The following is a 56,948-nucleotide window of genomic DNA, read 5'->3' as shown; positions in this document are numbered from 1 at the left end:
CGTGGGCGCGCGCCGCCAGCACCGCCATCGAACGGGCCAGCAGGGTCTCGTGGCGGTCGGGCGTGTGGCGGGCGTGCAGGTCCTTGACGAGGTCGGACGTGCCCACCACGATGGCCGCCAGGCGCGGGTGGCCGGCGGCAATGGCGTCCAGCCGCAGAAAGCCCAGCGGGGTTTCGGCCATGGCCCACAGCGCCAGCGTGGCGGGCGCGCCGGCGGCGTCCAGGGCCTGCGCCAACGCGTCCAATTGCGCTGCCGATTGCACCTTGGGCAGCAGCACGGCATCGGCGCCGGCCTGTGCGATGGCGCGCACGTCGTCCCGGCCCCAGGGCGTGTCCAGCGCATTGACGCGCACCACGCATTCGCGCCGGCCGTAGCCGCCTGCTCGCAAGGCGGCGGCCACCTGTTCGCGCGCCACGGCCTTCGCATCGGGCGCCACCGCGTCTTCCAGGTCCAGGATCAGCGTATCGGCGGGCAGGCTGCGCGCCTTGTCCAGGGCGCGCGCATTGGCGCCGGGCATGTAGAGGACGGAACGGCGGGGGCGGGCAGGCAGGGACATGGCGCGAAAAATGGAAGTAGGTTCAGGGCTTGCTGTTGCCGACGATCTGCACTGGCATGGTGCATACATAGCCCACGCCGTAGACGGTGCGGATGCCCATGTCGCCGCCGGCCTGCGCGCGCAGCTTGCGGCGCAGGCGATGCATGTGGGCGTCGAGCCGATGGGTGTCGTAGGCCTCGGCGCTGGCGCCCAGCGCTTCGACCAGGCGGCCGCGCGTCAGCGGCAGCGGCGCGGCCTGGATCAGCGCACCGATCAGGCGGCTTTCGGTGTCGGTGATGTCGACCTGGATGCGCTTGGGCGATACCAGCACGCGGCGCGCGGGATCGAAGCGCCAGGTCTCGGCGGCGGGGGCTTGCGGATCGGTGGCGGGCACCACGCGCAGGCGCCGCGACAGCGACACCAGCGTGGCGCCCAGCTCGGCCAGGTTGACGGGCTTGGTCAGATAGTGATCGGCGCCCAGGCTCAAGCCAGAAACCTTGTCTTCGCTGAGCAGGCGGCCGGTGAGCATGATGATGCCCATCGACGGATAGGTGGTACGTAGATGCGACACGCGCGCCAGGCCATCGCCGTCGGGCAGCATGGCGTCCAGCACCAGGATGCCGGGGGTGACGCTGAGCAGCAGTTGGTCCAGTTCGGAAAGCGTGCCGGCGGTCAGGATGGCTTCGCCCAGGCCGAGATCGTGGATGTACTCGGCGATGGTGTCGCGCCAGTCCCCGTGATCGTCAACGATGATGATGGTCACGGCGCCGGACGGGTCAGTACGTGAGGCGCTCCGAGGGCAAACACGCTTTCCGCTCCTTTCATGCTACGGCTTCTTATTGGTGGGGGTGGGTCCGCATGGCGAGGGCGCCGGGCCGGACGAGGCGCCATCTGGCTGATCCCCTGCGGGCGCTTCGCGGGAGAATATCATTATCGCCGTTGCGGCGGCGCAGCGAAGTCGGGCAGGGTGATGCGGGCGTGACGCACGGTGGCCGAGTCGATGCGGGTGGTCAAAAAATGACCAGCCCCTGCGGCAGCGTCGCAACCGCCACCAGCCGGGCCTGTGCGTTGTTTTTATCCACAGAAACTGTGGATAAAAAACCGCGACAAAAAGTTGTGCACCGTCGGGGTCGGCATGGCCAGTCTGCGCGTTCGCGCTCGCGCGAATCAGGCCGCCGGCAAGGCGGGGTCCGACAGGTATTCCACCGGCACGCCTTGCGGCACCTTGCGCACGCGGTCGCGTTCGATGCGCGGCGGCGCGAAGCGCGTCTTGCGCGCCGCCGCATTCTGCAGCAGCACCGACAGCACGGCGCCTTTGTCCTGAATCCATTGGGTCTTGCCGCGCAACAGCTTCATGGCGTTTTCGGCCGTTCCCAATTTGTAGGACATGGAATTGATCTGCACCGAGGTCTTGCCATTGAAGGCGGACTCATCTTGCTCGGTCAGCGCCGCGGCGTCCAGGTTGCTGCTTTCGTGGTCGATGCGATAGACGAACTTGAGATGGCTGAACGGGTCCAGCACGACGACCAGCTTGTCCGAACCCGAGACGTCGGACAGCATGCCGATGACCATCGATTCGACCAGCTGGTTGCCCCGTTGTTCTTCGGTGTAGATGAAGATGCTGCGGCGGTTGTGCCCGAGCGGCGCGGGCGGGGCGAGGGGAGAACGATCCATACCTGACTTGAAAAGGGCGGGACGGGCGGTGGAATAGCTTGCCCCGCGGCACTGCGTTAACGGCGCCAAGCCGTGTGAACTTGAGCGCCGGCCAAAACAAAGAACAAATCGCCGCGGCTACGGCGCGCGGCGCAGGCGAGCCATGAGGCGCGCTTTGGCGGCGGGCCAGTCCTCGTCGAGGATGGCGAAGTAGACCATGTCGCGGGCGCGTCCGGACTGCGCGATCAGGTGCTTGCGAAACACCCCTTCCTCGACGCCGCCGATCCGCAGGATGGCCTGGCGGGACTGCGTGTTGGTCGCTTCCGTTTTGAACACGACCCGCATGATACCAATTGTTTCAAAGGCGTGCTGCAATAACAGCCACTTGGCTTCGGTATTGACTCCCGAGCGTTGGCTGGCAGGGGTGAGCCAGGTGGCGCCGATCTCCAGGCGCTTGTGCGCCAGCGCAATATCCATATAGCGGGTGGTGCCGATGACCTGGCCGTCGGCGCGCCGCACGATCACAAACGGCAGACAGGCGCCCGCCGCCTGGCCGGCCAGCGCGCGTTCGACGTAGCGGCGCATGTCGGCGGCCGATTCGACGGGTTCGGGTTGCAGGCGCCACAGTTCGGGATCCAGGCCGACGGCAGCCAGCGCATCGGCATGGTCCAGGGTCAAGGGTTCCAGTTGCACGATCTCGCCGGTCAGCGTGACGGGTTGCAAAGGGGGCAGGGCAGGCATGAAGGGGGGCTCCGCGTAGGCGCCGCCAGCAGGCGCGGGCCGCAGCGGCCAGACCCGGGGCGCCGATGGATTCTACGCCGTGCATGGCGCTTGCCGAAGCCCGCGCCCGGGCGCAGAATTTCGCGCATGAAAACAGACGTGATTGTCCTGGGCGCCGGCATCATCGGCGTCAGCGCGGCGCTGCATCTGCAGGCCCGCGGCCGTTCGGTGACGCTGCTGGATCGGCGCGGCCCGGGCGAAGAAACCAGCTATGGCAATGCGGGCCTGATCGAACGCGCCAGCGTCATTCCCTATGCCTTTCCACGCGACTGGCGCAGCTTGCTGCGCTATGCCGGAAACCAGACGCCGGACGTCAGCTACCACCCGCGTTTCCTGCCGCGCATCGCGCCCTGGCTGCTGCGCTATTGGTGGCATTCGGCGCCGTCGCGGCTGGCGCGCGCGGCGGCCGCGATGCTGCCGCTGATCGAACGCAGCGTGGCCGAGCACGACGCGCTCAAGGATGCCGCGGGCATCGGCGGCCTGTTCCGCCGCAATGGCTGGATCGACGGCATGCGCACCCAGCAAAGCCTGGACCGCGCCGCGGCCGAAGCCGCCGCGCTGGCGCCGTATGGCCTGGACTACCAGGTGCTGGACCGCGCGGGCCTGGCCGCGCTGGAACCGTCGCTGTCGCCGCGCATGGTTGGCGCCATTCACTGGCGCGATCCCGTCAACGTGTCGGACCCGGGCGCGGTGGCGCGCGGCTACGCCGCGCTGTTCAAGCAGCGCGGCGGCGTGCTGGCACGGGGGGACGCGCGCAGTCTCGAAGCCGTGTCCGGGGGCGGCTGGCGCGTGCGCGGCGTGACGGGGCAGGTCGAGGCCCGCGACGTGGTGGTGGCATTGGGGCCGTGGTCGCCCGACGTGCTGCGGCCGCTGGGCTATCGCATCCCCATGGCGGTCAAGCGTGGCTACCACCAGCATTTCGCGTTGGAAGACGGGGCAGCCCTGTCGCATCCCGTGGCCGACATCGACAGTGGTTTCGTGGTGTCGCCCATGACGCTGGGCCTGCGCCTGACCACGGGGGCTGAATTCGCGGCGCGCGACGCGCCGCCTTCGCCCATCCAGATCGCGCGCACGCGGGCGCTGGCGGCGCAGTTGCTGCCGTTGGGCGAGGCGGTGGAGAAGACTCCCTGGATGGGCTGTCGGCCGTGCATGCCCGACATGCGGCCGGTGATCGGGCCGGCCCCGCGCCATCCCGGGCTATGGCTGGCGTTCGGCCATGCGCATCACGGCTTCACGTTGGGGCCGGTGACCGGCAAGCTGCTGGCCAGCCTGGTCACCGGGCAGGAACCGGACATGGACCCTGCGCCTTATGCCTTGAACCGTTAGCGGCAGGACGGCGGGCGGGGTAGCGGTGCACGACGCCGCCCGCCGTCGTTCCGGCAGCGGCGTCGTCCCGCAGCGCGTGCGTATCAGGCGCCGAGCTTCTCGCGGCGCTGGCGCACGGCCAGGGCCAGCATGTCCAGCACGGGCAGCGTCTGGCTCCAGCCCAGGCAGGCGTCCGTGATGGACACGCCGTGGCGCAGCGGCTGGCCGGGTTTGAGGTCCTGGCGGCCTTCTTCGAGGTGGCTTTCGATCATCACGCCGGTGATGCGGGTGTCGCCCTGGGCGAGCTGGGCGGCGATGTCGCGGGCCACGTCGACCTGGCGCAGGTGCGACTTGTTGGAGTTGGCGTGCGAGCAGTCGATCATGACCTGTTCGCGTTGGCCGGCGGCGCGCAGCACGGCGCAACAGGCGTCGACGCTGGCGGCATCGTAGTTGGGGCCTTGCTTGCCGCCGCGCAGGATCACGTGGGTGTCTTCGTTGCCGCGGGTTTCGAAGATGGCGGCCATGCCCATCTTGGTCATGCCCATGAAGGCGTGCCTGGCGCTGGCGGCCACGATGGCGTCGGCCGCGATCTGCACGCCGCCGTCGGTGCCGTTCTTGAAGCCCAGCGGGCAGCTCAGGCCGGAACTCAGCTGGCGGTGGCTGGGGCTTTCGGTGGTGCGTGCACCGATGGCGCCCCAGGCGATCAGGTCGGCGATGTACTGCGGGCTGAGCAGGTCCAGGAATTCGGTGGCGATGGGCAGGCCCAGTTCGCTGATGTCCAGCAGCAGCTCGCGGGCGCGGCGCAGGCCTTCGTTGATGCGGAAGCTGCCATCCAGGCGCGGGTCGTTGATGTAGCCCTTCCAGCCGACGGTGGTGCGCGGCTTCTCGAAGTACACGCGCATGACGATCAGGAGGTCGTCCTGATACTGGTCGGCGGCGGCGCGCAGTTGGCGGGCGTATTCCATGGCCTGGCCATGGTCGTGGATGGAGCAGGGGCCCACCACCAGCACCAGGCGGTCGTCGCGGGCGTGCAGCACGTCGGCGATGCGGGCGCGGCTTTGCTCGACCAGCGTCTGGATGGCAGCCGAGACCGGCAGCTCGTCCTGCAGCAGGGCGGGCGAAATCAGGGGGCGCACCGCGCTGATGCGGGTGTCGTCCGTACGGGTGTTGTCCTGGGTGGAGTCGGCCGTGCCGACCTCGCGGTCGTGCAGGGGGTCGTCGATGCGGGGGGTCAAGGGAAGCTCCGTGCCATAGATGCGGGGAAAGACCATCATTATCGCACCGGCTGGCATCGGGCCGTGCAAGCGGCTTCGTCCGTCTGGGTGACGGACCCCTTTGCCGCCCCAGGCTAATTAATAGTGACTAACCCGTCCTATCTGGCGGCGCAGTCGCGGAAGATGCCTTAGCATTGTCGGAACGCCTTCCAGCAAGCGGCTGGAAACGCCCGCCCAACCGCTTCCCCCTCTAGGACCCGCGCGATGCCCAAAACCGACGCCGGCGCGACCCGGCGGATTCTCCTGGTGGAAGACCACCCCGTGGAACGGGCCTATCTGCAGAACATGCTGCTGGCGCTGGGCTACCGGCGGGTGGCCGGGGTGGGCAGCAGCACCGAAGCCGTCAGCGCGCTGGCGCGCCAGGCCTACGACGTGGTGCTCAGCGACATCGTCATGGGCGAGGGCGACGGCACCTTGCTGCCCAACGAACTGCGCCGGCTGGTCGACGGCGGCCGCCTCAAGGTCATGCCGCCCATCATCTGGATCAGCAGCCTGACCGACGAACTGCTGCAATCGCATGTTCGGCTGGCGCTGCAAGCCGGTTGCCCGTCGTCGCAGGCGCTGTCCAAGCCGGTCTCGCGCACCGCCATGCAGCATGCCATCAAGGGCGCGCTGCACAGCATCGACCACGATCCGGCCTCGCCGCGCCAGGCGGCGGTGCGGCGCGATGTGCTCGAAGCCGAACTGGGGCAGGCGCTGGCCTCGGGCGTCGGCATGAGCGTCGTCTTGCAGCCGCAGGTCGACCTGACCACGGGCCGGGCGGTCGCGGCCGAAGCGCTGTCGCGCTGGCATCACCCCACGCTGGGCGCCATTTCGCCGGCCGATTTCGTGCCGGCCGCCCATCGGCTGGGGCTGGACCAACTGCTGTTCAACCGGGTGACCGACCGCGTGATCGAGGTGCTGGCCGCCATGCATGCCGAGCACATTGCGGTGCCCATTGCCATCAATGCCTCGGCCTCCACCTTGTGCGCCCCTGACTTGCCGGCCATGCTGGAGCAGCGCGTGGGCCAGGCCGGCCTGCCGGCGCGGCTGGTGAAAGTGGAACTGACCGAAGACGAGCCCGTCACCGACTGGCTGACGCTGTCGTCCGCCTTGAACCTGCTGCGGGTCCGGGGGTTTGAACTGGCCATGGACGATTTCGGCGCGGGCATTGCGTCGATGCGGCTCTTTTCCGCCATGCCGTTCACCGAGCTGAAGATCGACCGCGACTTTATCGTGCACATGCACCGCGAACCGGCCTCGCGCGCGGTGGTGGCCGCCGCCATCGAAATGGGCCGTGCGCTGGGCCGCCGGGTGGTGGCCGAAGGCGTCGAACAGGAACGCGACCTGCAACTGCTGCGCGAGCTGGGCTGCACGTTCGCGCAGGGCTACGGCATATCGATGCCGCTGGCGCCGGCCGATTTCATTGAATTCTGCCGCCAGCACTGAGGGCGGTGAATGTCGGAAAAAAAGCCACGGCGCCCGTGGCTTTTATCAAGGCTGAGGCCGGGGCGCGGCCGTCAGAGTCCGGCGACGTCGATGTTGCCCGGGTAGTCGACCGAGAACTTCAGCGTCGTGTCGCGCGACTTGCCCGGTTCCAGTTCCCAGTTCCAGGCCAGCACGCCGTCGTCTTCGCGCTTGATGTCGCGGTCGGCCGGCGACAGCAGCTTGACCTCGATCTTCTCGTTGCGCGAGACCGGCAGGCGGTCCTTGAAGGTGACCTGTTCCTTGGTGGCCTTGTTGTTCTTGACGGTGATCTTGTATTCGTAGGTCACGCGCTTGCCGTTGCCCGAAAAGCCCGTGCTTTCGGTAAAGCGGTTGACCAATTGGCGCTTGATGGAAATGCCGTCGTCGGCGCCCATCGCCAGTTCCACTTTTTCGCCGGGCATCACGGCTTTCATGGCGGATGCCGCTACGAAGGCATCATCCAGGAACGTATTGAGCGTGCCCGCCAGGAACGGGAATTCCGTGTTGTTGCTGGCCTCGGCCGTCAGGTAGGCGGTTTCGCGCAGCGCCGGGGTCGACTGGTATTGCAGCGTCGCGGGCAGCTTGGCGGTCGTGATGGCGACGCGCTGCACGCTGTTGTCGGACGGCAGCGTGGCGGGCGTGCGGATCTGGAACGACGCGCTGGTGGCGGCGGACTGCACCTCGGCGGTCGAGACCTTGGCCGCTTCCGGCTCGGGCGCTTCGAGGGAGTAGGCGGCTTCGTCCTGCACCGACTTGGGCGCGGGCCGGGCGCGCTCGCTGCGCATCAACGGCGCCGCGGCGGCCACCGGCGCGGGCATCGGCGGGGGCGGGGCGGCCACATCGATGATCCACGGGATCAGCTTGGGCGCGCCGCCGCCCAGCGACGGGCGGGCGGTGGACAGGGTCAGCTTGACGTTGTTCCAGTCTTCGCCGGTGTTCTGGCGAATGACGCCGAAATAGCCCAGGTCGACGCTGCGGTCGGCCGGGCGCAAGCGGGCATCGTAGGCGGGCGTCCAGCGGGCGCCGGCCACGGCATACGACACGTTCAGGTCCAGCTTGCCGGCGCGGGCCAGGGTCACGCGCAGCGTCACGGTCTTGGTGCGGCGGTTGAGCTGGCCTTGCAGCTGGCCCAGTTCGCCTTGCGCGGCCGTCAGTTGGCGGTCCAGGTCTTCGCGCTGTTCGGCCACGCGGCGCAGGCCGGCCAAGGTGCGGTTGAGCGTGTCGGCGCTGAGCGCCTGGATGGCCTTCAAGTCTTCCAGCGTGGGGCGCGGGCCGTCCTTGGCGGGTTCGGTGGCGCCGCGTTGCATCATGGCGACCAGTTCGCGCTGGTTGTCCAGCACGGCGGCTTCGTCGTCCAGCGCGGCCTGCTGGCCCTGGAGCTTGCGGACCTGTTCTTCCAGCTGCTTGACGCGTTCGTTGGCGGTGTCGACCTGATAGGCGTCGCGCACCTTCACATCCAGCAGCGTGGCCTGGCCGGTGCTCTTGGCCGACACTTGCAACGAGTTGTCCTGCAGGGTGGCGGGCAGCTTTTCCAGCACCAGTTCGTGCTCGCCCGCGGGCAGCTCGCTGCTGGCGCTGCGGGTGACGACCGCGCGGTCCTGGTAGACCGTGACCGCGCCGATGGAAGAGGCCAGGCCGGCGGCAGCGGCAAAGCCGGGAAGCGTGGCGAAGGCAAGGGCCAGGAGAGTACGTTGCACGAGAACACCTTTAGGCAGGTTGAGCGGGTCCGGCGGGTATTGCTGCCGGGCCGGCGCCGCGGTAGCGCGCAATGTACAGGGAGCCGCGCACATCGGGTTTACAGAAGGTGACAAAAGCGACAGGGCTATACCGCCCTGATTTTCGCCCTGATTTCCGTCCCAGTTTCAGGCCCCCGCAACCGGTTCGGGATGCGCCAGTTGGCGCAACATTTCGACGGCATTGCGCGCCGCGATGGAGCGGTCATGGCGCCGGTAGGCCATGTCCAGCAATGCGTGCGGCGCGTCGCCCTTGATGGGCCGATACTCGATGCCCTGCGCGCCCATGTGGCGCATGGCGGCGGGCACGATCGAGATGCCCACGCCGGCCGCCACCAGGCTGACGATGGAGGCCATCTGCGGCGCTTCCTGGATGACGCGCGGCGCAAAGCCCGCCCGCAGGCAGGCGTTCTGGATGGCGTCGTACAGCCCGGCGCCGATGGGGCGCGGGTACAGCACGAAATCTTCGTCCGCCAGCGCCGCGATGGGCACGCTGCGCTTGCGGCTGAGCGCGTGGTCGGGGGGCAGGGCGATCAGCATGGGCTCGTCCAGCACGCGTTCGGATTCGAATTCCGCGTCCAGTACGTAGGGCGGGCGCACGAAGGCCACGTCCACCGCGCTTTCGCGCAGGCCGCGCAGCAGGCTCTGGGTATTGCTTTCGGTGAGCGTGATGCGCACGTCCGGATAGCGGTCGCGGTAGGCGCGGATGGCTTGCGGCAGGTAGGGGTGGAACACGGCCGACGCGGTAAAGCCCACGGTGATCGCGCCGCGTTCGCCGCGGCCCAGGCGGCGCGCGGTGTCGATGGCGCGATCGGCGCTGGCCAGGATGGCGCGCGCGTCTTCCAGGAAATGGGCGCCGGCCTCGGTGAGTTCCACGCCGCGCGGCAGGCGCAGGAACAGCGGCGTGCCGATTTCCCGTTCGAGCTGCTGGATCTGCTGGCTGAGCGGGGGTTGGCCGATGCCTAGCCGGGCGGCGGCGCGGGTGAAGTGCAGCTCTTCGGCGACCACCGTGAAATAGCGCAGGTGTCTCAGTTCCATTGTTTTAAAATATAGCGAGTGCCGGTTTCATATATTGGACATATGCAGGGGAAAAGTCTACCTTGAATGCACGGGCGGTTGCCCGGCGTTTTTCGAGAATTCCGATGTCCACCCCTACAGCAGTACCCGCGGCCAGTGATGCCGGCCAGACGCAGGCCAGCGCCCAGGGGGATGCCTGCGCCGCGACGGCGCCCGCACCCACCGACTATCTGGCGCGCGGCACACCCGCGTTGCGCCGCGCCCAATGGGCCCTGTTCGCGGCCGGCTTCTCCACTTTTTCGCTGTTGTATTGCGTGCAGCCGCTGATGCCGCTGTTCACCCATTCATTCGACGTGTCGCCCGCGCAGAGCAGCCTGGTGCTGTCGCTGTGCACGGGTCTTCTGGCGGTGGCGATCTTCCTGGTGGGCCTGTTTTCGCAGGCGCTGCCGCGCAAGCGCATCATGGCGCTGTCGCTGTTCGCCTCGGCCGTGCTGGGCACGGTGGCGGCGGTGGCGCCCGACTGGCACAGCCTGCTGGCGCTGCGCGCGTTGCAGGGCGTGGCGATGGGCGGGGTGCCGGCGGTGGCCATGGCCTACCTGGCCGAAGAGGTCGAACCGGACACCCTGGGGTTTGTCATGGGCCTGTATATCAGCGGCAGCGCGTTCGGCGGCCTGTCGGGCCGGGTGATCACCGGCCTGGTGTCCGACCATTTCGGCTGGCGCGCGGCCATGGGCACGCTGGGCCTGCTGGGCATCGTGGCCGCCGTGCTGTTCGTGTGGTTGCTGCCGGCCTCGCGCCGCTTCACGCCGCAGCGGGCGCGCGGCTGGGCCGGGGTGGTCGGCGACGTGCGCACGGGCATCGGCGCGCACCTGAAGAACGGCCCGCTGTGCGGCCTGTTCGCCATGGGCGGGCTGCTGATGGGCGCGTTCGTCACCGTCTACAACTACGTCGGCTTCCGCCTGCTGGCACCGCCGTTTTCCCTCAGCCAGACCTTCATCGGCTTCATCTTCGTGGTGTACCTGGTAGGCATTTTCGCGTCCACGTTCTTCGGCCGCCTGGCCGACCGGCACGGGCGCGGCGCCATGCTGGCGGCCGGCACCGGCCTGGCGCTGGCCGGCTTGCTGCTGACCTTGTCGGACGCCTTGCCCGTGCTGATCGCCGGCATCGTGGTGTTCACTTTCGGCTTCTTTGCCGCGCACGCGGTGGCCAGCGGCTGGGTCGGCCAGATGTCGCGCGGCTACAAGGCGTTGGCGGCATCGCTGTACCTGCTGGTGTACTACGTGGGTTCGAGCGTGCTGGGGTCGCTGGGCGGCCAGTTCTGGACCGGCGGCGGCTGGCCCGGCGTGGCCGCCATGGCGGGCAGCCTGCTGGCCGGCGCGCTGTGCATCAGCGCCGCGTTGTACTGGCGGTCGACGCGGGCCGCCCCGGCGCCCGTGGTCGGGCGCGGGGCATAAGCCAGGCGCCGCGGTCAGGCCAGCGTGCGGCTGGGCACTTCGGCCGCCAGCGTCGCGTCCATGCCCTGGCTCAGTGCGGCCAGCAGCAGGTGCGGCTCCAGGTTCAGCTGGGCCAGCAACACGCTGCATTTGGCCAGGCGGGTCAGGTCTTCGTGTTTCAGGCCCACGAGCCATTGACAGGCCTTGGCCGAAATCTGCAGGCCCGCCAGCGCCTGCAGGTTGCCGGTACGGGCCAACCGCTGCAAGAGCAGCAGATACATCAGATTGGTTTCGTGGATGTCGCGCAGAAGTTCGGCGGATCTCGGCATCGGGTGCCCCTTCCTTACTTCGTTGAATCCGCGGTCCGGCGGTTGCACGGACCAGGAACAAGCAAGGCGCGAGGCGTCCTCAGCATGGGCGTCTAGTCAAGCGGTGAAAAGCTTGCGGCCGGTATGGTTTGTCGATCATATTTAAGCGATCAAATGCCGTCAGTAATGGATTTCCCTGTGCCCGCGGCGGGCATATCGATATAAATTAAAAAAGACTTATTCTCATTTATAATGCCGGGCAAGTCGGACGGCGCTGGCATGCGCCCGCCGTGTTGTTTCCTACCGAACCGAGGCCCGTGATGACGTTAGCTTTCCAGGCGCCCAATTCCTTGCAGCGTGAACACGCGGCCCTGCTTGCCGCCTACGGCCAGGCCCAGGCGCGCTGCAGCCGCCTGCTCAGCGCGCAGGCCCAGCGCATCCAGCACCTGGAAGCCGAGGCCATGCGCCTGCGCGCCGCCGTGATCCAGCGCGACACCGCGCTGGAATGGGCGCGCCAGGACCGCGCCGCGCTGGAAGGCGCGATTCCCGGCCTGCCCAGGCGCGTCGCGCTGGCGCGCCGGGTGACGCAATTGATGGAGCGGGTGCAGAGCCTGATGCGCGAACGCCTGGCCTGGCAGGACCGTGCGGCGCAGGCGCGGCTGCGCCCGCTGGACACGGCCTTTGAACCGGCCGCCCGGCCCGCCGTGATTGCCGCGGCGACGCTGCGCGAAAAATCCGTGCTGTGCGTGGGCGAAGACGCGATGGCCCTGATGCTGACGCGCAAGGTCGTCGAAATGGCCGGCGGCCGCTACCTGGGCCATTGTGGCGGCGAGGGCGCCGATGGCGACACGCTGGAAGCCAGCCTGGTGGCCGCGGACCTGGTCATCTGCCAGACGGGCTGCGTCAGCCACGGCGCCTACTGGCGCGTGAAAGACCACTGCACCCGCACCGGCAAGCAATGCGTGCTGGTGGACAAGCCCGAGGCCTTGACGGCGCTGGGGCTGGCGCGGGAAAGCGTCGAGTCGACCCGCTGACCGGCGGCCATCCGCACAATCGCCGATCCCCCGAACCGCTGGCCTGCTGATCCGCGCGATTGCCTCGCGCTGTTGCCTCGAGTTACCTAGCGTTTCCGCTGCCGGGCCGCGCTCGCAATACGCTCGGGAGAGCCCGAGGGAGAACCCATGCTGACCCAGCGAGACCGCGTAGCGCACCCGTGGACCGACACGCTTGCGCGCCTGGAAGACGAACGGATCATGCTCCAGCGCATTGTCGCGGGCGTGCCTTTGCCCGAGGTGCTGGCGCATGTGCTGCACGCGATCGAGGCGCAGTCCAGCGTCGAGTTGCGCGCCTCGATTGCCCTGATCGACGAAACCGGCCGCCTGCTGCTGCACGGCGCCGCGCCCAGCTTGCCGGCGGCCTTCAACGCCGCAGTCGACCGCGCGTTGATCGGGCCTGACGCGGCCTCGTGGGGGCAGGCCGCCTACACCGGCAGCCCGGTGTATGCCGAAGACATCGCCAGCCATCCCGCCTGGGAAACCTGGCGCGAGCAGGCCTTGGCGCACGGGTTGCGGGCCTGCTGGTCCACGCCGATCAAATCGCCCGATGGCCGCCTGCTGGGCGTGTTCTCCAACTATTACGGCATGCCGCGCTCGCCGTCGGCGCACGATATCGACGCGATCGCGGTGGTCACGCGCAGCGCCGCGCTGGCCATCGAACGCCACCTGACCGAACTGGCGCTGCGGCGCAGCAGCGAACGCTGGCGAGCGATGTTCGAGGGCATGCAAGAGGCCTTTTTCCTGAGCGAGGCGCTGCGCGATACAGAGGGCCACATCGTCGATTTCCGCTTCATCGAAGTCAATCCGGCTTTCGAGCGCCAGAGCGGCATGAAAGAAGGCGACACCCTGGGCCACACGCTGCGCGAAATGATCCCCGGCGTGCCGGGCCGCATCATGGACGCGTTCGCGCAGGTGGTCGAATCCGGCGAGCCCGCGCAGTTTGAATTCGCCGTGCCGGGTCCGCGCCCGGCCTGGTACGAGGCGCGCGCCCGCAAAGAGGGCGCTGACCGCATGATGGCGCTGTTCCTGGATGTCACCGCCCGCAAGACGGCCGAAGCCGAACTCTGGGAAGGGCAGCACCGCAAGAATTTCCTGATGGCGCTGGGCGACCGCCTGCGCGAACTGCCACAGCAACAGGCCATCGAACACACCGCCTGCGAAAGCCTGGGGCAGCACCTGGCGCTGGGCATGGCGGCGGTGCTGGACTGGGCAGGCGAGGGCGCCGAACCGGTGGTGTCGACCTGCTGGCGCTGCCATCCGGGCCGCGACGATGGCCGCGGCGTGCCGGGGCCGGACCTGTATACCGATGCGTTCTACGACGCGCTGCGCAACGGCCGCACGACCTATCTCGAGCCGCTGCTGGCGCAGGCCGACGGCGAGGTCCTGCCATCGGCCATCGTGGTGCCGACCGGCCGCTGGGGCCGCCAGGGCGGCGCGCTGGTGGTGCGGCCGGCGGCCGACAGCCGCTTCAAGCGCGGCGACGTGGCCTGTATCGAGGAAGTGGCCGAACGCATGTGCGGCGCGGTGGAACGGTCCCAATACGCCCGCATGCTCGAGCAGCGGGTCGAGCATGCCATCGCCGAGCGCGACCGCATCTGGCGCCTGTCGCCCGAGCTCTTGGCGGTGATCGACGGCCAGGGCCGCTACGTCAGCGTCAACCCGGCCGTGCGGCCGATCCTTGGGTGGACGCCCGAGCAGTTCCTGGCCATGGGACTGCGCCAGCTGATCCATCCGGACGATTACGATGCCACGCGCACCGCGTGGGCGCAGGCGCGCAGCGCCGACGCGCCGCAAGGCGTGCGCCACCTGGAAAACCGGGTGCTCAAGCGCGATGGCGGCTACGCCTGGATCACCTGGAGCATGTCGTGGGCGCAAGACAGCCTGTACATGACGGGCCGCGACGACACGGATTTGAAATCGCAGGCCGAAACCTTGCTGGAAACCGAGAGCGCATTGCGTCAATCCCAGAAAATGGAGGCGGTGGGTCGGCTGACCGGCGGCATCGCGCATGACTTCAACAACATGCTGCAAGGCATCACGGGCGCGCTGTACCTGATCCAGCGCAAGCTGGCGGCCGGCACGCCCGAGCAGGCCGTGCGCTTCATCAATGTGGCCATGGAATCGGCCAATCGCGCCGCCCACCTGACGCAGCGGCTGTTGACGTTTTCGCGCCGCCAGCCGATCGATCCGCAGGCCTTCTGCGTGGCCTCGACGCTGCAATCGATGGCCGACCTGTTCCATCGCTATACCGGCGAAGGCGTGTCGCTGGCGTTCGACCTGGAGCCGGGCTTGTGGCCGGTGCGCTGCGACCGCAACCAGTTCGAGAACGCGCTGCTGAACCTGGTGATCAACGCGTGCGACGCCATGCCGGACGGCGGCGTGCTGACGGTGGCCGCGCTGAACACGCGGCTGGACCGGGCCTTTCTGCGGCCCTATGGCGGCGTGCAGGCGGGCGCCTTCGTCGAAGTGTGCGTGACCGACATCGGCTGCGGCATGACGCCGGATGTGCTGGCGCATGCGTTCGATCCCTTCTTCACCACCAAGCCGCTGGGCGAAGGCACCGGGCTGGGCCTGTCGATGATCTACGGCTTTGCCAAACAGGCCGGCGGCGTGGTGACCCTGGACAGCAAGGCAGGCGTGGGCACCTCGGTCAGGATCTTCCTGCCGCGCCACGAAGGCGCGCTGGCCGATGCCGCGGCGCCCGGCCCCGAAGCCAGCCCGCCTGGCGAGCGCACCCGCCAGGCCGTGGTCGTGCTGGTGGAAGACGATGCCAATGTGCGCGAGATGGTGCGCGAAAGCCTGGCCGAGCTGGGCATGCGGGTGATCACGGCCAACGATGGCGACGCGGGGCTGGAGCGCGTGCGCGCCACCCCGGATATCGATCTGCTGGTGACCGATGTCGGCTTGCCCGGCCTGAACGGACGCCAATTGGCCGACGCGGCGCGCGCCACGCATCCCGACCTGAAGGTGCTGCTGATGACGGGCTATGCCGAAAGCGCGGCGCGCGGCTCGGGCTTTCTGGACAGCGGCATGGAACTGATCGTCAAGCCGTTTGCGCTGGACGTGCTGGCGGCGCGGGTGCAGCGCATGCTGGATCCGATCACGGTAGAGGCGCCCCGGGCAACGCCGACGCCGGGGTGACCGGGTTTCAAGTACCGGTAAAAATTGCCTGCCCGGGCGCAGGCGCCAGGGCGACGGGCCGGTGGGCATGGCGATTGCTGTAAGGACAGGGCAACTTAACAAGGAGCCTGTCCATGAAAATCCGTGCCTTGACCCATGCCATCGTAGTGGCCGCTTTCACCGGTGCCGCCAGCCTGGGGGCTGCCGGCGCCGCCCTGGCGCAATCGGCTTCGCCCACGGCCCCGTCCACCACGCCGAACGACGGCACCGCGGTGCAGCCGAACCGGCCCGTGCCGCCGGGGCAGGCTGCGCCTGCGCCCAATGCCGCGCCCAACACCATGACCACGCCGCCCAACCTCGACAAGAACGCGGCGCCTTCGTCCGACAAGCGCAGCGGCGAAATGCCCACCCGCCATCGCGAGGCCAACGACAACGTGCCGCGCACGCCGGCAGCCGGCGCGACGCCGCCGCCCGGATACCCCAACTCTGGCGGTAGCAAATAGGCGGTCGGGCCTCGCCACAGAGAACAATGCCCACCCGTGAGGGTGGGCATTTTCATTGGCGGCCCGAAATTAATTCAATGCTGTCGACGCAATTCGGCGGGGGGCAGGCGTAGCTGGCCGCGGTACTTGGACACCGTGCGGCGGGCCAGCACGATGCCGTTGCTGGCAAGCTGCTGGGTCAGGGCGACGTCGGACAGCGGCATGGCCGGGTCTTCGGCGTCGATCAGTTCCTTGATCAGCGCGCGCACGGCGGCGGCCGAACAGGTGCCGCCGGAGTCGGTGGCCAGCTCGCGCGAGAAGAAGTGGCGGAATTCGAAGACGCCGCGCGGTGTCACCATGTACTTGCTGACCGTCGCACGGGATACGGTGGATTCGTGCATGTCCAGGTCGTCGGCCACTTCCTTGAGCATCAGCGGGCGCAGCGCCACCTCGCCATATTCGAAGAAGGTCTGCTGGCGCTTGACGATGGCCTCGGCTACGCGCTGGATGGTGGTGTAGCGCTGCTCCACATTGCGCACCAACCAGCGGGCCTCCTGTAGTTCCTGCGCCATGGGACTGCGGTCGTCCAGCCGCGCGCGGCGGAACAGGTCGGCGTAGACGCGGTGCAGGCGGGCCTGCGGCATCGCGCTGCGATTGGGCACCACGCGCCAGCGCGAATGCCATTTGTCCACGAACACGTCGGGCACCACATACACCGGCGCCTGCATGTCGTAGCGGCGGCCGGGCTTGGGGTCCAGCCCGCGAATCAGCGCGCAAGCGTCGCGCAGGGCGTCTTCGGTGCAGTTCAGCGCACGGCGCAGGCCCGCGGCATCGTTCTTGGCCAGGCGTTCGATCTGTTCGGCCACGATGCGCAGCGCCAGCGCGCGCTCCGGCGCACTGGCGCCGGGCGCGGCGGCCAGTTGCAGCGACAGGCATTCCTGCAGGTCGCGCGCGCCCAGGCCGGGCGCATCCAGTTGCTGCACCAGGCGCAACGCGGCCAGCCATTCGCCTTCGTCGGGCGGCGGCGTGAAATCCGGGCTCAAGGCGCTGCACAGGTTGGCCAGCGGGGTGCGCAGGTAGCCGTCTTCGTCCAGCGCGTCGATGATGAATTCGGCCAGCAGGCGGCCGCGCGGCTCCAGCCGATAGTTGCCCAGGTCCGCCGACAGTTTTTCACGCATCGACACCGGGGCGCTGGCCCATTGGCCCAGGTCGTGGTCTTCACCGTCTGAACGCGTTGGCGTCGGATAGTCGCCGGAGTATTCCGGGGTGGCCGGAGCGTCGGCGGCGGCGTCGTTGTCGCGGTCCGGCGGGTCGCCCGCGACAGGGGTGTCGGCGGGCGGCTCGGACGCCAGGGCGCCGCGGTCGGGCGGCGTGGGCGTCGGGTCCGCCACTTGCTCATCGGCTTCCTCAAGGAAGGGATTGGTGGCCATCGCGAGTTCGACCGCGGTCGTGAATTCCAGCGCCGACATCTGCAGCAGCTTGACCGACTGCTGCAGGCGGGGCGCCAGCGTCATCTGCTGGCGCAGGCGCAATTCTTGCATCGGATGTCCCACGCTTGCCTCCCGGAAAAACGGGTGCCGCCAGACGGCGGCTCATCCTTGTACACATGCAAGAACCATGCCTGCTTGCCCTGCGGGTGAAAGCGCCGGGCGAGGGCGGCGGGCGCCCGTCCAGGGTTACAAAACGGCGGTAAGAATTTCGCGGGGTACGTCCCCGAGGGCGGTGGGTTTGGCGCGGCCTAGGCGGCCGCCGGCCCGCCCTGTTCTTTTTCGTAGACGTCCAGCCGGTTGTAGAGCGTCTTCAGGCTGACGCCCAGGGTCTCGGCCGCCAGCCGCTTGTCGCCGCCGTGGTGGGCCAGAGTGGCCAGGATGAAGTCACGCTGCGCATTGCCCAGGGCGGTGCCTACCGGCACATTCAGGGCGCCGTCCTTGAACTCGGCGCGCTGCGCCGCGCGCGGCCGGGGCAGCGCGATGTCCAGCACATCGTCGGACAGGATGTAGGCGCGTTGCACGGCGTTGCGCAGTTCGCGCACGTTGCCGGGCCAGTCGTGCTGCGCAATCGCATCCAGCATCGCTTTGGAAAAGCGCTTGTGGGTGGCGTGCTGGCGGTTCAGCGCATCCAGGAAGCGTTGCGCCAGGATCAGGGAGTCGCCCGTGCGTTCGCGCAGGGGCGGTACGCGCAGTGGAATCACCAGCAGCCGGTGCAGGAAGTCCTGTCGCAGCCGCCCGTCGGCCACCGAGGCGGCGGGGTCGCGGTTGCTGGCGCAGATGATGCGCACGTTGGCGCGCAGCAGGTCGGCGCCGCCCACGCGCTGGTAGGTGCCGGCTTCGAGCACCCGCAGGAAATGCACCTGCATGTCGGGCGGCATTTCGGTCACTTCGTCCAGGAACAGCGTGCCGCCGCTGGCGTATTCGAAGTAGCCGGCGTTCTGCGCCACGGCGCCGGTGAAGCTGCCTTTTTCGTGGCCGAACAGTTCGGCGTGCGCCAGCGAGCCGCTGATGGCCCCGCAGTTGATGGCCACGAAAGGCCGGTCGCGCCGTGCGCTGGTCTCGTGGATGGCGCGGGCCACCACCTCTTTGCCGGCGCCGCTTTCGCCGACGATGAACACGCTGGCATCGGTGCCGGCGGCCAGGCGCAATTGCGTGGCCAGCTTTTGCATGACGGGGGACAGTCCGGAAACGTCCAGGGGGTTGATGTCGGCAGTCGCGGCGTCCTTGCGGTCGCCGACGGAACGATCAGGCATGCGGGTATCCTCGGCCCCACGGAGCGTGGGTGACAGGCCGATGGTAGAGGGGCGGGCGGCGGCGGTTGCGACCAGTTGAAAGCAATCGAAAACTTTAGTGGATCGTATCGAATATTTACGTCCGGCCGGCACAGAGTGGCTATGCTCGAAGTTGGCCGGAAAAAGGGCCCGGGCGCCGCTCGGGCTGCCGCGCCTCGGAGCCGTCATGCCTCACCTGCTGATCGTCGAAGACGACGACGCTATCCGTGAAACCTTGGCCGAGATCGGCCGCGACAGCGGCTTCACGGTGGCGCTGGCCGCCAGCGTGAAGGACGCGCTGATCCAGCTCGAACGCCAGGCGCCCGACCTGGTGCTGACCGACGTGCGCCTGCCCGGCGGCAGCGGCATGGACATCTTCAAGAACGTGGCCGTGGCCAGCGCCGAAGTGGTGGTGATGACCGGCCACGGCACCGTCGACAACGCCGTCCAGGCGCTGCGCCTGGGCGCGACCGACTACCTGACCAAGCCCATCTGCATGGATCGCCTGAACGAGATCCTGACGCGGGTCGTGGCCAATGCCGGCGGCGAACGTCCGGGCACGCCGTTCGAAGAGCCGGGCCGTTTCGGCAAGATGTACGGCGCGTCGCCCCCCATGCGCGAGCTCTATCGCCAGGTCGGGCGCGTGGCGCCCACCGATGTCACGGTATTGCTGATCGGCGAAAGCGGCACGGGCAAGGAACTGGCGGCGCACGCCATCCACGAGCTCAGCAAGCGGCGCCAGCGGCCGTTCATCGCGGTCAATTGCGGGGCGATTTCGCCGCACCTGATCGAAAGCGAAATGTTCGGTCACGAACGCGGCAGCTTTACCGGGGCCGACCGCCAGCACAAAGGCTACTTCGAACGCGCCGACGGCGGCACGCTGTTCCTGGACGAAGTGACCGAAATGCCGCTGGACCTGCAGGTCAAGCTGCTGCGGGTGCTGGAAACCGGCCAGTTCATGCGGGTGGGCACCAACCGCGAGATCGGCTGCGACATCCGCATCATCGCGGCCACCAACCGCAACCCCGAACAGGCCGTGCAGGAAGGCAAGCTGCGCGAAGACCTGTATTACCGCCTGAGCGTGTTTCCGCTGGAACTGCCGCCGCTGCGCGAGCGCGGCGACGACATCGCCTTTCTGGCCGATCGCTTCCTGCAGGCGCAGAACCAGGACACCGGCAGCCACAAGGCCTTTTCTGCGCGCGCCAAGGCCGCCCTGGCGCAGTACGAATGGCCGGGCAATGTGCGTGAGCTGAAGAATTTCGTGCGCCGCGCCTTCATCATGGCCGAAAGCGACGAACTGGACGTCGACCTGCTGGCGCCGCAAGTGTCGCCCGGCGGCGACCTGGCCGCGGGCGGGCAGGTCACGGTGCCCGTGGGCGAGACCCTGGCCGAAGCCGACCGCCGCTTGATCCTGGCCACGCTGGAACGCTGCAAGGGCGTCAAGAAGCAGGCCGCGGCGGTGTTGGGCATCAGTCCCAAGACGCTCTACAACCGGCTTGAAGAATACGCGGCGGCGGGCTACTCGCTGCCGGGCGAGCCGCCGCCGTCGTCCTCTTCCTCGGCATCGCGTTGATGCGCGACCCAGCCGCCGCTACACAGGGCGAAGGCGGGCGCGCTGCGCGCGCTTACTTGCCGTAGCGGGTCTTCAGGTCCGCCATGCAGGCGTCCTTGGCGTTGCCCGACATGGCATCGCACTTTTCCTTGCCGACCTTGTAGTCCGCCTCGTTGCGCGTCTTGGCCGCATCATGATTGGCTTCGGCCTTCTCCTTGCCGGCCTTGGCGTCGGCGCGGGCCTTGTCGCGCGTGGCTTCGGCCTGCTTCTGGCAGACGTCCTTCTGGTTGCCCTTCATGGCGTCGCACTGCTTCTTGTCCATCTTGTATTGGTTGTCGATCTGCTCGCTGCTGCGCACTTGCGTGGTTTGCGCCGCCACCGGCAGCGCCAGGGCTGACAGGCACAGGGCCGCGGCGGGAATGAGCGTGAGGGACAGGCGGGTCTTGGACAGATTCATGGATCACTCCTTTGGATGAGGACGGCCGGATGGTTGGTCGTTCCACGCCTATCCCTGAGCAAGCGCCGTGCCTGCAATGATGGGCACGGCGCTTGCGCCGATGGCGTGGGCGCCCACGGTATCGCGTTGGGCGCAACGCAAGGAGAGCAGTCATGACCAGGTCAGATGCAGGTAGCAAGGCAGGCGCCGGCACGCCGGAGGGCGGCAAGGCGAACCGGCCGCGGGATGAATCCGACGCCGCCCGCCGCAGCGGCCAGTTCGGGTCGGACAAACCGGGTGCGGACAAGGCATCGGCGCCCGAGCGCGGCGCGGACAAGACTCCTCACCCCGATGGGCCGGAATATGAGGAAGGTGGGCAGTATCCCGGCACGCGTAAGCCAGGAGGGCGTTCGTGACGGCCCGGCGCAAGACATCGATGACGTAAGGCATCGATGACGAAAGATGCCCGACGCCACACGGCGCGTCAGTCGTTTTCCGCACCCAGTCGAAACAACAGCACGACGCAGTGCAGGGCCGCCAGGCCGACAAGTCCGTAGGCGACGCGCGCGGCCGTCGCCGACGGCAATACGCGCGCGAACACGTCCAGGTTGACGGCGGCAATCAGGCCGCAATTGACGCCGCCGGCAACCAGCGCGATCAGGGCAATCCAGTCCAGCGGCCCCAACGTCCGTCGGCCTGTCGGCTCGCGCAACGCGGTGTCGCCCTGAGCGGTGGTCACGTCGTCCTCGTCATAGGCGTACATGTTTCGTTCCTTTGGCCGCCGCAGGTAAATTCTGCGCGGCGTGGCGTTTATTGCGTCGTTGCCGAGGTGACGTACGCTGCGGCAGGGGACCCGGCCGTAGCGGTTTCCCGCAGGCTTACGTCTGGTCACTTGCAGACACGCTCAGCAAGCGCCGTGCCGCGGCTGCGCGCGGGCATGGCAGTTGCTGCCTTTTCCGGCATGGCCGTAGGCGGGCCGCGCTGAGAGGAGATAGTCATGTCCCTGATTGTTGCCGCACGCTTCCAGACCTTCGATGGCGCCAGCCTGGCGGCCCAGCGGCTGCGCGACGAAGGCTTTTCGGAAGACGATTTCCATACGTTCTATATCAATTCGGCGGGCGAACACGCGCGCTATCCGATCGGCGGCGACCGCGTGGCGGACCCGGATGCGCGCGGTGCGCACCTGGGCGCGCTGGCGGGCGCGTCGGTGCTGGGGTTGATCTTTGCCTTGGTCGGCGGCCTGGCCGCCCTGTGGCTGGGCGCGGCGATCCTGATCGTGATTGCGGCGGCGGGCGCGGGCGCATACCTGGGCGCACTCGGCGGGGCTTTGTGGGTGGCGGGGCGCGGCAAGCGTATGTCGGCTGCGGCGCCCCAGGCGCCCGGCATGCATCCGGCCGTACGGCCGGCAGGCGTGATGCTGGCGCTGCCGGTCGCGCCCGAGCAGGAGGCCCTGGCACGCCAGGTACTGCGTGAATCCGGCGGTCGTGACATCGAGCGGGCCCAGGGCCGCTGGCTGGATGGCAAGTGGGAAGACTTCGACCCGCTGACGCCGCCGCGTCATGTCGAGGCGCCGTCCACCCCCATGACGCAGTGAACTCGCCGCCGCGGGGCGGCCAAGGAGACGGACATGAACAAGAAGAAAATATTGCAACGCCTGGCCGCGATTTGCCTGTCGGGCGGCATGGCCATGCCCTGGGCGGTGGGCGCCGCGGGCTTGTCCGAGGCCGACAGCCATTTCCTGCAGGCGGCCGCGGCGGCCGATGCCTTTCAGGTGCAGGCGGCGAGCCTGGCGCGTGAGCGCGCCGCCAGCACCGAAGTGCGCACCTTCGCCGCCAATATGCAGGCGCAGCACCAGGAGGGCGGCGTGGACCTCAAGCGCCTGGCCGCCAGCAAGCAGGTGACGCTGCCGGACCAGCCCGAGCCGGCTGACCAGCGCACGCTGGAAACCCTGGCCAGCAAGACCGGTACGGAATTCGACGCGCTGTATACGGACCAGGTGGCGGTCGCTGCGCACGTCAAGACTGATGCGCTATATCGCGATGCCGCGCGACAGGCCGGCGATGCGCAGGTGCGCCAGTTCGCGGCGCAGGCCGGGCCCATGCAGGCTGACCACCTGACGCTCGCGCGCGCCTTGAAACGTGATCCCGCCGCCCGGCAGGGCCAGATCCAGCCCGCGACCCGTGGCGAGCCGCCCGCGGTATCACCGGCCGCGCGGGAGGCGCCGGCTTCGGTGGCGCCGGAGAAATAGCCGGGCGGGCCGGGTTGGTTGCAGCGGGCTGAACGTGTCAGGCACGCCGCTTGCTGTAACGATGCCGCCCGCGCCACCCGGCGTTGGCACTCCATCCATGTAGAAAGGAATTGCCATGAACAAGGATCAAGTGAAGGGTCGTGTCAACGAGGCCGCGGGCAAGGTGAAGGAAGTGGCCGGCAAGGCCACGGGCAGCACCTCGACGGAAATCAAGGGCGCGGCCCAGAAGATCGCCGGCAAGACCCAGGCGGCCTACGGCGACGCCAAGGAAAAGGCGCAGAAGTAAACGCTGCGCCTTGCTGCGGGACCCCATGGGCGCAGCGCCATCGATGGCGCTGCGCCCATTGTGCGTGGCGCGTCGTTGTCTTTACTGCTGCCGGCCCACGATGACGCCGAACAGGAACGCCGCGCCGGCCACCAGGCCGACTGCCTGCCAGGGACGCGCGTGGATGTATTGCTCGGTGCAGTCGATGGTTTCGCGCACCATGTCGTGCGCGGTGTCGGACGCGTCGCGCAGGCTGCGGCGGGTGTCGCGCAGCTGGTCGGCCAGGCGCGTCTTGAGCGCTTCCAGATCGGTGGCGGTCGCGTCGCTGAGCGTGGCCTCCAGGTCGTCGATCCAGCTTTCCGGATGGCGACGCCATCCGCGCGCGCCGCGGTCGTCGGGGCCGTGCTCGGGGAAGTCCGAGGGCAGGGGAGTATGGTTGTTGGCCATCGATGGCTCCTGGGTGGGCGTTGGGGGAATGTCCTTTTTACCCAGCAAGCGCCGCGCCTGCCATCAACGCCACATCCGCTTTCAATTCTGACGGTTGACGGGGCCGCCGCCGGCCTCAAGGCTGCCTGGCGTCAGGCCTGCGCCAGGAAAGCCAGCAATCGCCGTTCGTCTGCGCTCAAGCCGCGCGGGCCGGCCGGCGCCGGGGCGTGCGCCGGCAACTTGCCCGCCAGGTAGGTGTCGACGATCAAGGGATGCACATAGCAGGCGCGGCACACGGCCGGGGTGTTCGCCAATCGCTGCGCCACCTGCTTGATGACGTCCACCACCTCTTGTCTGGCCTGGCGTTCGTCGACGAACGGCCGGCGTTGCAGCGCGGCGTAGGCCAATACCGACCCGGCCCACGTGCGGTAGTGCTTGGCGGTGAAGTCGGCCGCGCCGGCCTCGCGCAGATAGGTGTTCACCGATTCGGAATCGACCGCGTGCGGATTGCCGTCTTCGTCCAGATACTGGAATAGCTGTTGGCCGGGAATGTCCAGGCAGCGCTTGATGACGCGGGCGATGCGCCGATCGGTCACCGTCACGTCGTGTTCGACGCCGCTCTTGCCGCGAAAGCGAAAGCGCAACCGATCGCCCCGCACCGTGGCGTGGCGCCGCGTCAGCGTCGTCAGGCCATACGACCGATTGGCGCGCACGTATTCGCGGGCCCCGATGCGGATCAGCGTGTCGTCCAGCAATTGCACGACCACGCCGATCATCTTGGCTTGCGCCAGGCCTGCTATCCGCAGGTCGCGCGCCACCTGGCGGCGGATGCGCGGCAGGCTCGCGCCGAACGCGCGCAGGCTGCCGTACTTGTCGGCATCGCGCTGCTGCGCCCAGGCCGGGTGATAGCGATACTGCTTGCGGCCGCGGGCATCGCGGCCGGTGGCCTGCAGGTGGCCCCAGGGCAATGGGCAGATCCAGACGGCTTCGTAGGCGGGCGGAATGGCCAGGGCACGGATGCGGTCCAGTTCGGCGGCGCGCCGGATGCGCCGGCCCGCGATGTCCAGGTAGTGGAAGGTCGCCGCGTTGACGCGCACCCGTGAATAGCCGGGGCGGGTGTCATCCATGTAGACCAGCTTGCCGTCGCCAGGGGGCGCTGCCCCGGGGGGCTTGGGGCGTGCGCTGGGGGATTGTCCGGTGGATGTCGTGGCGTGTGTCCTGGGTGGTGCCATGTCGGCCTCCTGCAAGTCGCGGCAGGACCTTAGCAAGCGGCATGCCCGTGCCGAGGCTGGCGGCATACCGCTGCGTCGGCAAGCCGCCTGACCATGTGCGGCCAGCGACTTGGGCACGCCACTTGCTGTCAGTGGCGCGACAGGCAACAAAGGAGCGTTTGCATGGCGAAGACACTGCAGGACTTCACGGTCGCCATCCTGGTGGTGGACGGTTTTGAACAGGTGGAACTGACCGGGCCGCGCGACGCGCTGCACGCCGAAGGCGCGCGCACCGTCATCGTGTCGGCCAGGCGCGGGCCAGTGCAGGGGATGCATCACAACGACAAGGGCGACCGTTTCGAGGCCGACCTGATCTTCGCCGAGGCGCAGCCCGAGACGTTCGATGCGGTGCTGCTGCCCGGCGGCGTAATCAATGCGGATGAGATCCGGCTGCATCCCAAAGCGCGAGAATTCGTGCATGCGATGCACGAGGCGGGCAAGCCGCTGGCCGTGATCTGCCATGGCGCCTGGCTGCTGATTTCCGCCGGCCTGGTCAAGGACCGGAAGATGACCAGTTGGCCCTCGTTGGCTGATGACCTGCGCAATGCAGGCGCCGACTGGGTGGATGAAGAGGTGGTGGTGGACGGCCGCTGGATCAGCAGCCGCAAGCCGGACGATATTCCCGCTTTCAACCGCGAAATACTGCGCGTGTTCGCGCTGGTGCGCCATTGAGTGGCGGCGCGGTGCCGGGTACGCGGGGCCGGAGGGTTCCGGCTTCGCACAAAGCAGCACCTTTACAGGAGAGTGCCATGTCTGCCGATCTATACCTGCATGTCCCGCCCAAGCCGGAACCGATTCCGCCGGGCTCGCCGCCGGGCGATCTGCCGGTCGATCCCGATACCGATGAGCCAGAGGTGGATCTGCCGCCGCTTGAGCCGCCGGTGAAGGAAAAACTGTCGCGTGTCCATTGATACGCGTCAGTCCTCTCGACGTACCCACCAAGAAAAAAGGATGAAACCATGTCCACCATTTTGCTGATCATTCTGATATTGCTGCTGGTAGGCGCCGTGCCGGCGTGGCCGCATAGCCGAGGCTGGGGCTATTACCCCAGCGGGTTGCTGGGGATCGTGGTCATCGTCCTGATCGTGTTGCTGCTGACGGGCCGGATATAGCGGCCGCACACGCCTTGCCTGGCTGAGACGCCCGCTGTCGCGGCATCAGGCGCGCCGGGCCGTTGGCCCGGGCGCCTGCGCGGCCGCCAGCCGACCGCGGTGCTTGAGCCGTCGGCGGCTGATCCAGATGACCAGCCCGGTCACGAAGAACAAGAGCGGCAGCAGGCCCAGCACCGCCGTCAGGATGCGGCTGGGCAGTCCGAACAGGCTGCCCGAATGCAGGGGGAACATCACCGCCAGCAGGCGTTGGCCGGTCGTGCCCGACAGGGGATCGGCCGCCGACACCTGCGCGCCGCTGCGCATGTCGATGAACAGGCGCAGCGTGCCGACCGGCTGCCAGTCGTCCGCGCGGCGCATGCGGGCCTGGTAGACGCCATTGGCGGCATCGCGCCGCAGCATCACCAGCGTGGCGGTGGCGGGCGAACCTGCGCGCGCCTTCACGGCCGCGCCATCCCAACCGACTTCCGTTTCGCCCGGGGCCAGCGGCGCCAGCTTGGCCGTGCGCGCATCCACCGGGACGCTCATGACGCTGGACACCAACTGCCGGCCCAACTGCGGCAGGCCCATGAAAAAGCCGGTGCCCGCGACCACCAGCAAGAAGACGGCGGAAATCAGGCCCGCGGCGCGGTGCAGCTCATAACTGGTGCGAAACGCGCCGACCCCGCGCGTCACCGACACCGAACGGCGCCAGTGGCCCGGACGCGGCCAGGCCAGGTAGACACCCGCCAGCAATAGCACCACCCAGGCCACCGCCAGCCAGCCCAGCACTTCGCGGCCGGTCTTGCCTTGCAAGAGCGTCATGTGCCAGCGCAGCAGCAGGGGCATGACGTGGGCGCTATCCAGCGACACCGCGTCGCGGTTGCGGCTGGCCAGCAACTGGCCCGAGCAGGCGTCCACGCCGGCCTCGTTGTCGGCCGTGGAGGCGTGCTTGAACTGCACGCGGTAGCTGTCGGCGGCGGATTCGGGCAGGGTGATGGCATTGACCGCCGCACCCGGCCAGGCCTGCTGCACGGCCTGCGCGGCGGCCGACGGCGGCAAGGGCGCGGCGCAAACGCCCGCACGGTTGCGCAGCATGGCCGAATTCAGCCAGCCGTCAAGTTCATGGTCGAACGCCAGCAGGCTGCCCGAAAGGCCGGCCAGCACCAGCACCACGCCCAGGATCAAACCCACCCAGCGATGCAGGGTGGACAGGGCAGTGCGCAGGGTCTTGCGGTGCTTGGCTTTCATGACGCGATCAAGGGCGGGACAGACAGGTGGCGCGCAATTGTACCGAGGCGTAATATTCGCCGGCCTGTTTTTTGGCGGCCGGCGCAATCACGCACGGTGCGCCGCGCCCGGCACCCTCGGCCCGCCGCATTTCCGACCGCATTCCGACCCGCAGCAACATGAAGATCCCCCTCCTGATTCTGATCGAAAGCGTGCATGACTTCCTGCCCGCCATCGAAGACCGCGGCTTTCGCTGCATTCTTGCCACCACCCCCGAACAACGCGCCCGTGCCATCCGCGAACACGCCGACGAGATCCGCGTGGTGCTGACGCGCGGCGCGACCGGCTTTCATGCCGACGAAATGGCGGCCTTGCCCAAGCTGGAATTGATCTGTTCGCTGGGCGTGGGCTTCGAGAACATCGACGTGGCCGCGGCGCGGGCGCGCGGCCTGCGGGTCACGCACGGCCCCGGCGCCAACGCCACCTCGGTGGCCGACCACGCCATGGCGCTGCTGCTGGGTACGGCGCGGCATTTGCCGCAGGCCGACGCCTGGGTGCGCCAGGGTCACTGGAATGGCTTCATGGGGCCGCAGGTATCGGGCAAGCGCCTGGGCATTCTGGGGCTGGGCACGATCGGCCTGGAAATCGCCAGGCGCGGCGCGCTGGGCTTTGGCATGACGGTGGGTTACTACAACCGGCGGCCGCGTCCGCAGAGCGGCTACACGTACTACGACAGCCCGCTGGCGCTGGCTGCCGAGTCAGACTTCCTGGTGGTGGCCACGCCCGGCGGCGCCGACACGCGCCATCTGGTGAACGCGGCCGTGCTGGATGCGCTGGGGCCACAGGGCTATCTGGTGAACATCGCGCGCGGCAGCGTGGTCGATACCGAGGCGCTGATCGCGGCGTTGGCCGAACGCCGCATTGCCGGCGCGGGGCTGGACGTGGTGGAAGGCGAACCGGTGGTGCCCCCGGCGCTGTTCACGCTGGACAATGTGGTGTTGACGCCGCACAGCGCGGGCCGTTCGCCCGAAGCGGTGTCGGCGACGGTGGCGTTGTTCCTGGAAAACGCCACCGCGCATTTCGGCGGCAAGCCGGTGCTGACGCCGGTGCCGGGTTCGCTGGGCTGACCGGCTGGCCCGCGCGGAGCAAGCCGGTCGCGCGACGCCGGGTGGCGGGCGGCTCTCGGTGCGAGAGCCGCGCGGACCTTAGTGCGAGAACATGATCGGCACGGTCATGCTCTTCAGGATGGACGCGGTGGCGCCGCCCATGGCCCATTCGCGGAACTTGCTGTGGCCGTAGGCGCCCATCACGATCAGGTCGGCGCTGTAGTCGGCCGCCGCGTTCAGGATGGTGCTGCCGACGCCCACGCCCTTGATGTCGCGGCGCACATGGTCGGGCGCCGGCATGCCCTGGGCGATGCAATAGGTGGCCAGGTCTTCGAACGGCGCGGCTTCGCCCTTGCGGGTGGCGGCGCCTTCGTCCATGGTCAGCACCACCAGGTGCGAGGCCGAACGCAGCAACGGCGCGGCGTCCGCCAGGGCGCGCGCGGCTTCGCGGCTGCCGTCCCAGCACACCAGCACGCGGTCGCCGATCACCGGGAAATCGCCGCTGGACGGCACCACCAGCACCGGGCGGCCGGCCGTCAGCAGGGCTTGCTCGACGAATTCGGTTTCGTGGGCGGCCTCGACGTCCTCGCGGTTTTCCTGGCTGACGACGATGAGATCGCTGGTGCGGCCATACAGCGCCACCGTGGCGCTGGGGGTGTTGTCACCCGCGCGCACCACGGCCGGCACATCCGCGTTGGCGGCCGCTTCCAGGAAGGCGTTCTGCACCGCGCCGCGGTTCTGCGATTGCAGGTCGCGCATCACGCTCAGGGTCTTGGACATCAGCACGGATTCGCCGTAGTAATACTGCGGCGGCGCCGAGCTGGCGTAGATGCCGACCAGTTCGGCCTTGTGGCGCTTGGCCAGCGCCAGCGCGACCTGCGTGCGGCGGGCGCAATCGAACCCGTGGTCCAGGTGTACGGAAATGCGGCGATACATGGCGGCCTCCTTTTCAGCGCGACAGGCCTTTATCGTTGCGCGTTCCGCGCATTGCGCCCTTGACGCAGGTCAAGGCGCCCGCAGTTAGGCGGGGCCGGCGCAAGCGCCGTTCAGGCCTGCTGCACCCGTTCGCGCAATTGCCTGACCTGGCGCGCCTGCTGCGCGATGCGGTCCAGCGGCCCCGCAAGGGTGGGCGCGGCCGCCGCCAGCGCGGCGGGCACCGCCAACTGCCGGATATCGGTGGCGGGCGGCGCGTCCTGGGGATGCAAGGCATGCGCCAGCGCCTGGCCGTAGTCGCGCAGCATGGGGGCGGCGGCGCTGTCCGGCGCCAGCGCGGGCTGGATTTCCAGCACGGTGCCGGCCGCGGTCACGCGGCGCATCGCGGCCAGCAGGTTCACGGCGGTATCCACATTGCGGTCGCGGTGCACGGGATTTTGCTGCAGGCGTTGCAGCGAGGCCTCGGCGTTGTCGGCCGACAGGCAGGCCAGGCGCCGCAGGCCGACGATGTCTTCGGCCGCGCCCGCGCCGCTCTTGTCCCGGGTCAGCGCCAGGGTGTAGGCGGCATGGCGGTCCAGCGCGCGGCTCAAGGCGCCGGCCAGCTGGCGCGGCTCTTTCTCGGGCCACACCAGAAAGCCCACCAGCAGCGCCAGCACGCCGCCCAGCACGCTGTTGAAGGCGCGCAGCGCAGCCAGCATGGGTTCGTAGATGTCCGGTTGCTGGATATGGCTCACCAGCACGAACTGCGAGGTCAGGAAAAACGTGAACAGCGCGTAATGGATGGTACGGGCCGCAAAGGTGCCCAGGGCGATCGGCAGCACCGCCAGCGCCACCGACAGCGGCGTGGTCAGCAGCAAGCCCAGCAGCGAGGCGCCGATGGCGCCGGCCACGCTGCCGATCACGCGTTCGACGGTGCGCTGCCAGGTGGTGGCGAAGTAGGGCTGCAGGATGAAGACCAGCGTCAACGACATCCAGTAGCCGTGGTTGACGGCAAAGGTCTTGGACAGCGCCACGGCGATGGTGGCGCCGATGCCCACGCGCAGCGCGTGGCGGAACGCGTCGGATTCGAAGCGCAGGTTCTGTCGCAGGCTGCGCCACGCCGCCCGCGCGGGGGAATCGGCGCGGGCGGCCAGCGCCGGCACGTCGGGCGCGCCGTCACGGTCGAACAGCGCCTGCATGACGGACTGCGCGTTCTGCTGCAGGCGGTCCAGCACCGGCACCATGGTGGCCAGGTCCGGGGCATAGGCCATGGCCGCGCCGCGCAGCTCGTGCAGGCCGGCGCCAAAGTGGGCCAGCCGTTCGCGCAGGCATTCGGCCTGCTTGGCGTCGGTGACGTCGGACGTGCTGGCGATGGCGTTGGCCACGCTGGCGTAGCGGTGGAAGGTGTGCGACAGGTTGGCGCCCGCGCCCCGGCCCAGCCAGCGCGGCGCGTTCGATTCCAGCAGGTCGGCCGCCGCCACCAGCGCGATGAAGCTGTCTTCGGCGTTGTCCAGCAGATAGAACAGCTGCTGGGCCCGGGCGCGGCGCGAAGGCCGCGCGTCCTGCACTTCGCGGATGCGGCCGCGGGCGGCTTCCAGGGCGGCGCGCAGGGCGCTGCGCTGGGCGCGGGTGACGGCGCTCCAGGCCTGCGGACCGCCGGCGGGGGCCAGGCCGGAATACATGCGCGCCAGGGCGTCGCCGAAATCGGCCAGGCCGCGATAGCAGTGCGCCACGGCGTGGGTGGCGTCTTTCCAGGGGCGGCGGCGCCAGACCAGCGCGGTCATCAGGATGGCCCATAGCGCGCCGGCCACGAAGAACAGCGTGTACGACAGACTGGCCGCCAGCGTGGGCGCCGGCAGTTCGGCCGCCACGACGAAGCCGGCCGACAGCAGCGTGCCGACGATGGCGGCGGCCGGCCCCAGCACCCGCAGCAGGCCGCCGAAGGTGCAGCAGACGAAAGTCAGCGGCAGCAGCAGCCACAGGTGGCCGGCGCTGGCGCTGGCCAGAAAGCAGAACAGGGCGCCGATCAGGCCTAGCGCGAGCATCGAGCCCGCCCGTTGGCGCAGCGGCCCGCCGGGGTCGCCAAAGCAGGCCCAGAACGCGGCAATCGCCGTCCAGCCCAGGCGCGGCTCGTGCGCCAGCACGGCCAGGATGACGGGCGCGGCGCTGATGGCCGCCGCTTGCAGGGCGTCCAGCCACAGGACATTGCGCGCCGAATTGCGCCAGCGGGAAAGCAAAGTAGTCACGCGGAAAGCCAAAAAAAACGCAACGCTACCATGTCGACAAGACAAAAAAATAATGAATTTTCAGAGCGTCCGATTATTGGGATTTTCATGAATCATCAGGCATAAATACTACTGGTTACATATGTGTGACTTTGGCGCCGCAAGCGCGCACAATTGCCTGGAATAAATGTGCGAAATCGCATAAAAAAACATTGGCGATCGAATAGCGAATGCGCTGGGTAAGTAACGCTAGGCAGTCAATAACCCTGCAAGCCGAATGTGAATACTCATGTCCAATGTGCCTCGGTCTGCGCCCGGACAGCGCAGGCCGTACTCCGGGGCACTTAAGGAGCAAACATGACGCCAAATCACGAGGCATCCACAAGCTCGGTGGTCAGCGACGACGAAGTCGCTGCCATGATTACCGGCAAAGATGGCCTGCGGGTGCTGCTGCAACCCCAGGTGGATTTATTGACGGGCCGCATTGTGTCGGCCGAGGCCTTGGCGCGCTGGCAGCATCCGCGCCTGGGAATTGTCATGCCTGCCGAATTCATTCCCGCCGTCAACCGGCTGGGGCTGGACCGCACCCTGTTCGAACGGGTGGCGCAGCGCGTCATCGACATGCTGCAGACCATGCGCCGAACCGGCATGGCGATACCGGTGGCGATCAATGCGCCGGCCTCGACCCTGTCCGACGAACGCTCGGTCGATTTCCTGCTGGCGCGCATCCATGCCGCGGAATTGCCGGCGTCGCTGCTGCGGGTCGAACTGACCGAAGACCAGCCCATCAAGGAACTCGAAGCCCTGCGGGCCACGCTGGCGCGGCTGGAAGAGGCCGGCTGCGAGGTCAGCCTGGACGATTTCGGCACCGGCCATGCGTCCCTGAAACTGCTGTCCGCCATTCCGTTGTCCGAAGTCAAGATCGACCAGTATTTCGTGACCCGCATGCGCCGTAGCGCAGTGGCGTTCGAGGTGCTGCGCACTGCCGCCGAACTGGCCACCCGGATGGGCTGGCGGGTGGTGGCCGAGGGCGTCGAGAACGTGGCCGACATTCCGGCCTTGCGCGCCGCGGGCTGCCGGTACGGTCAGGGCTATGCGCTGGGCCGTCCGATGCCGCTGGACGATCTGATGATGCGCCTGCGGGTGCAGCGCGACCGTGGCGAGCCGCTGGCCGCGCCGGCCAGCTATGCGTCGGCATGGCTGGACGCCTTCGATCCGCAGGATGCCGAAACCGGCCTGCCGGTGCACGTCACCACGCAATAGGGCAGGCCCAATCAGGGTCTGACCCGCCTGGCTTGGCTGCCTTTTCTACCCCTCGCATCCCTGAATTACCGGGGCCGCAACGGCTTGGCCGGAGCGCGCCGCGTGGCCGGCCCGGGCGGCGCCGGGTTTGGGCACGCCAGTTGCTACTCCCTGTGTGGCGGAATGGTTCCGCCGACTAGGAGACTTGCAATGGCAAACCCGAATCAGCCCGACCAGCAAAAGCAGCCCCAAAAGCAGCAGACGCAGGAAAGCCCGAAGGATCGTGACCAGCCAGGTCAGCAACAGCCCGGCCAGGGCGGCCAGCACATGGACAAGGACGGCAAGCCGGGCCAGCAGCCCGGCCAAGCCGGCCAGCAACGCCCGCAGACGCAGCGTTGATGCGCTGACGGCGTTTAGGGCCTGCGTTTAGGGCCTGTTAACGGGCCTCTGGTGAGCCCGCGTTGCGGCGACGGCCGGCAGGCGCAGGGTGAGTGGCGGCGATGCCCGTGCGGGGAGTCCTGCGCGGGCATCGCCGTTTCTGGCTCGGCCAGGAGGCGTAGCCGGGCCGCCGCGTGCCTTGGAGGGCCTGGTTTGGCCTGTATTTGGCCTGCATTGGGCTTGCATCGTGGCCCTGGTGGCCGCGTACCGGTAGCCCCGCATGCCTTGCGCCGCGCCGGGTCGGTCGGTAAGGTGCAGGCAGGGCAGCCCGTTCCTAGCCGCGACGCGCCCGCGCCGCGGCCACCGCCTCAGGATCCCTGATGAGTCTTCAATCCGCCGCACCTCGCCGTCGCTCGCCCCTGGGCATGGCCCTGGCCATTGTCGTGCTGTTGGCTGCCGTGCTGGCCATCCTGGCGCTGGCCGGCACGCGCCTGGTCGAGCTGCGTATCGCCAATATGCTGGGGCCGCGCGCCCAGGTGGGCAATGTCCAGGTCGGTTGGCGAGAGGTGGTGCTGACCGACGTCAAGATCGCGGGCACGGGCGATGCGGCGCCGGCCAGCGCGCGGCGCGTGGTGGCGGAACCCGAATGGACGTCGTTTCTGCAGCACGAGGCGGTGTTCCGCAAGATCACCATCGAGGGCTTCGATTTTGCCGTGCTGCGCACGCCCGATGGCGACATGCAGATTTCGCCCGCCCTGCAGGCGGCGCTGCGCGAGGCCGACAACGCCAATGACCCGTCGCGCCGCAAGAACCCCATCCGTGCCGATGACATCGTGCTGACGGACGGGCGGCTGGACTTTCTGGATGCGGCGGTATCGAAGCCGCCGCACCGCATTCCGTTCAATCAGGTCACCGCGCGCCTGCATCCGCTGGTGCTGCCGGCGGACGGCCAGCGCAGCGAGATGGAATTCAAGGGGGCGGTGGAAGAAAACCGCAACGGCGCGGCCACCGTGACCGCCAAGGGGTCGCTGGAGGTCGGCGGCACCGATGCCGACATGAAAGTGGCCGTGCGCAATATGGACATCCGTTATGCCGCGCCGTATCTGGCCGAAAACGGCGCCGGTTCGCTGTCGGGCGGCGCCATGGACCTGGACATGCAGACCACCATTGCCAAGCGGCAATTGAAGGCGTCTGGCGTGGTGGCGCTGCATGGCCTGAAATTCAGCGGTGACGGGTCGTTGTTTTCGCTGCCGCGCAAGGCGGTGCTGGCCGCCATGGAAGACCGCAATGGCGCGCTGCGCATGGAATTCAGCCTGTCCGGCAGCCTGGATAACCCCAAGTTTTCGGCGTCGCGGGGCTTTGCGGCGCAGATTGCGCGGGGCGTCGGCCACGTGCTCGGCGTGGGGGCCGAAGGCGCGGCCAGCGGCGTCGCCGGCGCCGTCAAGGACGTCGGCGACGCGATCTCGGACCTGTTTTCGCCCGGGTCCGAGAAGCGTTGATCACCGGCGGCGATTCGCCGCGCTGGTCAACCGCGATGATCAGAACCGATAGTTCGCGCTCAGTTCCACCCGGCGGCCTTCGCCCAGCAACCATTGGGTCTGGTTGTAGTAGGCGGTTTCGGCGTACTGGCGGTCGAACACATTGAATGCCCGCAGCGCCAACGTCAGGTCGCGGCGCGGCTCCCATTGCAAGGCCAGGTTGGTGGTGGTGTAGCCGGCCATTTCCAGGGTGTTGGCGGCGTCCGCGAAACGCCGGCCCACGTAGCGCACGCCGGCGCTGGCGGTCCATTGCGGCGCGAACTTCCAGCTGACCCAGGCATTGGCCACGCGCTCGGGCACGTCCGTGGGCACATTGCCTGCCCGCGACACGGCCGCGCCGTTGACCGATTCGCTGAAGTCGTCGTAGCGCGCCCGCAGCACGGCGGCGTTCAGGTCCACCCGCCAGGCCGGGGTCAGCTCGACCCCCAGCGTGGCTTCCAGCCCGCGCGACGATTGCTCGCCCACCTGGATGCGCAGCGACGGATCATTGGGGTCGCGCGTCACCAGGTTGTTCTTGCGGATATGGTAGGCGGCCAGGGTCCATTGGCCCTTGTTGTCCCAGAACGTCTGCTTGACGCCCACTTCCACCTGACGGCCCTTGGACAGCTCGAAATCCTTGTTGGCCGGCGACAGCAGCAACAGGCTGCCAATGGGGTCCGCGGCCTCGGCGTACTGGCCATAGACCGACAGCGTGGGCAACACGTCGTAGACGGTGCCGATGCGCCAGCCGACATTGTTGAAGGTGGTGTCGAACGCCGTCTGCCCGGCCACCAGGTCGCGCCGCTTCAGGTCGATGTGGTCATAGCGCAGGCCGCCCAGCACCGACCAGCGTTCGGTCAGCATCAGGCGGTTTTCGGCGAACAGCGCGTATTGGTCCGCCGTGTTGCGGTAGCGCGGGGTGGTGCCGGCGATGTTGATGAAGCGGCCGTGGTCGACGTCGTACGGGTCCACCAGCGACGTGCCCGAATACGGTGAATTGTTGGTGTGCTTGAACGAGGCGTGGTTGAGCTCGACGCCCACCGCCACCTTGTTGGCCAGGCCGAACAGATGGCCGTCGAAGCTGGCGTCGGTGACCGTGCCGACCTGCTGCTGGTCGTGGCGGATGTCGGTGTAGGCGCTGCGCTGGATCAGGCCGCTGGCCGGCTGCCAGGTGTAGTTCTCAGCGTCGCGGTAGTCGCGGTCGCTGCCGATGTAATAGACGCGGCTGCGCACGCGGGTGGCGGGGTTGGGCGTCCATTCGGCCTTCAGTTCGGTGCGGCTGTCGCGATAGATGATCTTGCTGTCGGCCACGTTGTAGTTCTTGCCGCGCAGGCTGTAGTCGATGTCGCCGTTGATCAGCGGCGTGCCGAAGTAGCGCGTCGGTTCCTGCCAGGCATAGGCCTGGGTCAGCGTGAAGTTCAGGTCCGGCGACACATCCAGCCGCAACGCGGCTGTGACGGCAACGTCGCGCGAATCACCCAGGCTGATGCCCGAATTGCTGTGGTTGCCGCTGATGTCCAGCCGGTACGACCATTTGTCGTCCAGCGCGCCGCCGCTGCCAAAGCCCAGACGTTGCGTGTCATGGGTGCCGACCGTAGTCTGGATTTCGTTTTCGATGGGGCCGCGGGTGGGCTTCTTGGGAATCACGTTGACCACGCCGCCGATGGCGCCTTCGCCATACAGCACCGAGGCCGGACCGCGCAGCACTTCGATGCGGTCCACGGCCCAGGGGTCGTAGATGAACGTCTGGCCGACGCCGCCGAACTGGCGCACGCCGTCATACAGCTGGGCCACGGAATTCGAATCGGTGAAGCCGCGCGACGACAGCGACGAGCCGCCGTTGCCCGGATGGCGCATGGCGCTGATGCCGGCCGCCTGCGTGATGGCGTCGGTGACGTTGACCGCGCCGCGTTCGCGCAGTTGTTCGTTGCTGATGACGTCGATGCTGGCGGGCGTATCGAACGGCGTCAGGCCCAGCAGCGTGCCGGTGCTGGCCGGTTCCAGCAAGGTGGCGGACGGCGCGTCGGCCGAGACGGAAATGGCGGGCAGGGTGGCGATGCCGCGCGAGGCGGCTTGCGACGCTGTGGCAGTCGGGGCTGCAGTCGGGGCATTGGTGGGGACGGCCGTGGCCGGCAGCGTCTGCGCGTGCAGGGCCGGCGTGAAGGCGAGCGCGGTCCAGACGGCCACGCGCCGTTTCAGGACGCGGCGCGCCCTGGCGGAAGAAAAAGACATGGAATTTCTCGGTAAGCCAAAGAAGCCGCACGGCGTGCGGCGAAGCGATCAGCTGATAACCGGGAAAAGAGGCGGGGCGCGGGCGCCCAGCGGCGGGCCGGGCAGGAATCCTTCGGCGACGGCCGGCGGGGCACGCGCGGCCAGCGGATGGGCCATGACGGCCGTGCTGGCCAACAGCGGCGCGGGCGAGGGCGGCAACGCCACCGCCGCCAGCATGGCGCCCATCGGGCAGGCGGCGGCCTGGGCCGCGTGCCGTTCGTCGGGGGCATCGCTATGCTTGGCGGGCCCGGCGACCCAGATGGTGCCGGCGGCCGAGCACAACTGGATCAGCGTGCCTTGCTGCGCGGCAGGCATGAAGCCCTGCGGCACCATGGCCTTGAGCGCGAACAGCGCCAGCACCAGCCACAGCGTGGCGGTGTTGCGGGCGAAGGGCAGGAACGGGCGGCGCATGGTCGGCGCCCATTCTAGAAGGTTTTGCGGGCGCGGTGGCGCCGGGCGCGGGGGGCGGCCTGCGACGCATCGCCGCAGGCCGCCGCGTTCACGTCGGCGTCACACCGTCCTGGCGGCCCAGAATGCCGTGCGCACGCCGGGCGCGGCCGCGATGCGGGCGGTGACGCGGTCCAGGTCCAATTCGTCGACCGACGCTTCGCTCAGCGCGGCCTCGATCTCGACCTCGTTTTCGCCGAACTGGTCGATCTTCAGTTCAGAGAGGGGCAGCTGTTCTTCTTCCAGCACGTCTTCCAGCACGGTCATGGCAGCCTGGCGCTGGTCGACATGCGCGATGACGTGGATGACGGTGGTCACTTCCGTGGTCTGCGCGTCCACCGGTTGGCGGTTGACGTAGCTGACCACCGGCCGCAGCAGCGTGTTGGCGGCCAGTACGAACACGGTGGCCGCCAGCGCTTCGAGGATCAGCGAGGCGCCGGCGCAGGCGCCGATGGCGGCCGAGCCCCACAGCGTGGCCGCCGTGTTCAGGCCGCGGATGCTGCCGCCTTCGCGCATGATGGCGCCCGCGCCCAGGAAACCCACGCCGGACACGACATAGGAAATGACGCGCGCGCCGCCGTCGGGGCCGCCGACGCGAAAGGCCATGTCCACGAAAATGGCCGCGCCCACGGCCACCAGGGCGTTGGTGCGCAGGCCGGCCGTGCGTTGGCGCACCTGGCGCTCGAAGCCCACGATGGAGCCCAGCACGAAAGCCGTGGCCAGGCTGATGAGCGTGTTGGCCAGCGTCAGCAGCTGGATGTTTTCGAAGTTCTTCATGTTGTTCTACTCGAATGCAGCGTGTTTTTTTACGAATGTGCGGTGCCGAGGGGTGACCGACGGGCGCCGGCCGGGCCGGCGCCCTTCAGGGCAATTGCCAGACCGACAGCGCCGTCAGCACGAAAGCCAGCAGCCAGATCAGCAGCAGGGCGGCTACCCGCGCGACAAGGAGGCATTTGTACGGGTCTTTCATGACAGTCTCCTTTCCGTCATTCAGGCCGGCAGCACGGCCAGGCTGGCGCCGGCCTCGTTTTCCCAGTGCACGCGGCGCACGTCGGGGCTTTGGCCCAGCCGCAGGGCGACGGCGTTGAGCAGGCCGCGCAGTTGTGGCGGGCATTGCAGCGTGACGATGGTGCTGGCCAGTTGGCCGGCGTCCGCACGCGAGATGCGCACGTTGAGCACGCGCAGGTCCAGTGCTTGCAGCTCGTAGTACAGCTGCTTGCGCAGCGCGTTCAGGGTGTCGGCCAGGCTGACGATGGTGAACTGGTAGGTGGGGGTGGCAGCCGGTGCGGTGGGCGCGACGGCGTGGCCGGCGCCGCGCAGGGCGGCGGCCCCATCCAGGAAGGGGAGGAATTTCTTGATGCGCATGGTCGTCTCCAGGGGGAGTACGGTGGAAGGTCCACATGCAGGCGCCGCCTGGCCGGCGCGGTGCGGGCGCAACAACGCCCGCGGTATGCGTCGGTAAGGGGTATTCGGGGGAGGGCTGCGGCCTGGGCAGTGCGTGCATCGCACGTTGGCTGTCCGGGGCCGAATGCCGTGTCCTGGCTTTACGCAGGACTTGGCAGATGATGCTGCGAAGAATCCTGCGTCAAGCGGCGCGAGCAGTCGTGTATCGACTACATCCGTCGTTGTCCACAATGATCTCGGGGTGGTTGAAAGTGCTGCGATTATAAATAGGCATTAGGGAAAACACCAAGAAAAAAATGCGGCGTGGTGATTCTTTTTCGGGGCCCCCGTGGCGATGCCTGGAAGACGCCCGCCACGGGGGCCGCCCTGAGGCAGTTCAGGGCGTGCCGGCGTAGTACTGGCTCAATGCCTGGACCTCGGCATCGGTCAGGCGCTGCGCAAAGGCCCGCATCACGCCGACGTCGTCGTTCTGGCGCGAGCCATTGCGAAAGGCGTTGATCTGGTCGACGAAATATTCCTTGGGCTGGCCGGCCAGCCGGGGCAACAGCGGCCCTTCGCCCAGGCCGCGCAGGCCGTGGCAGTTGGCGCAGGCGGGCAGGGCGCGTGCGCCGTCGCCCGCCTGGTCCAGCTTGCGCGCCGCTTCGCCGCCGACGTCGCCCACGTGCAGCGGCGGGCCGGCCAGGCTGCCGTAGTAGGCCGCCAATTGGCCGATTTCCTGCTCGGTCAGCGCTTGGGCGATGCCGTTCATCAGCGGCACCTTGCGCGTGCCCTGGCGGAAATCGGTCAATTGCTTGGCCAGGTATTCGGGCGTCATGCCGGCCAGGTTGGGGAAGATGCCGCCCAGCGGGGTGATGCCGGCCTGGCCGTGGCAGGCGACGCAGGCCTGCACCCCGGCAGCCGGCCTGCCGGTGGCCGCCAGTTGCTTGCCCAGGGCGGGGTCGGCGCCTTGCAGCGTGCCTTCCCAGGCGGGCCGGGACGCGCTGAAATCCAGCGCGCTGCGGCCAGGCACGGGCGTGGGCGCGGCGGCCGGGGCACTGGCAGTCGGGGCGGCGGTCGTTCCTGTTGCTGCGCCGGTAGGTGCGGCAGGCTGCGCGCCGCCTGCGCCGGAAGCCGCGGGCGCCGCCGTTGCAGGCGCGGGCGCCGGTGTCGCGGCGGGGGCCGCTGCGGGCGTAGCGGCAGGCGCAGGCGGCGCCTGCACGGCGGACGCCCGGATCGGCCCGTCGCCGCCGGTGCCGTACATCTGGTGCAGCGTGGCGATCAGGGTGATGGCGGGCAGGCCGACCATCAGCGAGACCGCGATGAGGATGCCTTTGCGATGTTCGATCATGATGACACCAGCCGCCCCGGCGAACGCAGGTAGTCCGCCTTGATTTTCTCGACGATCCAGTAGGCGGTGGCGCCCACTGTGCCCGTGGGGTTGTAGCCCGAGTTCTGCGGGAACAACGCGGCTCCCGTGACGAACACGTTGGGCACGTCCCACGACTGCCCGTAGCGGTTGACCACGCTGGTGGCGGGGTCGGCCCCCATGGCCGCGCCGCCGGTCAGGTGGGTGGACTGGTACACGGTGGCCGAGAACGGCCGCTTGCGCGGGCCCGGCTCGGTGTGGGTCACGCCTTTCATGGCGCGGCCGATCTCGTCGCCGCGTTCGGTCAGGAAGGCGGACATGCGGATGTCGTTGTCGGGAAAGTCGTAAGTTACGCGCAACAACGGCTGGCCCCAGGCGTCCTTGTAGGTCGGGTCCAGGCTCAGGTAGCCGCCGCGCCAGGGCTGGGCCGAGCCGGTGATGGTGATATTGGCCGAGTGGTTGTAGTAGCGCTTGACGGCTTTTTTCCAGTCGGCGCCCCAGCCCGGCGTGCCCTTGGGCGTGGGGTGGTAGCCGATGGGCGCGCCGCTGACCACCTGGATCTGCAGGTAGCCGCCGCCCACGAAACCATGCGGGCCGTGGTCGAAGTTGTCGGCGCTGAAGTCGTCCATGGTGACCGCCACCGCGCCCGCGCCCATGAACGGGTTGATGTTCACCGACTCGTCGAAGAACAGGTTCACGCCCGAGGTGGTCTGGTGGGTGTAGTTGCGCCCGACCACGCCCTGGTCGGTGGCGGGATCGTAGGGCTGGCCGATGCCCGACAGCAGCAACAGGCGCACGTTGTTGATGCCGAACGCGCACAGCACCACGATCTCGGCGGGCTGGAAGATTTCTTCGCCGGCCGCGTCCACGTAAGTCACGCCGCGGGCGCGCTTCTTGTCGGGCGTGAGTTCCACGCGCAGCACGTGGGCGCCGGTGCGCAGTTCGAAGGTCGGCAGCTTCAGGGCCACCGGCAGGATACAGACCTGCGGCGAGGCCTTGGCGAAGTGCTCGCAGCCGAAGTTGGAACAGAAGCCGCAATACACACAGGCGCTCATGTGCAGGCCCTCGGTATTGACGTAGGGCCGCGTACAGAGCGCGGACGGCTGCACGTAGGGGTGGTAGCCCAGCGTGCGCGCGGCCTCGCCGAACAGCGCCGGGGCGTAGGGCACCTTCATGGGAGGATTGGGGTAGGGGCGCGAGCGCCACGGCTCGAACGGGTTGCCGCCTTCCTGCTTCTGGCCCTTGAGGTTGCCGGCCTGGCCGGAGGCGCCGATCAGGTAGTCGTAGCGGTCGAAATAGGGCTCCAGCTCGTCGTAGGTGAGCGGCCAGTCCTGACAGGTCAGTTCCTTGTCGAAGATGGCGGCGCCGTAGCGTTCGGTGTAGTGGCTGCGGATGCGAAAGTCGGTGGGGTCGAAGCGGTAGTAGGCGCCCGACCAGTGATTGCCCGCGCCGCCCAGGTGCGTGCCCGGATAGGCGAACTGCCAGCGCCGCATCGGCAGCGCCTTCTGGTCGGTGTTGTTGCGGAAGGTGAAGGTCTCGGTGGCGGCGTTCTGGTGCAGTTCGTGGCGGCGCGTGTACTTGAGCTCGTCGTGCACGTAGGGGCCCTGGAAATCGGGCGAGGGCCAGCGCGCCTCGCCGCGTTCCAGTACCAGCACGCGCTGGCCGGCCGCCGCCAGTTCCTTGCCGATGATGGCGCCGGTCCAGCCGCCGCCGACAATCGCCACGTCTACCGCGGGCAGGGTCTTAGCCATGGCCGTCTCCGGGTTTCGTCATGTGGGCCTGGGCGTTGGCAATCGAGACCGGCTTGCCGGCCCAGATCACGCCATGGCGTTCGATGTCGTTCGAAAACGAGGCGTAGGCGCCGGGAAACCCCACCAGCTTCCAGCCCACCATGTCGGCATTGCCGCCGTAGAGCGGGTCGGAAAAGAAGCCTTCGATGGTGGCGTCCAGCAGGGCCTGGAAGAACACGTCGGACGGCAGCGGCGAGAAGTCCGGCTTGCCGGCCTGCATGTCGTGCAGCCAGGCGTCCTGCTGGGCGGCGTCCAGTTCGGCGTAGGGCTTGCCAGCCTGCTTGCGCGTGGCCGCATCCAGCGCCGCCAGGCCGCGCCGAAACATCTCGGCGGGCGTGAATGACAGCTGGTAGCCCTGTTCGGGCGTGCCTTTTTCGAACGGACCCTGGCGATAGAACTGTTCGCCCGCGCCCCAGGCGCCGGCCAGCTGGCCGTCCAGGAATTGCGTCACGCCGGCCTCTTTGGCGCCGGGGCCGAGGTCGTCGGCCGGAATCAGCCGCGCAGCGATGGCATCCATGGCCAGGGCTTCCTGGGCGTTGAAGAATTTCAGGGTGCGGTTCGGGGCCGGGGCCGCGGTGGCGGGCGGGGCGGGGTGGTCGGGCGCCGCCAGGGTCTTGGGCGCCCAGGCCGCGCCGGGCACGCCCACGGCCAGGGCCTTGAGCAGGCCGCGCCGTCCGGAAACAGGTTGATCGTCCATTCATCGCTCCAGCAGCGGAGCCGACGGACGGGGGCTGGCGCCCGGCACACAGGTCTGCCGGGCGACGGCCTCCGGAGCGTTCGGCTCCCGAGTGAAAGGGATCCCGCGACAGCATATGTGTTCGTGCGCTGAGTTTGTCACTGTTTACGTGACGCCGACAAGCGCGTTGTACGGGTCGGCCCGGATTTTTATTGTTGGCGTTTTTCAGCTAGTATTCAGGTTCCTGAAAGAACGAGAGCACGGCGAAACACGCGGCCCGCGCTTGCCCGGCAAGCCCCGACGATTTCGCCATCTATGACCGACGAGCCTCCTAGTAGGGCGCCCCATACCGCGCGGCGCCCAGCCCCATCTTCCTGCCGCTTCCCGGCATCCGGCCACGCCAGGCCGGTTTCCCACGACACCGATGGCCGCACGCCGGTCATTTCGGTGGCTCCCACGCCCCGCATCGGCGGCCGCGCGCCGCCTGCGCGGCCCACACGGGCGCTTGCCCCTGATATATCCTGCTCGAGTCTGCCCCCGGCGACGGCTCGAGCGCGTGCGCGCCTGTGCGCACATTCCTTCCTGATTCTCGTGGAACGTTGATGATCTTCGACTGGATGTCCGACCCGACCGCCTGGCTTGGCCTGGCGACGCTGGTCATTCTTGAAATCGTGCTGGGTATCGACAACCTGGTGTTCATTGCCATTCTGGCCGACAAGCTGCCCCCGGCGCAGCGCAACCGCGCCCGCATGATCGGCCTGACGCTGGCGATGGTGATGCGCCTGGGCCTGTTGGCCAGTATCGCGTGGGTGGTGACGCTGACCGCACCGCTCTTTACGGTGCTGGGCGCCGAGATCTCGGGGCGCGACCTGATCCTGATCCTGGGCGGCCTGTTCCTGCTGTTCAAGGGCACGATGGAGCTGCATGAGCGCGTCGAAGGCAGCGCCGGCCATGACGGTGGCCAGAAGGTGCAGCACGCCGTGTTCTGGCAGGTGATCCTGCAGATCGTGGTGCTGGATGCGGTGTTCTCGCTGGACTCGGTGATTACCGCCGTTGGCATGGTGGATGACCTGAGCATCATGATGATCGCCGTGGTCGTGGCCATGGCCGTGATGATGCTGGCCAGCCGTCCGCTGATGGGCTTCGTGGCGCGCCACCCGACGGTGGTGATCCTGTGCCTGGGCCTGTTGCTGATGATCGGCTTCAGCCTGGTGGCCGAAGGCCTGGGCTTCCATGTGCCCAAGGGTTATCTGTACGCGGCCATCGGTTTCTCGATCCTGATCGAGCTGTGCAACCAGCTGGCGCGCCGCAACCGGGCCCGTGGCGCCCACGCGCTGGGCCGGCGCCAGCGCACCGCGCAAGCGGTGCTGCGCTTGCTGCGCGCGGGCCGCAGCGGCGAGCAGCCGTCGCAGCAGGCTGACGACGTGGTCGCGCTGGTGGACAGCGCGGGCGACGAGCCCGCCTTTGCGCCCGAGGAAAGCTCGATGATCGAGCGCGTGCTGGCAATGGGCTCGCACGACGTGCGCGCCATCATGGTGGCGCGCGGCGACATGGTCTGGCTGGACGTGGCCGATACGCCCGATGCCATCGTGCGCAAGTTCGCCTCGGGCCACTCGCGCCTGCCGCTGTGCGCGGGCGACCCGGCCAACGTGCTGGGCGTGCTGCACTTCAAGGACCTGTTGCCGCTGCTTCAGAACCCCGGCCCGATCGACCTGGTGGAACTGGCGCGCGAACCGCGCTACGTGATGGAGACCACGCCCGTGCTGCGGGTGCTGGAAGAACTGCGCGCTTCGCGCGACCACATGCTGATCGTGGTGGATGAGCATGGCGTATGCGAAGGCCTGGTGACGCCGATGGACGTGCTGGAGGCCGTGGCGGGCGACTTGCCCGAACACAGCGAGGAAGCGCCCGATGCCTTGCAGTTGTCCGATGGTTCATGGCTGCTGGACGGCCGCCTGGCGCTGGCCGAAGCGGCGCGCCTGCTGGATGCGCCGGAACTGGCGGATGACCATGGCGATGCGACCCTGGCCGGTTGCCTGCTGCGCGCCGAAGGCCGCATCCCCGATGCGGGCGACGTGGTCGCGTGGGGCGGTTGGCGCTTTGAAATCACGCGCCGCGACGGCCTGCGCATCGATCAGGTGCATGCCCGCCCGCCGGGACACGAGGCCGCAGCCGGCGCCTGATTTCGATCGATGCCGTGAACAGCGGGAATACCCTTGGCGGTATTCCCGCTGTTGTTTTTTGTGCTTTGCGTCAGCCCCCTGCGGCCTGCAACGGGGGCCGTAAAAATGATCGCAATATTGGTAATTTCAAGACTCTGTGCCAATATTGCCCAGGGTTTCTCGCTTCAATAATGATTATTCGGCCAGAGAGAAGAACTCGATCAGCACCGCACGACGCTTGTCTTTGCATGATGTGATCCCGTAACGGAAAGCAGGGCATTCAGGAGCTGAAAACATGCGCAATTCAAGGGTGCGGCCCGGCGGGCCGCGGATATGGGCCGCCTGTTGGGCCGTGATGGCGTTGGCCGGGGGCGGGGCGGCCCAGGCCACCGAAGGCGCCCTGGGCCGTCAGGTCACCGGCACCAGCGTGCAACCGAATGCGGGCATTGTGTCGCCGGAACCGATCTGGGCGGTGAATTTTGCCCAGATCTACCTGGACGGCAAGGTGGGTGGCAGCCGTGAGGTGCCGCTGGGCAACCGGGCCGCCGCGAGCGTGGAAGGCAAGGTGGCCTTCACGCTGGCCACTTTGCTCAAGACCTGGGATACGGGGCCGGGGCGCTGGAATTTTGCGTCCAGCATCACGTTGCCGTATCTATGGACCAAGGTGAATGCGACGGTGACGGGGCCCTTGGGCCGCAAGACGGGCGAGAGCGATACTGCGTCCAATCTGTTCGACCTGTATTTTTCGCCGATCATCGCGGGCTACCATTTTTCGGAAACCTCGCACATGGCGCTGAGCTTCAATTTCTGGGCGCCCACCGGAAAATACGATGCCAATAATCTGGCCAATCCCAGCCTGAACAACTGGACCTTCATTCCGCAGGCGGCCTACACGAAGATATTTCCGGAATCGGGCTTTCAACTCGATACCGTGGCCAGCGTGCAATTCTATACCCGCAACAGCGCCACGGATTATCGCAATGCGCCGATCTTCGGGCTGGATGTGATGGGCCGCAAGAAATTTTCCAATGGCCTGGCCGTGGGCCTGATCCTGGGTACGCAGCAGCAACTGGGCAGCGACAGCGGCCCTACGGCCGACCGCCTGAACGGCTTCAAGGGCCGCGATTGGGCGCTGGGCCCGATCCTGACCTACGACCGCAAGCTGGCCGACCAGCGCGCTTTGTCATTGAGCCTGCGTTGGGTGCCGACCATCAGCAGCACCAACCGCCTGGACAGCAGCAGCACCTTCATGGCGTCGGCGGCGTTGATCTTCTGACGCCCGGCGGCACGCGCACGCGCTGACGCTGGAACGCCACGGCCGCGCGGCCCCAGCACGGGACCGCGCGGCCGTTGGCTTAGAAATTCCACCGCACGTTCAGGAACCCGGCGTTCTCGCGATTGCCGTTGCCGTACTGGCCCTGGTAGCTCAGGCCGATCGAGGCGTTCTTGGACACGGCGATGTCGGCACCCAGCTCCGTGACGGCGGCGTTGCGCGCGACCGGCGTGCCGGCCACCGTGAACGACGGCCCGGAACTGAAGGCCATGGTGCGGTCCGGATCCACGTCGCCCATCGCATGGCGCCAGCCCAGGGTGGCGCGCAGGCGGGCGGGGGCGCCGGCAATCTCGGTGTCCAGCTTGCCGCGCAGGCCGACGGTGGTGGTGGTGACGTCGTTGCTCTGGCTGCCGGCCGACAGCGCGGCCGAGCCGCCGTCTTCCGAGAAGCCGCCCATGCGCTGCTTGATCCAGGCGGCGCCGACGAAGGGTTCGAGCGTCGCCTGCGGGGTCACCGGTACGGCGTAGCCCAGTTCACCGAAGATCTGCGTGGTGTTGGCGCGGTACTTGGTCTTGAGCTCCTGGTTCTGGCCGGCCAGCGTCAGGTCGCGCTTGTTGTCGATGTCGTGCCAGCTGTAGGCGGCGCCGGCCATGACGTTCCAGGCGTTGCCGCTGGACTGCACGAACGACTTGCCGCCGAACAGCGACACGCTGTAGCTGTCGACCTTGGCGCGGGCATTGCGGCTGTCCTGCCAGATGGTGCTGTCCTGGTAGCCCAGCGCCATGCCGACGCGCCAGCCGTCGCCCACCCGGATGTCGCCGCCGACCTGCACGCCGCCCACACGCTGCTTGTAGCTGGGCGCGTTGCCGTCGCCGTCCTGGCTCTGCCAGTTGCCGATGACTTCGGCCCAGACGTTGCGCTGGCACGAGAAGCGCTGCGCGTAGCCGCCGTTGGTGCGCAGGGCTTCGTCGCACGGCCTGCCGTCCTGCGTGCTTTCGCTTTGCAGGCTGTCGCGCAGGTGGTTCAGCGGCACCGTGCGCGCGGTTTCCGAGCTGCGGATCAGCGCTGACGCCAGCGAGGCGTGGCTGTCGCCCGACAGCTGCTTGAACGCGGCGGCAGCCTCGTCGGCGGTCAGGCCGAGCAGGGACGAGTACAGCGACGAGTTCGTGTCGATGCCGCCCAGGGCGCCGGCCACGGCGCGCTGGTTGGGCGACTGGGCGACCGTGCCGAAGCCGGTCTGGTTGCGGGTGAAGGTCACGGTGACGTTGTTGGGGTCGTAGCCGACCGCCGCATCGACGAAGGCCAGTTGCGGCAGCACGGTGCTGGCGAACGTGCCCTGGCGGCCCTGGTCGGCCGTCAACACCGTGAAGGTGTCGTTGCCGGTCAGCGGCGCGCTGTTGGTGACGCGCAGCGTGCCGTCCAGCGCCGCGGTGCCGGTGACGTGCAGGTTGGGGCCGGCGGTGCTGCCCAGGTTGACGGCCAGCGTGGCGCCCGCGCCGTTGCTGAAGTTGTTGCTGACCTTGATGCCGCCGCCCGCCGCGCCGCCGCCGCTGTTGACGGTGCCGGCGTTGGTCAGGCTGGCGATCGTGCCATAGCCGGACAGCGTGCCGCCGCTGTTGACCTGCACGGCGGCCGGCAGCGTGGCCGGCGCCTGGGCGCTACCCAGTTGCAGCGTGCCGCCATTGACCGCGACGGTGCCGTTGAAGGTCTGCGAGCCGCCCACGCCCAACGCGCCGCCGCCTTGCTTGACGATGGTGCCGGCGCCGGCCAGCGAGCCGGAGAAGGTGCCGTCCGTGCCCTGGTTGAAGACCAGCGTGGCGTTGTTGGTGATGGCGCCCTGCAGGCTGCTGGTGTCGCCGATCAGCGTGCCGGCGTTGACGCGGGTGCCGCCGGTGTAGGTCGACGGTTGCGTCAGGGTCAGCGCGCCGGCGCCGTCCTTGACCAGTTGGCCGCCGCCGCTGATGCCGCCGGTCATGGCGCCGTCGGTGCCCTGGTTCATGCGCAGCGTGGTGCCGGCCGAGGTGCTGACCGCGCCTTGCACGCTGGCGCTGTTGCCTTCCAGGGTGCCGCCCGCCACCACGGTTCCGCCGGCATAGGCGTTGGCGCCGTTCAGCACCAGGGTGCCGTCGCCTTGTTTGACCAGCGCGCCGGTGCCGTTGATGGACTGGTTCAGCGTGAAGGTCTGGCCGGCCGCGGCGATGTCGATGCCGCCGCCCGTGCCGTCCAGCGAAATGGCGCGGGTGGTGGTGGTGTAGCCGGCATCGGCGATGCGCAGCGTGCCGCCGTTGATCGAGATGGCGCCGCCGTTGCCCAGCTGGTTGTCCTGCGTGACCTGCACCACGCCGCTGCGGATCGAGGTGTTGCCGGTGTAGGTGTTGGCGCCCGTCAGGATGAGGGTGCCGCCATTGCCTTTCTCGATGCCGCCCGCGCCGGTGATGGGCGCCGAGATCGTTGCGGTGCCGCCGGCCTCGACCCGGAATGGGGTCTGGGCCTGAGCGATGCTGAGCTGGCCGCCTGCGCCCGCGGCCAGCGTGTAGCCGTTGGTCAGGAACTGCACGCCGGTGACCGCCTGCGAACCGTCGAGGGTGACCGTGCCGCTGGCGCCCGAGAAGGCCGCGTATTTGCCATTCCAGCTGGACGCCAGGTTGCCGCTGGCATCCGTCCAGTTGTTGCTGCCGGCGTTCCAGGTGCCGGTGCCGCCTGCGATCACGCCGTCGGGCGTGGTCTTGGCGCCGTTCCAGAACAGGATTTCGCCGGGCTGGCTCTGCAGCACCAGGTTGACCTGGTTGGTCAGGTTCTGCAGGGTCAGGTTGGCGCTGGTGTAGCCGTTGGGCAAGGTGCCGTAGGTCAGGCCGTTGTTGTTGATGGTGCTGGCCGTGAACAGGCGGTACACGCCCGTGCCCAGGTTGCCGCCATCGGTCAGGTTGAGCACACCGGCCAGGTTCAGGGTCTGGCCCACGGTCACCGCGGTGGTGGCCGAATTGGGCGAGCCCAGCGTGAAGTCCAGCTGCGTGCCGGACGACAGCGTCAGGTTCTGCGCGAACGAGATCGGGTTGGTGGGCGTGCCCGCCACCAGGTGCGCGCCATTGCCCAGCGTGACGTCAGCCGATACCGAGCCGGAGCCGCCCAGCGAGGCGCCGGCATTGACGGTGACGTTGCCGCCCGTCAGCGTGCCGTCCACCTGCAGCGTGCCGCTGTTGATGGTGGTGCCGCCGCCGACCTGGTTGGTGCCGGTCAACGCCAGGGTGGCGCCGCCGTCCTTGGTCAGGGTGCCGGACGCCGTGGTGATATTGCCGCCATAGGTGCCGTCGGTGGTCTGGTTGAAGACCACGGCGCCGGTGCCGTTGATGCCGATGTTGCCTTGCAGGCTGGCGGCGTTGCCGGCCAGGGTGCCGGCGTTGATGGTGGTGCTGCCGGAGTACGTGTTGGTGCCGGTCAGCGTGACGGTGCTGGCGCCGTCCTTGACCAGCGCGCCGCCGCCGCTGATGGACCCGGCAAACGTGCCGTCGCCTGCGCCCTGGTTGAACACCAGGCTGGTGCCGGAAGCGGTCGAGACGTTGCCGGTCAGGCTGGTCGTATTGCCCACCAGGGTGCCGCCGGACAGCGTGGTGCCGCCGGTGTACTGGTTCTGGCCGCTGAGCGTGAGCGTGCCGCCATCGGTCTTGACCAGGCTGCCCGCGCCGGCCAGGTTGCCCGTCAGCGTCAGGTCGTTGGCCCCCGCCACGGTCAGGGCGGCGCCCAGGCCGACGTTGTTGGCCAGCGCGATGCCCGGCGCGCCCGCTTGCAGCGTGCCCGCGCCTGTGACGGACACGTCGCCCGAACCCAGCGCCGTATTGTTGCCGGCGATGATCGTGCCGCCCGCCAGCGTGGTGCCGCCGCCGTAGGTGTTGGCGCCGCCCAGCGTCAGCGTGGACGTGCCCGTCTTGGTCAGCCCGCCCGAGCCGCCGACGCTGCCGGCGAGCGTCAGGTTGTCAGTGCCGTTGACGGTCAGGCCGCCGTTCAGCGTCACCGTGTTGGTCAAGGTGGCCGCGCCTTGCGCACGCAGGGTGGTGCCGTCGGCGACCGTCAGCGTGCCCGAGGACAACGCATTGTTGCCGCCCACGGCCAGCGTGCCGCTGGTGAGCGTGGTGCCGCCGCCGTAGGTGTTGTTGCCCGTCAGGGTCAGGGTGCCCGTGCCGGTCTTGGCCAGGCCGCCCGCGCCATCGATCGTGCCAGTGAGCGTCAAGTCGCTGCCGGTGACGGTGGTGGTGCCGAAGGTCAGCATCACCGCGTTGCCCAGCGTGACGGGGCTGGTCGCGGACAGGGTGGTGCCGGCCGCGGTACCCAGCATGCCGCTGCCCAGTGCGGCGTTGTTGCCCACGGCCAGAGTGCCGGAGTTCAGCTGCACGCCGCCGGAGAAGCTGTTGGCCGCGGCCAGCGTCAGGGTGCCGGGGCCGGCCTGGGTCAGGCCGCCCGTGCCACCAATGGCGCCGGCCAGCGTCAGGTCGTTGATGCCGGTGACGGTCAGACCGCCGTTCAGCGTCACGCCGTTCTGCAACTGCACCGGCGTGCTGGCGGTCAGCGCGGTGGCGGCCGACGCAATCAGGTTGCCCGTGCCCAGCGCGGTGTTGCTGCCCACGGTGAGCATGCCGGCCGTCAGTTGCGTATTGCCCTGGTAGGTGTTGTTGCCGGCCAGGGTCAGGTTGCCCGTGCCGGTCTTGACCAGCCCGCCTGCGCCGGACACGTCGCCGTTCAGCGCCAGGCCGGCCGCGCCGCTTTGCACCGTCAGGTCGCCTTGCAGCACGGCGCTGTTGGCCAGCGCCAGGGGCACCGCGGTACCGTTGGCCAGCGTGGTGCCTGCCGACGCGGTCAGGGCGCCCGCGCCCAGGGCGGCATTGCTGCCGACCTGGATCGTGCCGGCTTGCAGCAAGGTGCCGCCCGAATAGGTGTTGGTGCCGTTGAGCGCCAGAGTGCCGGCGCCCGTCTTGGTCAGCGTGCCGGCGGTCGCGCCATCGGTGATGGCGCCATTGGCGGTGTAGGTCACCCCCGCGTTGGCGACGTCGATGCCGCCGTTGCCGGCCACCGACCAGGCGCGGCCGGTGCTGCCGTTGCCCGTGCCGGCATACCGCAGCGTGCCGCCCGCGAAGGCCACGCCGTTGGCGGCGTTGCCCAATTGGGTATCGTCATTGATCTGCAGCACGCCGCCTTCCAGGCGGGTGGTGCCGGTGTAGGTGTTGGCGCCGGTGAGGATCAGCGTGCCCGCGTCGCGCTTGGCCAGTGTGACGCCGGTGCCGGCCAGCGTCGAGCCGAGCGTCGCGGTGGCATTGGGTTCGACCCGCAGGGTGGTCACGCCGTCGCTGCCGTTGACCGCCGTGAGCGTGCCGCCGCTGACGATGTAGCCATCGGTGGAGAACTGCAGGCCCTGGAACTGCTGGTTGCCCGAGACGGTCACCGTGCCGGCCTGGTCCTGGAAGACGCCGAACCGGCCGCCCCAGGCTTCCTGGGCGAGGGTGGTGGCGTTTCTCCAATCCGTGGTGGTGCCATCCCAAGTGCCGTTGCCGCCTTTCCAAAGCTGGATTTCATTGGCCTGCGATTGGTTCAGCACGTTGATCTGGCCGGCCAGGCCGGTCTGCAGGCTGAAGGTGGGCGAGGCATTGGCCAGCGTCAGGCCGGTGGTCATGCCGGTGCCTTGATAGCTGACGATGCGATACACGCCCACGCCAAAGCCGGGCAATTGCGTGACGTTGATGGTGCCGTTCAGCGTCACGTTGCCGTTGACGTTGATGAGGCTGCCGGAATAGGGCGCGCCCAGGTCGGCGTTGATGCTGGAGGCGCCATCCACGCTCAACGAACCCAGCGTCAGGCCGCCGGTGTTGGCGGAACTGACATACAGGTTGCCGCCGTTCTTGACGAAGACGTTGCCGCTGGCGATGCCCGTGCCGGCCAGGCTTGCGCCTGCGCCGTTCACGTTGACCGTGCTGCTGCCCAGTGAACCGGTCAGGTTGACGCGCCCGCCGTTGATGTCGAACACGCCGCTTTGCGTATTGGCGCCGGCGAGCGTCAGCGTGCCCGTGCCGACCTTGGTGGTGCTGCCGGTGCCGGCCAGCACGCCGCCAAAGACGCTGTCGCTGCCGTTGCCCAGCGTCAGGGCCGAGCCGCTTTGCAGCGTGCCGGCGCCGGTCAGGCTGGCAATCGAGGCCGCGCTGGTCAGCGCCAGGGTGGCGCCGCTGTCGATGCGCACGCCGGAGGCCGAGTTGATGGCGGCCCCGCCCGCGGTCAGCGTGCCTTGCGCCACGCCGATGCCGCCGGACAACGTGTTGGCGCCGCCCAGCGTCAGGTTGCCCAGGCCGGTTTTTTCCAGGTTGCCGGCGCCGGAAAGCACGCCGCCGTACGTGCCGTTGGCACCTTGGTTGAAGGTCAGCGTGGTGCCGGCGGCGGTGGCGACGTTGCCCTGGATGCTGCCGGTGTTGCCGGTCAGCCCCCCTGCGTTCAACTGGGTGCCGCCGGTATAGCCGTTGGCGCCGGACAGCGTCAGCGTGCCCGAACCCTCCTTGACCAGGCTGCCCGCGCCCGTCAGGTTGCCGGCCAGCGTCCAGTTGCCCGCGCCGGTGGCGGTCAGGGCGTTGGCCAGCGTCACGTTGTTGGCCAGCGTCACGCCATCGGCGGCGGTCAGGTTGGCCGCGCCGGTGACGTTCAAGGCGCCGGTGCCCAATGCGGTATTGCTGTTGGCGGCCAGCGTGCCGCTGGTCAGCGTGGTGCCGCCGCTGTAGTTGTTGTTGCCGGACAGCGTCAGCGTGCCGGTGCCGCTTTGCACCAGGCCGTTGGCGCCGGACACGGTGCCGCCCAGGGTGATGTCGTTCGACCCGGTGGCGGTCAGGGTGCCGCTGGTCAGCGCCACGTTGTTGGCCAGCGTCACGGCCTGGCTGCTGGACAGGGTGGATGCGCCCGCGACGGTCAGGGCGCCGGTGCCCAGCGCCAGGTTCGAACCCACATTCAGTCCGCCTTGCGCCAGCGTCACGCCGCCGTCGAAGGTATTGTTGCCCGCCAGGGTCAGCGTGGCGGCGCCTTGCTTGACCAGGCTGCCGCCGCCCGACACCGTGCCGTTCAGCGCCAGGTCTTGCGAGCCCAGCACGGTGAGCGGCGCGCCGTTCAGGGTGACGTTGTTGGCCAGGGCCACGCTCGCCGTCGCATCCAGCAAGGTGGCCGCATTGACCGTCAGGGCGCCGCTGCCCAGCGACGTGCTGGTGCCCAGCACCAGGCTGCCGCCATTGACCTGGGTGCCGCCGCCATAGGTGTTGGCGCCCAGCAGCGCCAGGGTGGCCGGGCCGCTCGTGGTCAGGCCGCCCGCGCCGGAGACGACGCCGGACAGCGCCAGGCTCTGCGTGAGGTCGACCGTCAGGCCCTGGTTCAGCACCACGTTGTTGCTCAGCTGCAGCCCCTGCGCCGGGGTCGCCCCCAGCGTGCCGGCGCCGTTCACCGTCAGGTCGCCCGTACCCAGCGCCGCGCTGTTGCCAACTCGCAATGTGCCGGCGGTCAGGGTGGTGCCGCCAGAGTAGGTGTTGCTGCTGTTCAGGGTCAGGGTGGACGTGCCGCTCTTGGTCAACGAGCCCGCGCCGTCCACCACGCCAGACAGGGTCAGGTCGCGCGCGCCGTTGACCGTCAAGGCGTTGTTCAGCGCGACGTTGTTGGTCAGCACAATGGCCGGCCCGCCGGCCGTGCCGGACAGGTTGGCGGCGCCGTTCACGAGCAGGCCGCCCGTGCCCAGCGCCGTGTTCGATCCCACCACCAGGCTGCCGCCATTGAGCTGCGTGCCACCCTGGTAGGTGTTGTTGCCGGACAGCGTCAGCGTGCGGCCGGCGGCGCCCGCGATCAGGCTGCCTGCGCCGCTGATGAAGCCGGACAAAGGCGCGTCCTGGCTTTGCGCCAGGGTCAGGTTCGCGCCGGAAGCCAGCGTGATGGCATTGCCCAGCGACAGGCCGGCGGTGGCGCCGTCCAGCGCCGCGTTGCCCGTGACCGACAGATTGCCCGTGCCCAGCGCCTGGTTGTTGCCCAGCAGCAGCGTGCCGCTGGCCAGTTGCGTGGCCGCGTGGGTATTGATGCCGTTCAGCGTCAGCGTGCCCGTGCCCGACTTGATCAGGGTGCCCGCGCCGGTGATGGCGTTGTTCAGCGTCAGGTTGCCCGTGCCGCCGGTGGTCAGGTTGGCATTGAGCGCGATGCCGTTGCCCAGGGCCACCGTGCTGTCGGACAGCAGGCTGGACGCGCCGGCCACCGTCAGCAGGCCCGTGCCCAGCGCGGTATTGCTGCCCACGCGGATGGCGCCGGCCGACAGAGTGGTGCCGCCGGCATAGCTGTTGGCGCCATTGAGCGTCAGGGTGCCGTTGCCCGTCTTGGCCAGGGCGCCGGTGGTGCCGGCCACGACGCCGTTCAGCGTCAGGTCGTTCGAGCCCAGGTTGGTCAGCGTGTTGCCGGCGCCGATGAATACGTCGTTGGCCAGCGTGACGGCGGCGGTGCTGTCCAGCGCGCCGGAACCGTTGATGTTGAACGAACCGCTGCCCAGCGCGGTATTGCTGCCCACCGACACGGTGCCGGCGGCCAGGGTGACGCCGCCGATGGCGCTGTTGTTGCCGCCCAGCGCCAGCGTGCCGGCGCCCAGCTTGGTGACGCGGCCCGTGTTGGTCAGCGCCTGGTTGAGCGTGAACGTATTGCCGGCGTCCGCGATGTCAAAGCCCGCGCCCGCGCCCACGTCGATGGCGCGGGTGGTGCCGGTGTAGCCCGTGCCGGTCACGCGCAGCGTGCCGCCGGCAAAGCCCAGCGCGCCATTGGCCGCACCCAGGTTGGTGTCGTCGCTGACCTGCAGCACGCCTTCGGCCACCAGCGTGCCGCCGGTGTAGGTGTTGGCGCCGCCCAGCACCAAGGTGCCCTGGTCGCGCTTTTGCAGCTGGCCGGCGCCCTTGATCGCGCTGTTGACGGTGCCGGTCAGTGTCGGGTCGACCCGGAAATTGTTGATGCCGCTGGCCAGTTGCAGGCCGCCGCCATTGAGGGTGTAGCCGTCGGTGAAGAACTGCATTCCGGTCACGGCCTGGTCGCCGGACACGGTGACCAGGCCGCCCGCCAGGCCGCCGAACACGGCGAACTGGCTGCCCCAGGCCTGGCTCAGGTTGCCGGTCTGGTCGGTCCAGTTGGTGGTGCCCGCCTGCCAGGTGCCGCTGCCGCCGGCTAGCACGCCGTCGGCGGCCAGCTTGGCGCCGTTCCAGAATTGCACGTTGTTGCCGCCGGCCTGCACGATCAGGTTGACCTGCTGGTTCACCGCGGTCTGGATCTGCAGGTTGGCCGGCAGGGTGCCCGGGGGCAGGGTGCCCAGCGCCAGGCCGTTGTTCACGAGCGTGCCGGTGTAGCCCAGCAGGCGATACACGCCGACGCCGAAGCCGCCCTTGTCGGTGACGTTCAGGTCGCCCGCCAAGGTGACGTTGCCGTTGACCTGCACCAGCGCCTGCGGGGTCGGTGCGCCCAGCGACACGTTGAACTGCGAGCCGGCGGTCATCGCCAGGCCGCCCAGCGTCAGGGTCTGGCCGGTGGTGGCCGACAACGCGCCGCCGGTCGCGATATTGGCCGTGCCGGCCACGCTGCCGCTGCCAGCCAGCGTGGCGCCCGCGCCGACGTTGACCTGCGAGCTGGCCAGCGAGCCGTTCACGGTCAGCGATCCGCCGCCCAGGTTGAAGGCGCCGGTCTGGGTGTTGGCGCCCGTCAGCGTCAGCGCGCCGGTGCCGTTCTTGACGATGGTGCCCGCGCCGGCCAGCACGCCGCCGAAGGTCGAATCGGCGTTGTTCTGCCCCATCTGCAGGGTGGCGTTGGCGCCCAGCGCCACGTTGCCCGTGCCGCTGAGCGAGCCGAAGGTTTCGCTGTCGGTCAGCTTCAGGGTGGTACCGGTTGCCAGGTTCACGGCCAGGCTGTCGGCCAGGGCTTGTCCGCCCTGGGTTTCGAGCGTGCCGGACAGCAGGTTCAGGCCGCCCGTGAAGGTGTTCACGCCATTGAGCAGCAGGGTGGTGTTGTTGCCCAGCACGTCCACGCTGCCCGTGCCGCTGATGCTGCCGCTGTACGTGGCGTTGGCGCCTTGGGCCAGCACCAGCTTGCTGTTGTTCAGGACGCTGGCGCCCAGGCTGGCGGTGCCGGCCTGCAGCACGCCCGCGTTGATGGTGGTGTTGCCGAAGTTGTTGGCGCCCGTCAGCGTCAGGGTGCCGCTGCCGTTCTTGATCAGGCCGCCCGTGCCATTGAGGGTGCCGTACAGGCCGATGTTGTTGGCGCTGTCCACCGTCAGGTTGGCGTTCAGGGCGATGTTGTTGACGAAGTTGCGGTTGGCGTTGCTTTGCAGCGTGGCGTTGCCGCCGACGGTAAAGAGGCCGCTGCCCAGCGCGGTGTCGCTGGCGGCCACCAGCACGCCCGCATTGAGCAGGACGCCGCCCGAGTGGGTGTTGTTGCCCGACAGGGTCAGGGTGCCGCCGTCGTTCAGCGTCAGGCCGCCGGCGCCGCTCAGGGCGCCGCTCAGCGTCAGCGCCTGGCCGCCCGTGGTGACGCCCAGGCCGGCGCCCAGCCGGATGTTGTTGCCGACATTGAGGTTGCCCGCGCCGGCAGCCAGGGTGGCCGCGCCTTGCACGTCCAACAGGCCCGTGCCCAGCGCCTGGGCATTGCCCAGCGTCAGGGTGCCTGCGTTCAGCAGCACGCCGCCGCTGTGGGTGTTCTGCGTGGCCAGCGTCAGGTTGGCCTGGCCATTCTTGACCAGTTGGCCGGTGCCCGACAGCGCGCCGG

Annotated in this window: 45 protein-coding genes (2 of these 45 cut by a window edge); 20 read left to right on the top strand and 25 right to left on the bottom strand. The window is 68.6% G+C overall.

The window, feature by feature from the left end:
- From U858_RS0129970 to U858_RS0129955, 4 genes are all read right to left on the bottom strand, one after another.
- A protein-coding gene (locus U858_RS0129970; RefSeq protein WP_025140799.1) for a CoA ester lyase crosses the window boundary here: on the bottom strand, nt 1-556 show its 5' portion. The gene continues 320 nt to the left of window position 1, outside the view; the window shows 556 of its 876 coding nt (coding positions 1-556); it begins with the start codon at nt 554-556; the stop codon falls past the left edge of the window.
- A gap of 22 nt (nt 557-578) precedes the next feature.
- A complete protein-coding gene (locus U858_RS0129965; RefSeq protein WP_025140798.1) occupies nt 579-1,298 on the bottom strand; it encodes a response regulator transcription factor in 720 nt (239 codons plus the stop codon).
- Nucleotides 1,299-1,702: 404 nt separating this feature from the next.
- On the bottom strand, nt 1,703-2,209 hold the full coding sequence (locus tag U858_RS0129960) for a hypothetical protein (RefSeq protein ID WP_025140797.1): 507 nt from the start codon (nt 2,207-2,209) through the stop codon (nt 1,703-1,705).
- Between the two features lie 117 nt (nt 2,210-2,326).
- Nucleotides 2,327-2,929: a GNAT family N-acetyltransferase gene (locus tag U858_RS0129955; RefSeq protein ID WP_025140796.1), complete on the bottom strand. Its 603-nt coding sequence runs from the start codon at nt 2,927-2,929 to the stop codon at nt 2,327-2,329.
- A 126-nt stretch (nt 2,930-3,055) separates the two neighbouring features.
- Here U858_RS0129955 and U858_RS0129950 point away from each other — a divergent pair, with 126 nt between their 5' ends.
- Nucleotides 3,056-4,294 (top strand): FAD-binding oxidoreductase, encoded by a 1,239-nt coding sequence (locus tag U858_RS0129950; RefSeq protein WP_025140795.1) that lies wholly within the window; start codon nt 3,056-3,058, stop codon nt 4,292-4,294.
- An 83-nt stretch (nt 4,295-4,377) separates the two neighbouring features.
- Here U858_RS0129950 and U858_RS0129945 read toward each other — a convergent pair whose 3' ends face one another.
- On the bottom strand, nt 4,378-5,544 hold the full coding sequence (locus tag U858_RS0129945) for a 3-deoxy-7-phosphoheptulonate synthase (RefSeq protein ID WP_051593717.1): 1,167 nt from the start codon (nt 5,542-5,544) through the stop codon (nt 4,378-4,380).
- Nucleotides 5,545-5,751: 207 nt separating this feature from the next.
- Here U858_RS0129945 and U858_RS0129940 point away from each other — a divergent pair, with 207 nt between their 5' ends.
- Nucleotides 5,752-6,975, top strand: a complete 1,224-nt coding sequence (locus tag U858_RS0129940) for an EAL domain-containing protein (RefSeq protein ID WP_025140793.1) — start codon at nt 5,752-5,754, stop codon at nt 6,973-6,975.
- A 71-nt stretch (nt 6,976-7,046) separates the two neighbouring features.
- Here the strand turns inward: U858_RS0129940 and U858_RS0129935 are convergent, their stop codons facing one another.
- Together U858_RS0129935 and U858_RS0129930 are read right to left on the bottom strand one after the other, a co-directional pair.
- Nucleotides 7,047-8,690, bottom strand: a complete 1,644-nt coding sequence (locus tag U858_RS0129935) for a mucoidy inhibitor MuiA family protein (RefSeq protein WP_025140792.1) — start codon at nt 8,688-8,690, stop codon at nt 7,047-7,049.
- A 165-nt stretch (nt 8,691-8,855) separates the two neighbouring features.
- Nucleotides 8,856-9,764 carry a LysR family transcriptional regulator gene (locus tag U858_RS0129930; protein WP_025140791.1) on the bottom strand — a complete coding sequence of 303 codons (909 nt, stop codon included), beginning with the start codon at nt 9,762-9,764 and terminating at the stop codon, nt 8,856-8,858.
- Nucleotides 9,765-9,868: 104 nt separating this feature from the next.
- On the opposite strand from U858_RS0129930, the gene U858_RS0129925 reads away from it, so the two are divergent.
- Nucleotides 9,869-11,197, top strand: a complete 1,329-nt coding sequence (locus tag U858_RS0129925) for an MFS transporter (RefSeq protein ID WP_081821771.1) — start codon at nt 9,869-9,871, stop codon at nt 11,195-11,197.
- Between the two features lie 14 nt (nt 11,198-11,211).
- On the opposite strand, the gene U858_RS0129920 is transcribed toward U858_RS0129925, so the two are convergent.
- Nucleotides 11,212-11,505 (bottom strand): flagellar transcriptional regulator FlhD, encoded by a 294-nt coding sequence (locus U858_RS0129920; RefSeq protein ID WP_025140789.1) that lies wholly within the window; start codon nt 11,503-11,505, stop codon nt 11,212-11,214.
- A gap of 299 nt (nt 11,506-11,804) precedes the next feature.
- On the opposite strand from U858_RS0129920, the gene U858_RS0129915 reads away from it, so the two are divergent.
- From U858_RS0129915 to U858_RS0129905, 3 genes are all read left to right on the top strand, one after another.
- Nucleotides 11,805-12,518: a DUF2325 domain-containing protein gene (locus U858_RS0129915; RefSeq protein ID WP_025140788.1), complete on the top strand. Its 714-nt coding sequence runs from the start codon at nt 11,805-11,807 to the stop codon at nt 12,516-12,518.
- A 147-nt stretch (nt 12,519-12,665) separates the two neighbouring features.
- Entirely contained in the window at nt 12,666-15,680 is a 3,015-nt protein-coding gene (locus tag U858_RS0129910; RefSeq protein ID WP_025140787.1) for a PAS domain-containing protein, read from the top strand.
- A 113-nt stretch (nt 15,681-15,793) separates the two neighbouring features.
- Nucleotides 15,794-16,162 carry a hypothetical protein gene (locus U858_RS0129905; RefSeq protein ID WP_025140786.1) on the top strand — a complete coding sequence of 123 codons (369 nt, stop codon included), beginning with the start codon at nt 15,794-15,796 and terminating at the stop codon, nt 16,160-16,162.
- 74 nt (nt 16,163-16,236) lie between these two features.
- On the opposite strand, the gene U858_RS0129900 is transcribed toward U858_RS0129905, so the two are convergent.
- Nucleotides 16,237-17,682: an RNA polymerase factor sigma-54 gene (locus U858_RS0129900; RefSeq protein ID WP_029954522.1), complete on the bottom strand. Its 1,446-nt coding sequence runs from the start codon at nt 17,680-17,682 to the stop codon at nt 16,237-16,239.
- A 197-nt stretch (nt 17,683-17,879) separates the two neighbouring features.
- Nucleotides 17,880-18,884: a sigma-54-dependent Fis family transcriptional regulator gene (locus U858_RS0129895; RefSeq protein ID WP_255358829.1), complete on the bottom strand. Its 1,005-nt coding sequence runs from the start codon at nt 18,882-18,884 to the stop codon at nt 17,880-17,882.
- Nucleotides 18,885-19,089: 205 nt separating this feature from the next.
- Here U858_RS0129895 and U858_RS0129890 point away from each other — a divergent pair, with 205 nt between their 5' ends.
- Nucleotides 19,090-20,475, top strand: coding sequence for a sigma-54 dependent transcriptional regulator (locus U858_RS0129890; protein ID WP_025140783.1), 1,386 nt, complete (start codon nt 19,090-19,092; stop codon nt 20,473-20,475).
- Between the two features lie 52 nt (nt 20,476-20,527).
- On the opposite strand, the gene U858_RS0129885 is transcribed toward U858_RS0129890, so the two are convergent.
- Nucleotides 20,528-20,911, bottom strand: coding sequence for a hypothetical protein (locus U858_RS0129885; RefSeq protein ID WP_025140782.1), 384 nt, complete (start codon nt 20,909-20,911; stop codon nt 20,528-20,530).
- Between the two features lie 152 nt (nt 20,912-21,063).
- Between U858_RS0129885 and U858_RS35220 the strand changes: the two genes are divergently transcribed.
- Nucleotides 21,064-21,306, top strand: a complete 243-nt coding sequence (locus U858_RS35220) for a hypothetical protein (RefSeq protein ID WP_081821770.1) — start codon at nt 21,064-21,066, stop codon at nt 21,304-21,306.
- Nucleotides 21,307-21,374: 68 nt separating this feature from the next.
- Here the strand turns inward: U858_RS35220 and U858_RS0129880 are convergent, their stop codons facing one another.
- A complete protein-coding gene (locus tag U858_RS0129880; protein ID WP_025140781.1) occupies nt 21,375-21,653 on the bottom strand; it encodes a DUF378 domain-containing protein in 279 nt (92 codons plus the stop codon).
- Between the two features lie 234 nt (nt 21,654-21,887).
- Here U858_RS0129880 and U858_RS0129875 point away from each other — a divergent pair, with 234 nt between their 5' ends.
- The 3 genes from U858_RS0129875 to U858_RS0129865 all read left to right on the top strand — a co-directional run bounded on the left by U858_RS0129875 (nt 21,888) and on the right by U858_RS0129865 (nt 23,424).
- Nucleotides 21,888-22,484, top strand: a complete 597-nt coding sequence (locus tag U858_RS0129875; protein WP_025140780.1) for a hypothetical protein — start codon at nt 21,888-21,890, stop codon at nt 22,482-22,484.
- A gap of 33 nt (nt 22,485-22,517) precedes the next feature.
- The gene (locus U858_RS0129870) at nt 22,518-23,138 is read left to right on the top strand and encodes a DUF4142 domain-containing protein (protein ID WP_025140779.1); all 621 of its coding nucleotides are present in this window, start codon (nt 22,518-22,520) and stop codon (nt 23,136-23,138) included.
- 115 nt (nt 23,139-23,253) lie between these two features.
- Nucleotides 23,254-23,424 (top strand): CsbD family protein, encoded by a 171-nt coding sequence (locus U858_RS0129865; RefSeq protein ID WP_025140778.1) that lies wholly within the window; start codon nt 23,254-23,256, stop codon nt 23,422-23,424.
- A gap of 81 nt (nt 23,425-23,505) precedes the next feature.
- Here U858_RS0129865 and U858_RS0129860 read toward each other — a convergent pair whose 3' ends face one another.
- Complete coding sequence (locus U858_RS0129860; protein ID WP_025140777.1) at nt 23,506-23,850, bottom strand: YqjD family protein; 345 nt, start codon at nt 23,848-23,850, stop codon at nt 23,506-23,508.
- Between the two features lie 131 nt (nt 23,851-23,981).
- On the bottom strand, nt 23,982-24,956 hold the full coding sequence (locus U858_RS0129855) for a DNA topoisomerase IB (protein ID WP_029954520.1): 975 nt from the start codon (nt 24,954-24,956) through the stop codon (nt 23,982-23,984).
- A gap of 267 nt (nt 24,957-25,223) precedes the next feature.
- Here U858_RS0129855 and U858_RS0129850 point away from each other — a divergent pair, with 267 nt between their 5' ends.
- The 3 genes from U858_RS0129850 (at nt 25,224) to U858_RS35215 (ending at nt 26,212) form a co-directional block, all read left to right on the top strand.
- Nucleotides 25,224-25,772, top strand: a complete 549-nt coding sequence (locus U858_RS0129850) for a type 1 glutamine amidotransferase domain-containing protein (RefSeq protein ID WP_025140776.1) — start codon at nt 25,224-25,226, stop codon at nt 25,770-25,772.
- A 77-nt stretch (nt 25,773-25,849) separates the two neighbouring features.
- Nucleotides 25,850-26,011, top strand: a complete 162-nt coding sequence (locus U858_RS36035) for a hypothetical protein (protein ID WP_198529768.1) — start codon at nt 25,850-25,852, stop codon at nt 26,009-26,011.
- Between the two features lie 48 nt (nt 26,012-26,059).
- On the top strand, nt 26,060-26,212 hold the full coding sequence (locus U858_RS35215) for a DUF3309 family protein (RefSeq protein WP_042885785.1): 153 nt from the start codon (nt 26,060-26,062) through the stop codon (nt 26,210-26,212).
- A gap of 45 nt (nt 26,213-26,257) precedes the next feature.
- Here U858_RS35215 and U858_RS0129835 read toward each other — a convergent pair whose 3' ends face one another.
- Nucleotides 26,258-27,439 (bottom strand): PepSY domain-containing protein, encoded by a 1,182-nt coding sequence (locus U858_RS0129835; RefSeq protein ID WP_025140775.1) that lies wholly within the window; start codon nt 27,437-27,439, stop codon nt 26,258-26,260.
- 158 nt (nt 27,440-27,597) lie between these two features.
- On the opposite strand from U858_RS0129835, the gene U858_RS0129830 reads away from it, so the two are divergent.
- Nucleotides 27,598-28,545: a 2-hydroxyacid dehydrogenase gene (locus U858_RS0129830; protein ID WP_025140774.1), complete on the top strand. Its 948-nt coding sequence runs from the start codon at nt 27,598-27,600 to the stop codon at nt 28,543-28,545.
- A 78-nt stretch (nt 28,546-28,623) separates the two neighbouring features.
- Here U858_RS0129830 and U858_RS0129825 read toward each other — a convergent pair whose 3' ends face one another.
- Both U858_RS0129825 and U858_RS0129820 read right to left on the bottom strand, forming a co-directional pair.
- Nucleotides 28,624-29,460 (bottom strand): universal stress protein, encoded by an 837-nt coding sequence (locus U858_RS0129825; protein WP_025140773.1) that lies wholly within the window; start codon nt 29,458-29,460, stop codon nt 28,624-28,626.
- A gap of 110 nt (nt 29,461-29,570) precedes the next feature.
- Nucleotides 29,571-31,682 carry an FUSC family protein gene (locus U858_RS0129820; protein ID WP_025140772.1) on the bottom strand — a complete coding sequence of 704 codons (2,112 nt, stop codon included), beginning with the start codon at nt 31,680-31,682 and terminating at the stop codon, nt 29,571-29,573.
- Nucleotides 31,683-32,018: 336 nt separating this feature from the next.
- Here U858_RS0129820 and U858_RS0129815 point away from each other — a divergent pair, with 336 nt between their 5' ends.
- The 3 genes from U858_RS0129815 to U858_RS0129805 all read left to right on the top strand — a co-directional run bounded on the left by U858_RS0129815 (nt 32,019) and on the right by U858_RS0129805 (nt 34,780).
- Nucleotides 32,019-32,924 (top strand): EAL domain-containing protein, encoded by a 906-nt coding sequence (locus tag U858_RS0129815; RefSeq protein ID WP_025140771.1) that lies wholly within the window; start codon nt 32,019-32,021, stop codon nt 32,922-32,924.
- Nucleotides 32,925-33,113: 189 nt separating this feature from the next.
- A complete protein-coding gene (locus tag U858_RS0129810; RefSeq protein ID WP_025140770.1) occupies nt 33,114-33,302 on the top strand; it encodes a hypothetical protein in 189 nt (62 codons plus the stop codon).
- A 359-nt stretch (nt 33,303-33,661) separates the two neighbouring features.
- On the top strand, nt 33,662-34,780 hold the full coding sequence (locus U858_RS0129805; protein WP_025140769.1) for a DUF748 domain-containing protein: 1,119 nt from the start codon (nt 33,662-33,664) through the stop codon (nt 34,778-34,780).
- Nucleotides 34,781-34,819: 39 nt separating this feature from the next.
- On the opposite strand, the gene U858_RS0129800 is transcribed toward U858_RS0129805, so the two are convergent.
- The 7 genes from U858_RS0129800 to U858_RS0129765 form a co-directional block, all read right to left on the bottom strand.
- Complete coding sequence (locus U858_RS0129800) at nt 34,820-37,030, bottom strand: TonB-dependent siderophore receptor (protein WP_025140768.1); 2,211 nt, start codon at nt 37,028-37,030, stop codon at nt 34,820-34,822.
- A gap of 48 nt (nt 37,031-37,078) precedes the next feature.
- Complete coding sequence (locus U858_RS0129795) at nt 37,079-37,480, bottom strand: DUF2946 family protein (RefSeq protein WP_025140767.1); 402 nt, start codon at nt 37,478-37,480, stop codon at nt 37,079-37,081.
- Between the two features lie 99 nt (nt 37,481-37,579).
- Nucleotides 37,580-38,293: an MgtC/SapB family protein gene (locus U858_RS0129790; protein ID WP_025140766.1), complete on the bottom strand. Its 714-nt coding sequence runs from the start codon at nt 38,291-38,293 to the stop codon at nt 37,580-37,582.
- A 213-nt stretch (nt 38,294-38,506) separates the two neighbouring features.
- Nucleotides 38,507-38,881 (bottom strand): hypothetical protein, encoded by a 375-nt coding sequence (locus tag U858_RS0129780; protein WP_025140765.1) that lies wholly within the window; start codon nt 38,879-38,881, stop codon nt 38,507-38,509.
- A gap of 415 nt (nt 38,882-39,296) precedes the next feature.
- The gene (locus tag U858_RS0129775) at nt 39,297-40,247 is read right to left on the bottom strand and encodes a cytochrome c (RefSeq protein ID WP_025140764.1); all 951 of its coding nucleotides are present in this window, start codon (nt 40,245-40,247) and stop codon (nt 39,297-39,299) included.
- Nucleotides 40,244-42,016, bottom strand: coding sequence for a GMC family oxidoreductase (locus tag U858_RS0129770; protein ID WP_025140763.1), 1,773 nt, complete (start codon nt 42,014-42,016; stop codon nt 40,244-40,246). The genes U858_RS0129775 and U858_RS0129770 overlap by 4 nt, the downstream gene beginning before the upstream one ends.
- Entirely contained in the window at nt 42,009-42,752 is a 744-nt protein-coding gene (locus U858_RS0129765) for a gluconate 2-dehydrogenase subunit 3 family protein (protein ID WP_025140762.1), read from the bottom strand. Before U858_RS0129765 ends, U858_RS0129770 begins: the two co-directional genes overlap by 8 nt.
- A gap of 581 nt (nt 42,753-43,333) precedes the next feature.
- Here U858_RS0129765 and U858_RS0129760 point away from each other — a divergent pair.
- Nucleotides 43,334-44,914 (top strand): TerC family protein, encoded by a 1,581-nt coding sequence (locus U858_RS0129760; RefSeq protein ID WP_025140761.1) that lies wholly within the window; start codon nt 43,334-43,336, stop codon nt 44,912-44,914.
- A 274-nt stretch (nt 44,915-45,188) separates the two neighbouring features.
- On the top strand, nt 45,189-46,169 hold the full coding sequence (locus U858_RS0129755; protein WP_025140760.1) for a transporter: 981 nt from the start codon (nt 45,189-45,191) through the stop codon (nt 46,167-46,169).
- Between the two features lie 79 nt (nt 46,170-46,248).
- Here U858_RS0129755 and U858_RS35455 read toward each other — a convergent pair whose 3' ends face one another.
- A protein-coding gene (locus U858_RS35455; protein WP_025140759.1) for an autotransporter-associated beta strand repeat-containing protein crosses the window boundary here: on the bottom strand, nt 46,249-56,948 show its 3' portion. Its footprint extends 2,221 nt past the window's final position; only the last 10,700 of its 12,921 coding nucleotides appear in the window; its start codon lies beyond the right edge, outside the window — the gene reads right to left on this strand; the stop codon is at nt 46,249-46,251.

The organism is Achromobacter sp. DH1f (assembly GCF_000633435.1).
GTDB lineage: Bacteria > Pseudomonadota > Gammaproteobacteria > Burkholderiales > Burkholderiaceae_B > Achromobacter > Achromobacter deleyi.
Note: the sequence above shows the minus strand (reverse complement) of the source record. Positions and strands in the feature narration are given on the sequence as shown.

Excerpts from the sequence above, each read along its gene's own strand:
- U858_RS0129960 (WP_025140797.1), bottom strand. The coding sequence starts at position 2,209 with ATGGATCGTTCTCCCCTCGCCCCGCCCGCGCCGCTCGGGCACAACCGC.
- U858_RS0129955 (WP_025140796.1), bottom strand. The coding sequence starts at position 2,929 with ATGCCTGCCCTGCCCCCTTTGCAACCCGTCACGCTGACCGGCGAGATC.
- U858_RS0129950 (WP_025140795.1), top strand. The coding sequence starts at position 3,056 with ATGAAAACAGACGTGATTGTCCTGGGCGCCGGCATCATCGGCGTCAGC.
- U858_RS0129945 (WP_051593717.1), bottom strand. The coding sequence starts at position 5,544 with ATGGTCTTTCCCCGCATCTATGGCACGGAGCTTCCCTTGACCCCCCGC.
- U858_RS0129940 (WP_025140793.1), top strand. The coding sequence starts at position 5,752 with ATGCCCAAAACCGACGCCGGCGCGACCCGGCGGATTCTCCTGGTGGAA.
- U858_RS0129930 (WP_025140791.1), bottom strand. The coding sequence starts at position 9,764 with ATGGAACTGAGACACCTGCGCTATTTCACGGTGGTCGCCGAAGAGCTG.
- U858_RS0129925 (WP_081821771.1), top strand. The coding sequence starts at position 9,869 with ATGTCCACCCCTACAGCAGTACCCGCGGCCAGTGATGCCGGCCAGACG.
- U858_RS0129920 (WP_025140789.1), bottom strand. The coding sequence starts at position 11,505 with ATGCCGAGATCCGCCGAACTTCTGCGCGACATCCACGAAACCAATCTG.
- U858_RS0129915 (WP_025140788.1), top strand. The coding sequence starts at position 11,805 with ATGACGTTAGCTTTCCAGGCGCCCAATTCCTTGCAGCGTGAACACGCG.
- U858_RS0129910 (WP_025140787.1), top strand. The coding sequence starts at position 12,666 with ATGCTGACCCAGCGAGACCGCGTAGCGCACCCGTGGACCGACACGCTT.
- U858_RS0129905 (WP_025140786.1), top strand. The coding sequence starts at position 15,794 with ATGAAAATCCGTGCCTTGACCCATGCCATCGTAGTGGCCGCTTTCACC.
- U858_RS0129900 (WP_029954522.1), bottom strand. The coding sequence starts at position 17,682 with ATGCAAGAATTGCGCCTGCGCCAGCAGATGACGCTGGCGCCCCGCCTG.
- U858_RS0129895 (WP_255358829.1), bottom strand. The coding sequence starts at position 18,884 with ATGCCTGATCGTTCCGTCGGCGACCGCAAGGACGCCGCGACTGCCGAC.
- U858_RS0129890 (WP_025140783.1), top strand. The coding sequence starts at position 19,090 with ATGCCTCACCTGCTGATCGTCGAAGACGACGACGCTATCCGTGAAACC.
- U858_RS0129885 (WP_025140782.1), bottom strand. The coding sequence starts at position 20,911 with ATGAATCTGTCCAAGACCCGCCTGTCCCTCACGCTCATTCCCGCCGCG.
- U858_RS35220 (WP_081821770.1), top strand. The coding sequence starts at position 21,064 with ATGACCAGGTCAGATGCAGGTAGCAAGGCAGGCGCCGGCACGCCGGAG.
- U858_RS0129880 (WP_025140781.1), bottom strand. The coding sequence starts at position 21,653 with ATGTACGCCTATGACGAGGACGACGTGACCACCGCTCAGGGCGACACC.
- U858_RS0129875 (WP_025140780.1), top strand. The coding sequence starts at position 21,888 with ATGTCCCTGATTGTTGCCGCACGCTTCCAGACCTTCGATGGCGCCAGC.
- U858_RS0129870 (WP_025140779.1), top strand. The coding sequence starts at position 22,518 with ATGAACAAGAAGAAAATATTGCAACGCCTGGCCGCGATTTGCCTGTCG.
- U858_RS0129865 (WP_025140778.1), top strand. The coding sequence starts at position 23,254 with ATGAACAAGGATCAAGTGAAGGGTCGTGTCAACGAGGCCGCGGGCAAG.
- U858_RS0129860 (WP_025140777.1), bottom strand. The coding sequence starts at position 23,850 with ATGGCCAACAACCATACTCCCCTGCCCTCGGACTTCCCCGAGCACGGC.
- U858_RS0129855 (WP_029954520.1), bottom strand. The coding sequence starts at position 24,956 with ATGGATGACACCCGCCCCGGCTATTCACGGGTGCGCGTCAACGCGGCG.
- U858_RS0129850 (WP_025140776.1), top strand. The coding sequence starts at position 25,224 with ATGGCGAAGACACTGCAGGACTTCACGGTCGCCATCCTGGTGGTGGAC.
- U858_RS36035 (WP_198529768.1), top strand. The coding sequence starts at position 25,850 with ATGTCTGCCGATCTATACCTGCATGTCCCGCCCAAGCCGGAACCGATT.
- U858_RS35215 (WP_042885785.1), top strand. The coding sequence starts at position 26,060 with ATGTCCACCATTTTGCTGATCATTCTGATATTGCTGCTGGTAGGCGCC.
- U858_RS0129835 (WP_025140775.1), bottom strand. The coding sequence starts at position 27,439 with ATGAAAGCCAAGCACCGCAAGACCCTGCGCACTGCCCTGTCCACCCTG.
- U858_RS0129830 (WP_025140774.1), top strand. The coding sequence starts at position 27,598 with ATGAAGATCCCCCTCCTGATTCTGATCGAAAGCGTGCATGACTTCCTG.
- U858_RS0129825 (WP_025140773.1), bottom strand. The coding sequence starts at position 29,460 with ATGTATCGCCGCATTTCCGTACACCTGGACCACGGGTTCGATTGCGCC.
- U858_RS0129815 (WP_025140771.1), top strand. The coding sequence starts at position 32,019 with ATGACGCCAAATCACGAGGCATCCACAAGCTCGGTGGTCAGCGACGAC.
- U858_RS0129810 (WP_025140770.1), top strand. The coding sequence starts at position 33,114 with ATGGCAAACCCGAATCAGCCCGACCAGCAAAAGCAGCCCCAAAAGCAG.
- U858_RS0129805 (WP_025140769.1), top strand. The coding sequence starts at position 33,662 with ATGAGTCTTCAATCCGCCGCACCTCGCCGTCGCTCGCCCCTGGGCATG.
- U858_RS0129800 (WP_025140768.1), bottom strand. The coding sequence starts at position 37,030 with ATGTCTTTTTCTTCCGCCAGGGCGCGCCGCGTCCTGAAACGGCGCGTG.
- U858_RS0129795 (WP_025140767.1), bottom strand. The coding sequence starts at position 37,480 with ATGCGCCGCCCGTTCCTGCCCTTCGCCCGCAACACCGCCACGCTGTGG.
- U858_RS0129790 (WP_025140766.1), bottom strand. The coding sequence starts at position 38,293 with ATGAAGAACTTCGAAAACATCCAGCTGCTGACGCTGGCCAACACGCTC.
- U858_RS0129780 (WP_025140765.1), bottom strand. The coding sequence starts at position 38,881 with ATGCGCATCAAGAAATTCCTCCCCTTCCTGGATGGGGCCGCCGCCCTG.
- U858_RS0129775 (WP_025140764.1), bottom strand. The coding sequence starts at position 40,247 with ATGATCGAACATCGCAAAGGCATCCTCATCGCGGTCTCGCTGATGGTC.
- U858_RS0129770 (WP_025140763.1), bottom strand. The coding sequence starts at position 42,016 with ATGGCTAAGACCCTGCCCGCGGTAGACGTGGCGATTGTCGGCGGCGGC.
- U858_RS0129765 (WP_025140762.1), bottom strand. The coding sequence starts at position 42,752 with ATGGACGATCAACCTGTTTCCGGACGGCGCGGCCTGCTCAAGGCCCTG.
- U858_RS0129760 (WP_025140761.1), top strand. The coding sequence starts at position 43,334 with ATGATCTTCGACTGGATGTCCGACCCGACCGCCTGGCTTGGCCTGGCG.
- U858_RS0129755 (WP_025140760.1), top strand. The coding sequence starts at position 45,189 with ATGCGCAATTCAAGGGTGCGGCCCGGCGGGCCGCGGATATGGGCCGCC.